Source organism: Stenotrophomonas maltophilia (genome assembly GCF_006970445.1).
GTDB lineage: Bacteria > Pseudomonadota > Gammaproteobacteria > Xanthomonadales > Xanthomonadaceae > Stenotrophomonas > Stenotrophomonas maltophilia_AU.
Map to the genome: position 1 here is coordinate 4,109,467 of NZ_CP033877.1, position 56,275 is coordinate 4,165,741.

54 protein-coding genes and 2 tRNA genes (1 of these 56 cut by a window edge) are annotated in these 56,275 nt (G+C 66.9%); 28 read left to right on the forward strand and 28 right to left on the reverse strand.

Translation table 11 applies throughout. The features are described 5' to 3' along the window. The first annotated feature begins 106 nt into the window (after positions 1–106). From EGM71_RS18835 to EGM71_RS18880, 10 genes are all read left to right on the forward strand, one after another. A complete protein-coding gene (locus EGM71_RS18835) occupies positions 107–1,351 on the forward strand; it encodes an efflux RND transporter periplasmic adaptor subunit (protein WP_188486360.1) in 1,245 nt (414 codons plus the stop codon). Between the two features lie 74 nt (positions 1,352–1,425). After that, on the forward strand, positions 1,426–4,659 hold the full coding sequence (locus EGM71_RS18840) for an efflux RND transporter permease subunit (protein ID WP_188486362.1): 3,234 nt from the start codon (positions 1,426–1,428) through the stop codon (positions 4,657–4,659). Between the two features lie 31 nt (positions 4,660–4,690). After that, a complete protein-coding gene (locus EGM71_RS18845) occupies positions 4,691–7,813 on the forward strand; it encodes an efflux RND transporter permease subunit (protein WP_135967933.1) in 3,123 nt (1,040 codons plus the stop codon). Between the two features lie 312 nt (positions 7,814–8,125). Continuing rightward, complete coding sequence (locus EGM71_RS18850; protein ID WP_188486364.1) at positions 8,126–10,195, forward strand: TonB-dependent siderophore receptor; 2,070 nt, start codon at positions 8,126–8,128, stop codon at positions 10,193–10,195. A 163-nt stretch (positions 10,196–10,358) separates the two neighbouring features. After that, entirely contained in the window at positions 10,359–12,536 is a 2,178-nt protein-coding gene (gene yccS / locus EGM71_RS18855; protein ID WP_188486366.1) for a YccS family putative transporter, read from the forward strand. 143 nt (positions 12,537–12,679) lie between these two features. Then, complete coding sequence (locus tag EGM71_RS18860; protein ID WP_188486368.1) at positions 12,680–13,474, forward strand: SDR family NAD(P)-dependent oxidoreductase; 795 nt, start codon at positions 12,680–12,682, stop codon at positions 13,472–13,474. A 154-nt stretch (positions 13,475–13,628) separates the two neighbouring features. After that, positions 13,629–15,518 carry an MFS transporter gene (locus EGM71_RS18865; RefSeq protein WP_188486370.1) on the forward strand — a complete coding sequence of 630 codons (1,890 nt, stop codon included), beginning with the start codon at positions 13,629–13,631 and terminating at the stop codon, positions 15,516–15,518. A gap of 181 nt (positions 15,519–15,699) precedes the next feature. After that, the gene (locus EGM71_RS18870) at positions 15,700–15,987 is read left to right on the forward strand and encodes a CD225/dispanin family protein (protein ID WP_005419784.1); all 288 of its coding nucleotides are present in this window, start codon (positions 15,700–15,702) and stop codon (positions 15,985–15,987) included. Between the two features lie 34 nt (positions 15,988–16,021). Continuing rightward, a complete protein-coding gene (locus EGM71_RS18875; RefSeq protein ID WP_188486372.1) occupies positions 16,022–16,300 on the forward strand; it encodes a CD225/dispanin family protein in 279 nt (92 codons plus the stop codon). Between the two features lie 44 nt (positions 16,301–16,344). Beyond that, positions 16,345–16,770, forward strand: a complete 426-nt coding sequence (locus tag EGM71_RS18880; protein ID WP_188486374.1) for a DUF2752 domain-containing protein — start codon at positions 16,345–16,347, stop codon at positions 16,768–16,770. A 663-nt stretch (positions 16,771–17,433) separates the two neighbouring features. Here the strand turns inward: EGM71_RS18880 and ampE are convergent. From ampE to EGM71_RS18905, 5 genes are all read right to left on the reverse strand, one after another. Beyond that, complete coding sequence (ampE, locus tag EGM71_RS18885) at positions 17,434–18,321, reverse strand: regulatory signaling modulator protein AmpE (protein ID WP_188486376.1); 888 nt, start codon at positions 18,319–18,321, stop codon at positions 17,434–17,436. Between the two features lie 146 nt (positions 18,322–18,467). After that, a complete protein-coding gene (gene nudC, locus EGM71_RS18890; RefSeq protein WP_188486378.1) occupies positions 18,468–19,373 on the reverse strand; it encodes an NAD(+) diphosphatase in 906 nt (301 codons plus the stop codon). A gap of 116 nt (positions 19,374–19,489) precedes the next feature. Continuing rightward, positions 19,490–19,882, reverse strand: coding sequence for an iron-sulfur cluster insertion protein ErpA (gene erpA / locus EGM71_RS18895; RefSeq protein WP_005419789.1), 393 nt, complete (start codon positions 19,880–19,882; stop codon positions 19,490–19,492). A 31-nt stretch (positions 19,883–19,913) separates the two neighbouring features. Beyond that, positions 19,914–20,378: a bactofilin family protein gene (locus EGM71_RS18900; protein ID WP_014038728.1), complete on the reverse strand. Its 465-nt coding sequence runs from the start codon at positions 20,376–20,378 to the stop codon at positions 19,914–19,916. 4 nt (positions 20,379–20,382) lie between these two features. Continuing rightward, positions 20,383–21,126 (reverse strand): DUF6776 family protein, encoded by a 744-nt coding sequence (locus EGM71_RS18905; RefSeq protein WP_188486380.1) that lies wholly within the window; start codon positions 21,124–21,126, stop codon positions 20,383–20,385. Positions 21,127–21,305: 179 nt separating this feature from the next. Here EGM71_RS18905 and EGM71_RS18910 point away from each other — a divergent pair, with 179 nt between their 5' ends. Genes EGM71_RS18910 through EGM71_RS18920 form a run of 3 tightly spaced genes read left to right on the forward strand, consistent with a single transcriptional unit; the run spans position 21,306 to position 26,093 of the window. Then, a complete protein-coding gene (locus tag EGM71_RS18910; RefSeq protein ID WP_005419792.1) occupies positions 21,306–21,923 on the forward strand; it encodes a DUF4126 domain-containing protein in 618 nt (205 codons plus the stop codon). A 44-nt stretch (positions 21,924–21,967) separates the two neighbouring features. Further along, the gene (locus EGM71_RS18915; protein WP_188486382.1) at positions 21,968–23,863 is read left to right on the forward strand and encodes an EAL domain-containing protein; all 1,896 of its coding nucleotides are present in this window, start codon (positions 21,968–21,970) and stop codon (positions 23,861–23,863) included. Position 23,864: 1 nt separating this feature from the next. Further along, positions 23,865–26,093 carry a hybrid sensor histidine kinase/response regulator gene (locus EGM71_RS18920; protein ID WP_188486384.1) on the forward strand — a complete coding sequence of 743 codons (2,229 nt, stop codon included), beginning with the start codon at positions 23,865–23,867 and terminating at the stop codon, positions 26,091–26,093. Position 26,094: 1 nt separating this feature from the next. On the opposite strand, the gene bfr is transcribed toward EGM71_RS18920, so the two are convergent. The 4 genes from bfr to EGM71_RS18940 form a co-directional block, all read right to left on the reverse strand. After that, positions 26,095–26,565, reverse strand: coding sequence for a bacterioferritin (gene bfr / locus EGM71_RS18925; protein WP_005419804.1), 471 nt, complete (start codon positions 26,563–26,565; stop codon positions 26,095–26,097). Between the two features lie 143 nt (positions 26,566–26,708). Continuing rightward, a complete protein-coding gene (locus tag EGM71_RS18930) occupies positions 26,709–26,918 on the reverse strand; it encodes a (2Fe-2S)-binding protein (RefSeq protein WP_019336609.1) in 210 nt (69 codons plus the stop codon). Between the two features lie 100 nt (positions 26,919–27,018). After that, entirely contained in the window at positions 27,019–27,321 is a 303-nt protein-coding gene (locus EGM71_RS18935) for a hypothetical protein (RefSeq protein WP_223224502.1), read from the reverse strand. Beyond that, positions 27,321–27,944, reverse strand: coding sequence for an RNA pyrophosphohydrolase (locus EGM71_RS18940; protein WP_010482644.1), 624 nt, complete (start codon positions 27,942–27,944; stop codon positions 27,321–27,323). Before EGM71_RS18940 ends, EGM71_RS18935 begins: the two co-directional genes overlap by 1 nt. 121 nt (positions 27,945–28,065) lie before the next feature. Here EGM71_RS18940 and EGM71_RS18945 point away from each other — a divergent pair. Beyond that, positions 28,066–28,142: transfer RNA gene (locus EGM71_RS18945), tRNA-Met, on the forward strand. Between the two features lie 55 nt (positions 28,143–28,197). Continuing rightward, positions 28,198–28,272: transfer RNA gene (locus EGM71_RS18950), tRNA-Gln, on the forward strand. A 313-nt stretch (positions 28,273–28,585) separates the two neighbouring features. Here the strand turns inward: EGM71_RS18950 and rpsI are convergent. Then, complete coding sequence (gene rpsI, locus EGM71_RS18955) at positions 28,586–28,978, reverse strand: 30S ribosomal protein S9 (protein ID WP_005411311.1); 393 nt, start codon at positions 28,976–28,978, stop codon at positions 28,586–28,588. A 2-nt stretch (positions 28,979–28,980) separates the two neighbouring features. Then, complete coding sequence (gene rplM, locus EGM71_RS18960; protein ID WP_005414692.1) at positions 28,981–29,409, reverse strand: 50S ribosomal protein L13; 429 nt, start codon at positions 29,407–29,409, stop codon at positions 28,981–28,983. Between the two features lie 196 nt (positions 29,410–29,605). Between rplM and coq7 the strand changes: the two genes are divergently transcribed. Next, complete coding sequence (gene coq7 / locus EGM71_RS18965) at positions 29,606–30,250, forward strand: 2-polyprenyl-3-methyl-6-methoxy-1,4-benzoquinone monooxygenase (RefSeq protein ID WP_188486386.1); 645 nt, start codon at positions 29,606–29,608, stop codon at positions 30,248–30,250. A gap of 110 nt (positions 30,251–30,360) precedes the next feature. On the opposite strand, the gene EGM71_RS18970 is transcribed toward coq7, so the two are convergent. Further along, positions 30,361–30,681 (reverse strand): DMT family transporter, encoded by a 321-nt coding sequence (locus EGM71_RS18970; RefSeq protein ID WP_005419816.1) that lies wholly within the window; start codon positions 30,679–30,681, stop codon positions 30,361–30,363. A gap of 168 nt (positions 30,682–30,849) precedes the next feature. Next, positions 30,850–31,644, reverse strand: a complete 795-nt coding sequence (gene speD / locus EGM71_RS18975) for an adenosylmethionine decarboxylase (RefSeq protein ID WP_006473908.1) — start codon at positions 31,642–31,644, stop codon at positions 30,850–30,852. A 149-nt stretch (positions 31,645–31,793) separates the two neighbouring features. Between speD and crp the strand changes: the two genes are divergently transcribed. Together crp and EGM71_RS18985 are read left to right on the forward strand one after the other, a co-directional pair. Next, positions 31,794–32,483: a cAMP-activated global transcriptional regulator CRP gene (gene crp / locus EGM71_RS18980; protein ID WP_010482649.1), complete on the forward strand. Its 690-nt coding sequence runs from the start codon at positions 31,794–31,796 to the stop codon at positions 32,481–32,483. A gap of 62 nt (positions 32,484–32,545) precedes the next feature. Further along, positions 32,546–33,307, forward strand: a complete 762-nt coding sequence (locus EGM71_RS18985; protein ID WP_188486388.1) for a sulfite exporter TauE/SafE family protein — start codon at positions 32,546–32,548, stop codon at positions 33,305–33,307. Between the two features lie 117 nt (positions 33,308–33,424). Here the strand turns inward: EGM71_RS18985 and EGM71_RS18990 are convergent, their stop codons facing one another. The 10 genes from EGM71_RS18990 to EGM71_RS19035 all read right to left on the reverse strand — a co-directional run bounded on the left by EGM71_RS18990 (position 33,425) and on the right by EGM71_RS19035 (position 42,048). After that, positions 33,425–34,141 carry a haloacid dehalogenase-like hydrolase gene (locus EGM71_RS18990; RefSeq protein ID WP_075676001.1) on the reverse strand — a complete coding sequence of 239 codons (717 nt, stop codon included), beginning with the start codon at positions 34,139–34,141 and terminating at the stop codon, positions 33,425–33,427. Next, positions 34,138–34,932 carry an indole-3-glycerol phosphate synthase TrpC gene (gene trpC / locus EGM71_RS18995; RefSeq protein ID WP_106550927.1) on the reverse strand — a complete coding sequence of 265 codons (795 nt, stop codon included), beginning with the start codon at positions 34,930–34,932 and terminating at the stop codon, positions 34,138–34,140. Before trpC ends, EGM71_RS18990 begins: the two co-directional genes overlap by 4 nt. A gap of 74 nt (positions 34,933–35,006) precedes the next feature. After that, the gene (trpD, locus tag EGM71_RS19000) at positions 35,007–36,038 is read right to left on the reverse strand and encodes an anthranilate phosphoribosyltransferase (RefSeq protein WP_188486390.1); all 1,032 of its coding nucleotides are present in this window, start codon (positions 36,036–36,038) and stop codon (positions 35,007–35,009) included. 16 nt (positions 36,039–36,054) lie between these two features. Beyond that, positions 36,055–36,642, reverse strand: a complete 588-nt coding sequence (locus EGM71_RS19005) for an anthranilate synthase component II (protein WP_125895885.1) — start codon at positions 36,640–36,642, stop codon at positions 36,055–36,057. Positions 36,643–36,644: 2 nt separating this feature from the next. Then, positions 36,645–37,424 (reverse strand): SIMPL domain-containing protein, encoded by a 780-nt coding sequence (locus tag EGM71_RS19010; RefSeq protein ID WP_188486392.1) that lies wholly within the window; start codon positions 37,422–37,424, stop codon positions 36,645–36,647. Positions 37,425–37,491: 67 nt separating this feature from the next. After that, positions 37,492–38,967 carry an anthranilate synthase component I gene (trpE, locus tag EGM71_RS19015; RefSeq protein ID WP_188486394.1) on the reverse strand — a complete coding sequence of 492 codons (1,476 nt, stop codon included), beginning with the start codon at positions 38,965–38,967 and terminating at the stop codon, positions 37,492–37,494. A 332-nt stretch (positions 38,968–39,299) separates the two neighbouring features. Beyond that, a complete protein-coding gene (gene yegS / locus EGM71_RS19020; protein WP_188486396.1) occupies positions 39,300–40,235 on the reverse strand; it encodes a lipid kinase YegS in 936 nt (311 codons plus the stop codon). A gap of 281 nt (positions 40,236–40,516) precedes the next feature. Further along, complete coding sequence (locus EGM71_RS19025; protein WP_188489911.1) at positions 40,517–40,999, reverse strand: GNAT family N-acetyltransferase; 483 nt, start codon at positions 40,997–40,999, stop codon at positions 40,517–40,519. 12 nt (positions 41,000–41,011) lie between these two features. After that, complete coding sequence (gene rpe / locus EGM71_RS19030) at positions 41,012–41,689, reverse strand: ribulose-phosphate 3-epimerase (protein ID WP_134971114.1); 678 nt, start codon at positions 41,687–41,689, stop codon at positions 41,012–41,014. 29 nt (positions 41,690–41,718) lie between these two features. Beyond that, positions 41,719–42,048, reverse strand: coding sequence for a J domain-containing protein (locus tag EGM71_RS19035; RefSeq protein ID WP_005411327.1), 330 nt, complete (start codon positions 42,046–42,048; stop codon positions 41,719–41,721). Between the two features lie 141 nt (positions 42,049–42,189). On the opposite strand from EGM71_RS19035, the gene EGM71_RS19040 reads away from it, so the two are divergent. From EGM71_RS19040 to EGM71_RS19075, 8 genes are all read left to right on the forward strand, one after another. After that, positions 42,190–43,116 carry a phosphoribosylaminoimidazolesuccinocarboxamide synthase gene (locus EGM71_RS19040; RefSeq protein ID WP_029379835.1) on the forward strand — a complete coding sequence of 309 codons (927 nt, stop codon included), beginning with the start codon at positions 42,190–42,192 and terminating at the stop codon, positions 43,114–43,116. 214 nt (positions 43,117–43,330) lie between these two features. Beyond that, on the forward strand, positions 43,331–43,816 hold the full coding sequence (locus tag EGM71_RS19045; protein ID WP_101766200.1) for a DUF962 domain-containing protein: 486 nt from the start codon (positions 43,331–43,333) through the stop codon (positions 43,814–43,816). Positions 43,817–44,149: 333 nt separating this feature from the next. Next, complete coding sequence (locus tag EGM71_RS19050) at positions 44,150–46,981, forward strand: monovalent cation/H+ antiporter subunit A (RefSeq protein ID WP_188486398.1); 2,832 nt, start codon at positions 44,150–44,152, stop codon at positions 46,979–46,981. Further along, positions 46,981–47,373, forward strand: a complete 393-nt coding sequence (locus EGM71_RS19055; RefSeq protein ID WP_005419863.1) for a Na+/H+ antiporter subunit C — start codon at positions 46,981–46,983, stop codon at positions 47,371–47,373. Before EGM71_RS19050 ends, EGM71_RS19055 begins: the two co-directional genes overlap by 1 nt. After that, positions 47,370–48,905 carry a monovalent cation/H+ antiporter subunit D gene (locus tag EGM71_RS19060; RefSeq protein WP_188486400.1) on the forward strand — a complete coding sequence of 512 codons (1,536 nt, stop codon included), beginning with the start codon at positions 47,370–47,372 and terminating at the stop codon, positions 48,903–48,905. The genes EGM71_RS19055 and EGM71_RS19060 overlap by 4 nt, the downstream gene beginning before the upstream one ends. Further along, a complete protein-coding gene (locus EGM71_RS19065) occupies positions 48,902–49,408 on the forward strand; it encodes a Na+/H+ antiporter subunit E (RefSeq protein ID WP_188486402.1) in 507 nt (168 codons plus the stop codon). The genes EGM71_RS19060 and EGM71_RS19065 overlap by 4 nt, the downstream gene beginning before the upstream one ends. Further along, positions 49,405–49,689, forward strand: a complete 285-nt coding sequence (locus EGM71_RS19070) for a K+/H+ antiporter subunit F (RefSeq protein ID WP_005411334.1) — start codon at positions 49,405–49,407, stop codon at positions 49,687–49,689. Before EGM71_RS19065 ends, EGM71_RS19070 begins: the two co-directional genes overlap by 4 nt. Continuing rightward, complete coding sequence (locus tag EGM71_RS19075) at positions 49,686–50,075, forward strand: Na+/H+ antiporter subunit G (RefSeq protein ID WP_188486404.1); 390 nt, start codon at positions 49,686–49,688, stop codon at positions 50,073–50,075. The genes EGM71_RS19070 and EGM71_RS19075 overlap by 4 nt, the downstream gene beginning before the upstream one ends. Positions 50,076–50,218: 143 nt before the next feature. Here the strand turns inward: EGM71_RS19075 and EGM71_RS19080 are convergent, their stop codons facing one another. Then, positions 50,219–51,184, reverse strand: a complete 966-nt coding sequence (locus EGM71_RS19080) for a sodium:calcium antiporter (RefSeq protein ID WP_188486406.1) — start codon at positions 51,182–51,184, stop codon at positions 50,219–50,221. Positions 51,185–51,257: 73 nt separating this feature from the next. Next, the gene (locus EGM71_RS19085; RefSeq protein ID WP_188486408.1) at positions 51,258–51,872 is read right to left on the reverse strand and encodes a hypothetical protein; all 615 of its coding nucleotides are present in this window, start codon (positions 51,870–51,872) and stop codon (positions 51,258–51,260) included. 125 nt (positions 51,873–51,997) lie between these two features. Here EGM71_RS19085 and EGM71_RS19090 point away from each other — a divergent pair, with 125 nt between their 5' ends. Beyond that, entirely contained in the window at positions 51,998–52,543 is a 546-nt protein-coding gene (locus EGM71_RS19090; RefSeq protein WP_188486410.1) for a hypothetical protein, read from the forward strand. A gap of 84 nt (positions 52,544–52,627) precedes the next feature. Here the strand turns inward: EGM71_RS19090 and hmgA are convergent, their stop codons facing one another. Together hmgA and hppD are read right to left on the reverse strand one after the other, a co-directional pair. Continuing rightward, the gene (gene hmgA, locus EGM71_RS19095) at positions 52,628–53,926 is read right to left on the reverse strand and encodes a homogentisate 1,2-dioxygenase (protein ID WP_188486412.1); all 1,299 of its coding nucleotides are present in this window, start codon (positions 53,924–53,926) and stop codon (positions 52,628–52,630) included. An 85-nt stretch (positions 53,927–54,011) separates the two neighbouring features. Then, a complete protein-coding gene (gene hppD / locus EGM71_RS19100; protein WP_185830026.1) occupies positions 54,012–55,124 on the reverse strand; it encodes a 4-hydroxyphenylpyruvate dioxygenase in 1,113 nt (370 codons plus the stop codon). A gap of 66 nt (positions 55,125–55,190) precedes the next feature. On the opposite strand from hppD, the gene EGM71_RS19105 reads away from it, so the two are divergent. Then, positions 55,191–55,748, forward strand: a complete 558-nt coding sequence (locus EGM71_RS19105; protein WP_088027642.1) for a MarR family winged helix-turn-helix transcriptional regulator — start codon at positions 55,191–55,193, stop codon at positions 55,746–55,748. 80 nt (positions 55,749–55,828) lie between these two features. Here EGM71_RS19105 and EGM71_RS19110 read toward each other — a convergent pair whose 3' ends face one another. Next, a protein-coding gene (locus tag EGM71_RS19110) for a hypothetical protein (protein ID WP_188486414.1) crosses the window boundary here: on the reverse strand, positions 55,829–56,275 show its 3' end. It continues 693 nt past the right edge of the window; only the last 447 of its 1,140 coding nucleotides appear in the window; its start codon lies beyond the right edge, outside the window; the stop codon is at positions 55,829–55,831.

The window sequence follows — 56,275 nt, forward strand, 5'->3', positions numbered from 1 at the left end:
CTTAGCGCCCGTCCCATCCGTCATGCAGGAAACGTGATGTGGCACAGGTATGCTTTGCGCATTGCCCCGGCGTCCCGCCTGGTCCAGCCCTCTCGGAGTCCTCGTAATGTCACGTGTTTGGAAGATCGTGCTGCTGGTCGTGGCAGTGCTGGTGCTGGCCGTGGTCGGCCTGCGCGTCATGGGCGGGGGCAAGGACAAGGCCGGTGGCGCAGAGGCGGGGGCGCGCCAGGGCGGCGAGGATCCGAATGCCGGTCCAGTACCGGTGACCGTGGTGGATGCCACACGCCAGGACGTGCCGGTGTATGCCAGCGCACTGGGCACGGTGACCGCGATGAACACCGTTACCGTCAGCCCGCAGGTCGGCGGCCAGCTGATGAGCCTGAACTTCCGCGAAGGCCAGGAAGTGAAGCAGGGCGAGGTGCTGGCGGTGATCGATCCGCGAACGGCCCAGGCCAGCTATGACCAGGCCGCCGCGGCCAAGCGCCAGAACGAAGCCCTGCTGGCCACCGCGCGCTCCAACTTCCAGCGTTCGAACGCGCCGGAGTATCGCCAGTACGTCGCCAAGACCGATCTGGATACACAGCGAAACCAAGTGGCACAGTACGAAAGCGCGGTCGCAGCGAACGAGGCCAGCATGCGCTCGGCGCAGGTGCAGCTGCAGTACACCAAGGTCACCGCACCGATCACCGGCATCGCCGGCATCCGCGCGGTCGACGCGGGCAACGTGGTCAACGCTGGCACCGCGCTGGTCACGCTGACCCAGATCCATCCGATCCACGTACTGTTCAACCTGCCCGAACGTCAGCTCGGCGACGTGCGCCAGGCGCAGGCCGCCGGTACGGTGCCGGTGGCCGCGCTGGACCGCGCCGATTCGCACGTGTTGTCCGGCGACGGCAAGCTCGACGTGGTCGACAACCTGATCAGTGCCGACAGCGGCACCTTCAAGGCGCGTGCCCTGTTCGACAACACCGACAACGGCCTGTGGCCGGGCCAGTTCGTCAACGTGCGCATGCAGCTGCGTACCATCGCCGGCGGCGTGGTCATCCCCACCCAGGCGGTGCTGCGTGGCCCGGACGGCGAGTACGTCTACATCGTGCAGGGCGACAACACGGTAAAGATGCAGACCGTGCGCAGCGGCGTGGAAGTGGGCGACAGCCAGGTGCAGATCGCCGAAGGCCTGAAGGGCGGCGAGCGGGTGGTCAGTGAAGGCCAGTTCCGCCTGAAGCCGGGCAGCAAGGTCACCGCACTGAAGCCGGGCGAGACGCCGGCCGCACCGACCGAGGCCGAACTGAAGGCGGCCGAACAGAAGAACGCAGGCGGCGGTGGCCGTCGCGGTGGTGGCCCGCGCTGAGCGCAGGCCACTGATCTCCCTCGCGCCGGCGACCCTGCCGGCGCCGACATTGAAGTGCCAGCAAGGATCAGTCCGTGGGCTTTTCGACGATCTTCATCCGCCGCCCGATCGCCACCTCGCTGTTGATGGCGGGCCTGTTGCTGCTGGGCATCCTCGGTTACCGCAAGCTGCCGGTGTCGGCGCTGCCGGAAATCGATGCGCCCAGCCTGGTGGTCACCACCCAGTACCCCGGTGCCAACGCCACCACCATGGCCTCGCTGGTCACCACCCCGCTGGAGCGCCAGTTCGGGCAGATTTCCGGGCTGGAGCTGATGACCTCCGATTCGTCGGCCGGGTTGTCCACGATCATCCTGCAGTTCTCGATGGACCGCGACATCGACATCGCCGCGCAGGACGTGCAGGCGGCGATCCGCCAGGCCACCCTGCCCTCGTCGCTGCCCTACCAGCCGGTCTACAACCGGGTGAACCCGGCCGACGCGGCCATCGTCACCCTGAAGCTGACCTCTGACACGCGCCCGCTGCGCGACGTCAACAATTACGCCGACTCCATCCTGGCCCAGCGCCTGTCGCAGGTGCAGGGCGTCGGCCTGGTTTCGATTGCCGGCAACGTGCGCCCGGCCGTGCGCATCCAGGTCAACCCGGCGCAGCTGTCGAACATGGGCCTGACCCTGGAGCAGCTGCGCAGCGCGTTGACCCAGGCCAATGTCAATGCGCCGAAGGGTTCGTTGAACGGCAAGACGCAGTCCTACAGCATCGGCACCAACGACCAGCTGGCCAGCGCCGCCGAGTACCGCGACACCATCATCAGCTACAAGAACGGCCGCCCGGTGCGGCTGTCGGACGTGGCCGAGGTGATCGATGGCGTGGAGAATGACCAGCTGGCCGCCTGGGCCGATGGCAAACCGGCGGTGCTGCTGGAAGTTCGGCGCCAGCCCGGTGCCAACATCGTGCAGACCGTCGAGCGCATCCGCGCGATCCTGCCGCAGCTGCAGGGCGTGCTGCCGGCCGACGTGCACCTGGAAATCTTCAACGACCGTACCGAGACCATCCGCGCCTCGGTGCATGAAGTGCAGTTCACGCTGATCCTCACCATCGGCCTGGTGGTGGCGGTGATCTTCGTGTTCCTGCGCCGGTTGTGGGCCACGATCATCCCGTCGGTGGCGGTGCCGTTGTCATTGGCCGGCACCTTCGCGGTGATGGCCTTCGCCGGCATGTCGCTGGACAACCTTTCGCTGATGGCGCTGGTGGTGGCCACCGGCTTCGTGGTCGACGATGCGATCGTGATGATCGAGAACATCGTGCGCTATATCGAGCAGGGCAAGAGTGGCAAGGAAGCCGCCGAGATCGGCGCGCGCCAGATCGGCTTCACCGTGCTGTCGCTGACCGTCTCGCTGGTGGCGGTGTTCCTGCCGCTGCTGCTGATGCCCGGCGTCACCGGCCGCCTGTTCCACGAGTTCGCATGGGTACTGAGCATCGCCGTGGTGCTGTCGATGCTGATCTCGCTGACGCTCACCCCGATGATGTGCGCCTACCTGCTCAAGCCCGATGCCCTGCCCGAGGGCGAGGACGCGCATGAGCGCGCGGCGGCGGCCGGCAAGCAGAACCTGTGGACGCGCACCGTCGGCCTGTACGAGCACAGCCTGGACTGGGTGCTGGGCCACCAGCGCCTGACCCTGGCCGTGGCCGGCGCCGCACTGGTGCTGACCGTGCTGCTGTATGTATTGATTCCCAAGGGCCTGCTGCCCGAGCAGGACACCGGCCTGATCACCGGCGTGGTGCAGGCCGACCAGAACATCGCCTTCCCGCAGATGGAGCAGCGCACCAAGCAGGTCGCCGAAGCACTGCGGCACGATCCGGATGTGACCGGCGTATCAGCGTTCATCGGTGCCGGCAGCATGAACCCCACGCTCAACCAGGGCCAGCTGTCGATCGTGCTGAAGGAACGCAGCCAGCGCGATGGCCTGGACGAGATCCTGCCGCGCCTGCAGAAGGCAGTGGCCGGCATTCCGGGCGTGGCGCTGTACCTGAAGCCGGTGCAGGACGTGACCCTGGATACCCGTGTGGCCGCTACCGAGTACCAGTACTCGCTGTCGGACGTGGATTCGGCGACGGTGGCGACCCAGGCCACGCGCCTGACCGAAGCGCTGCGCAAGCGCCCGGAACTGGCGGACGTCGACAACAACCTGTCCAACCAGGGCCGTGCCCTGGAGCTGAACATCGACCGCGACAAGGCCAGCGTGCTGGGCGTGCCGATGCAGACCATCGACGACACGCTCTACGATGCGTTCGGCCAACGCCAGATCTCGACCATCTTCACCGAGCTCAACCAGTACCGCGTGGTGCTGGAAGTGGCGCCGGAATTCCGTACCAGCACGGCGCTGATGGAACAGCTGGCGGTCGCCTCCAACGGTGCCGGCGCACTGACCGGCACCAACGCCACCAGCTTCGGCCAGGTCACCTCGTCGAACTCGTCGACCGCCACCGGCATCGGCGCGCAGAACACCGGCATCACGGTCGGCGCCGGCAACATCATCCCGCTGTCGGCGCTGGCCGAAGGCAAGGTCAGCAGTGCGCCGCTGGTGGTCAGCCACCAGCAGCAGCTGCCGGCGGTGACGGTGTCGTTCAACGTGGCGCCGGGCTATTCGCTGTCCGAGGCCGTGCGTGCGATCCAGGAGACCAAGGACAGCCTGGACATGCCCACCCACCTGCATGCCGAGTTCATCGGCAAGGCCGCCGAGTTCACCGGCAGCCAGACCGATGTGGTGTGGCTGCTGCTGGCGTCGCTGGTGGTGATCTACATCGTGCTGGGCGTGCTGTACGAGAGCTACATCCACCCGATCACGATCATCTCCACGCTGCCACCGGCCGGTGTCGGCGCGCTGCTGGCGCTGATGCTGTGCGGACTGAGCCTGTCGGTGGATGGCATCGTCGGCATCGTGCTGCTGATCGGCATCGTCAAGAAGAACGGCATCATGATGGTCGACTTCGCGATCGAGGCGCGCCGCGCCGGTGCCAACGCGCATGAAGCGATCCGCCGCGCCTGCCTGCTGCGCTTCCGCCCGATCATGATGACCACCGCCGCGGCAATGCTCGGCGCACTGCCGCTGGCGCTGGGCACCGGCATCGGCTCGGAGCTGCGCCGCCCGCTGGGCATCGCCATCGTCGGTGGCCTGCTGCTGTCGCAGCTGGTGACCCTGTACACCACGCCGGTGATCTACCTGTACATGGAACGCTTCTCCGAGTGGCTTGCCCGCCGCCGCGAGCAGCGCGCGCTGCGCAACGGGTCGCTGCAGGAGCCGCAGGCATGATCCACGCCCCGCTGCTGCGGGGGGCCGCACGATGAACCTGTCCGGCCCCTTCATCCGCCGCCCGATCGGCACCGCGCTGCTGGCCATCGGCCTGTTCATGGTCGGCCTGATCTGCTACCTGCGCCTGGGCGTATCGGCGCTGCCGAACATCGAGATCCCGGTGATCTTCGTGCATGCCAGCCAGTCCGGCGCCGATGCGGCGACCATGGCCTCCACGGTCACCGCGCCGCTGGAACGCCATCTCGGCCAGCTGCCGGGCATCGACCGCATGCGCTCGTCGAGCTCGGAAGGCAGCTCGCTGGTATTCATGATCTTCCAGAGCGGCCACAACATCGACTCGGCGGCACTGGACGTACAGACGGCGATCAACTCGGCTCAGGCCGACCTGCCTTCGGGCATGGGGTCACCGATGTACCAGAAGGCGAATCCGAACGACGACCCGGTGATCGCCATCGCGCTGACCTCGCAGACGCAGTCGGCCGATGAGCTGTACAACGTCGCCGACTCGCTGCTGGCACAGCGCATCCGCCAGATCAGCGGTGTCGCTTCGGTCGACATTGCCGGTGCCTCGACGCCAGCGGTACGCGTGGACGTCAACCTGCGCCTGATGAACGCGCTGGGCCTGACCGCCGATGACCTGCGCAACGCCGTACGCGCGGCCAACGTGACCTCGCCCACCGGCTTCCTCAGCGATGGCAACACCACTACCGCGATCATCGCCAACGACTCGGTGGCGCGTGCCGCCGACTTCGCCGACCTGGTGGTCAAGACCCAGGGCGATGGCCGGGTCATCCGCCTGAAGGACATCGCCAATGTCTACGACGGCCAACAGGACGCCTACCAGGCCGCGTGGTTCGACCACAAGCCGGCGGTGGTGATGTATGTGTTCACCCGTGCCGGCGCCAACATCGTGGAGACCGTGGATCGGGTCAAGGCACAGATCCCGACCCTGCGGGACTACCTGCAGCCCGGCACCACGATGACGCCGTACTTCGACCGTACGCCGACCATCCGCTCGTCGCTGCATGAAGTGCAGATCACGCTGCTGATCAGCCTGGCGATGGTGGTACTGACCATGGCGCTGTTCCTGCGCCGGCTGGCACCCACGCTGATCGCCGCGGTGACCGTGCCGCTGTCGCTGGCCGGTGCCGCGCTGGTGATGTACGTGATGGGCTTCACCCTGAACAACCTGAGCCTGCTGGCGCTGGTGATCGCGATCGGCTTCGTGGTCGACGATGCGATCGTGGTGATCGAGAACATCATGCGCCACCTCGACGAGGGCATGCCACGCATGCAGGCGGCGCTGACCGGGGCGCGCGAGATCGGCTTCACCATCGTATCGATCACCGCCTCGCTGGTGGCGGTGTTCATCCCGCTGCTGTTCGCCAGCGGCATGATGGGCGCGTTCTTCCGCGAGTTCACCGTCACCCTGGTGGCGGCCATCGTGGTCTCGATGATCGTCTCGCTGACGCTGACCCCGGCACTGTGCAGCCGCTTCCTCAGTGCGCACGACCACAGCGCGCCACCGTCGCGCTTCGGCCGCTGGCTGGATGCCGGCCACGAGCGCATGCTGCGCATCTACACCGTGTTCCTCGACTTCTCGCTGCGCCACGCGCTGCTGATGTCGCTGACCCCGCTGATCCTGATCGGCGTCACCGTGTTCCTGTTCGGGGCGGTGAAGAAGGGCGCGTTCCCGCCGCAGGACACCGGCCTGATCTGGGGCCGCGCCAACTCCAGCGCCACGGTGTCCTTCGAGGACATGGTCGCCCGCCAGCGCCGCATCACCGACATGCTGATGGGTGACCCGGCGGTGAAAACCGTGGGCGTGCGCCTGGGCAGCGGCCGCCAGGGCTCCAGCGCACAGTTCAACATCGAGTTGAAGTCGCGCAGCGACGGCCGCCGCGAAACCACCGCACATGCATTGGCGCGCCTCAGTGCCAAGGCCGATCGCTACCCGGACCTGCAGCTGCGCCTGCGCGCGATCCAGGATCTGCCCAGCAACGATGGCGGCGGGTCCAGCCAGGGCGCGCAGTACCGCATTTCGCTGCAGGGCAATGACCTGGCCGCATTGCAGGAATGGCTGCCCAAGCTGCAGGCGGAACTGAAGAAGAACCCGAAGCTGCGCGACGTCGGTACCGACGTGGACAATGCCGGCCTGCGCCAGAACATCCAGATCGACCGCGCCAAGGCCGCGCGCCTGGGCATCACGGTAGGTGCCATCGATGGCGCGCTGTACGGTGCGTTCGGCCAGCGCCAGATCTCCACCATCTATTCGGACATCAACCAGTACAGCGTGGTGGTCAACGCCCTGCCCTCGCAGACCGCCACCCCTTCGGCGCTGGATGAGGTGTACGTGCGTGCGCGCAACGGCGACATGGTGCCGATCACCGCGGTGGCTACCCAGATGCCCGGCCTGGCCCCTTCGCAGATCACCCACGAAAACCAGTACACGACGATGGACCTCAGCTACAACCTGGCTCCCAACGTGAGCATGGGTGAGGCCAAGGCGATCATCGATGCCACCGTGGCCGGCATGCGCATGCCCGGCGACATCCGCCTGGCCGACGATGCGGGCTTCGGCTTCAACTCCGACCCCAGCGACATGCTGATCCTGGTGCTGGCGGCGATCCTGACCGTGTACCTGGTGCTGGGCATGCTCTACGAGAGCCTGATCCACCCGGTCACCATCCTGTCCACGCTGCCGGCGGCAGGCGTCGGTGCGCTGCTGGCGCTGTTCGGCACCAACACCGAGCTGTCGGTGATTTCGATGATCGCGCTGGTGCTGCTGATCGGCATCGTCAAGAAGAACGCGATCATGATGATCGACTTCGCACTGGTGGCGCAGCGCGAGCATGGGCTGGCGCCGCGCGATGCCGCACGCGAGGCCAGCATCGTGCGCTTCCGCCCGATCATGATGACCACGATGGTCGCGATCCTGGCAGCTGTGCCGCTGGCGATCGGCCTGGGTGAAGGGTCCGAGCTGCGCCGCCCTCTGGGTATCGCGATGATCGGCGGCCTGCTGTTCTCGCAGAGCCTGACCCTGCTCAGCACGCCGGCGCTGTACGTGATCTTCTCCTGCCTGGCCGAGCGCTGGCGCGCACGTCGCGCACGCAAGCGCGAAGCGAAACTGCTCAAGCGCGCACAGCGGGCATAGGAACGCATATCCACGCATGGCGTGGATCTACTGGTAGAGCCGGCCGCTGGCCGGCTTTCTCCATACAGCCAATCTGCCGGCCAGCGGCCGGCACAACCGTGGGCGCAGACGGTGGGTGCGGACCGTTGGTCCGCACGCCAACGGGTTTGACGCGCCGCAACGAAAAGAGAACAATTCTCATCCAGCCATGGTCCTGCGCCCCTTCGCGGCGCCCCGCTGCCCTCTCCGGCCAGCCTGCGTGATCCCAGCCACCGACCCTTCCCACACGCGTGGGCGGATGGCCTGTGGCCGTCCGCCGAGGATGACCGAACCATGCCATTGCACCCACTGTGCCGCCCGGCCCTGCTTGCCGTTTCCCTGTCTCTGGCCTGTGCTGCGCAGGCCCAGTCCGCACCGGATCGTGTCGCCCGCGGCCGCAGCGCCACCGATCTGGATGCGGTAAAGGTCACCGCCGAACGCAGCCACGCCGCTGCCGGTGCCCTCGGTGACCGTGCACTCCGCGATACGCCGTTCGCCATCTCCGTCGTCGGCCGTGAACAGATCGAGCAGCGCCAGGTGGTCTCGCTGGGCGAAGCCTTCCTGCTCGATCCTTCGGTGACCACGCAGGTCAGTGCCTATGCCAGCGGCTGGAGCTCGCCGATCCGCAACCGCGGCATCGACCTGAACTTCGACAGCTACCGGGTCAACGGCCTGCAGGTTTCTTCGTGGGGCACCGAGTGGCCACTGGAAGTGATGGAGCAGATCGAGCTGCTGAAGGGTCCGGGCGGCTTCCTGTATGGCTTCGGCGTGCCCGGCGGTATCGTCAACTACGTGACGAAGAAGCCGACCGACCTGCCGACCTACAGCGCACAGCTGGGCTGGCGCGAACAGGGCATCGTCAGCGGCGGCGTCGACGTGGGCGGCCGCTTCGGCAACGAGCAGATGTTCGGCTACCGCTTCAATGCCTACCGGGAGAAGGGCGAGACCTTCAACGGCGGCCGCGTAGACCGCAAGGTGGGTGCGCTGTCGCTGGACGCGCGCCTGAGTGACACCCTGACCTGGACCGCGGACGGCGTGTTCCAGTCGCGCGACCTCAGCGGCGAGGCGCCGCAGTACTACTTCCGTGGCCTGACCTCGGTCCCACGCCCGGTCGCTGGCGACGTCGACAACGGCGTAGCCGGCACCTACTACAACACCCGCTCCAGCCTGCTGTCGACAGCACTGAACTGGCAGATCAACAGCGACTGGAAGGCCAGCCTCAGTTATGGCGTCACCACTTCGTGGAACGACGTCAACAAGATCTTCGCCTATATCGATTCGCCCAATGGCGACTACGATGTCAACGTCTACGAGCTGGGCGGCAAGAGCGAGTGGAAGCTGGCCCAGGCGCAGGTCCAGGGCGGCTTCCGCACCGGAAAACTGATGCATCAGCTGGTGGCCGGGCTCAGCCACCAGACCGGGCTGGGCTGGGATCGTCCGTACGAATGGAGCCTGGTGGGCCGTGCCAACCTCTATGAGCGCTCGCCACTGCGGCACGACGCGGTGGGTTCGCGGGCAATGAGCCGTGGCGACGAAACCGTGCAGAAGGCGGTATTCGCCAGCGATACGGTCAATTTCGGCGGTGGCTGGTCGCTGCTGGCCGGCTGGCGGTACAGCGATTACGAAACCAAGGGCCGCTACCACACCTACCCGGTAACCCCGACCTATGCGCTGATGTTCAAGCCACGCGAGGACGTCACGCTGTATGCCAGTTACATCGAATCGTTGGAAGCCGGCAGCCGTGTCGGCGATACCTATATCAATGCCGGTGATGTGCTGGATCCGACCCTCAGCAAGCAGTACGAGATCGGCGCCAAGGTTGAGGCCACACGCTGGAATGCGAACGTGGCTGCGTTCCGCCTCGAACGTGGCGCCAACATCGATGAGCTCACTCCGGCCGGCAAGCGCCTGGTGCAGGACGGCATCACCCTGTACGAAGGCATCGAGGCCAGCGCGGACCTGCACCTGACCGACGCGCTGACACTCGGAGGCGGCGTGACGTGGCTGGACCCGAGCTACGACCGGCTGTCCCCGGCCAGCGCATCACAGGAGGGCAACCGCACCGCCGGTGCAGCACGCTGGAACGGCGTGCTGCATGCCACCTACCAGCTGCCATGGCTGGATGGTCTGGAATCCTACGCAGTGGTGCGCTACTACGGTGATGTCTGGTACGACGCCGACAACACCCTGAAGTTGCCCGACTACACACTGGTCAACGCGGGCCTGGGGTATCGCATGCTGGCCTCCGGCCATCCGGTCATGCTGCGCGCCGGCGTCGAGAACCTGGCCAACCGGAAGTACTGGTCCAACGCCGGCGTCGGTCTGCCACGCACGTTTGCACTGAGCGTGCGGTTCGACATGTAAGGCCCGGCAAACCGATAGTACCGGCCGCCGTCCGGCTGTTCGTCCGCCCGGACGGCGGTGCGAGGAGCCGGCCAGCGGCCGGCACTACCGCGTATTCGTGCGCAGGCTGTCCCCTTCACCCCGCACCCGCAATAATGGTGGGAGACCCTTCCACCGAGCCTGCATGCCCGCCCACGAATCCCGCCTCAGCCGCCTCTGGGCCCACGAAAAGGCCAGCTACGGCCTGCGCGTGTTCATCGCGCTGGCCTCGGCCGTTGCCGTGTGCTGGCAGTTCGATGCGCTGACGGCCCTGCCCGGCGTGTTCCTCGGCATCATCGCCAGCGCCATCGCAGAAACCGACGACAACTGGTGGGGCCGGACCAAGGCGGTGGTGCTTTCGCTGCTGTGCTTCTGCGTCGCTGCGGCCTCGGTGATCTGGCTGTTCCCGTGGCCGTGGATCTTCATTGGCGCGCTGGCACTGTCCACCTTCGGCCTGACCCTGCTTGGCGCGCTCGGCGAGCGCTACGCGTCGATCGCCCAGGCCACGGTGACGCTGGCGATCTACACCATGATCGGCCTGGAACAACACGGTGCCAGCGATCTGCACAGCGCGCTGGACGCGGTCAGCCACCTGCTGGCCGGTGCGGTCTGGTACGGCCTGCTGTCGATCCTGTGGACCGCATTGTTCGCCAACCGGCCGGTGCGCGAGCGCGTGGCGCGTTTGTACGTTGAGCTGGGCCGCTACCTGCAGCTGAAGGCTGCGCTGTTCGAACCGGTGCGCGAAGCCGACCTGCAACGTCGCCAGCTTGACCTGGCCGAACAGAACCGCCGCGTGGTCGGTGCGCTGAACGAAGCCAAGACAGCGATCCTGGCCCGCTTCGGCCGCTCCGGCCGGCCGGGCGTGAACTCCGGCCTGTACCTGCGCCTGTATTACATGGCGCAGGATTTCCACGAGCGTGCCAGTTCCTCGCACTACCCGTACGGTGCGCTGGTGGACGCGTTCTTCCACAGCGACGTGCTGTACCGCTGCCAGCGCCTGCTCGACCTGCAGGGCCAGGCCTGTGCCCGCCTGGGCGAGGCGATCCGGCTGCGTCGTCCGTTCGTATACGGCGAGAGCAACCAGCAGGCCGGGCGTGACCTGGCCGATGCGCTGGCCTACCTGCGCGACCAGCAGCGGCCGCAGTGGCAGCGCCTGCTCGGCTCGCTGGACCTGCTGGTGCACAACCTGCGCAGCATCGAACGCCGCCTGCTGGACGCCGAGCGCTCCGAAGCCAGCCTGGACAACGTCGATACCCGCCTGCGCGACAGCAACCCGCACACCCTGCGCGAGATGGGCGTGCGCATCCGCCAGCAGCTCACGCCCGGCTCGGTGCTGTTCCGCCACGGCCTGCGCATGGCGCTGGCGCTGATCGCCGGCTTTGCAGCGATCCGCCTGTTCAATGCGCAGAACGGCTCCTGGGTACTGCTGACCATCGTGTTCGTGTGCCGGCCCAACTTCGGCGCTACCCGCCAGCGTCTGGCCCAGCGCATCGTCGGCACCCTGGCCGGCCTGGTGCTGACCTGGGCGCTGCTGCAGCTGTTCCCGCAACTGCACGTGCAGCTGCTGATTGCCCTGCTGTCGGCACTGCTGTTCTTCTTCACCCGCACCGACCGCTACCTGGTGGCGTCGGCCGCGATCACCGTGATGGCGCTGACCTGTTTCAACCTGATCGGCGATGGCTTCGTGCTGATCGTGCCGCGCATGGTCGATACGGTGTTGGGTTGCGCGATCGCAGCGGCGGCGGCGTTCCTGATCCTGCCCGATTGGCAGGGCCGCCAGCTGCATCTTGTACTGGCACGCGTGCTGGACACCGCCGCTCGCTACCTGGATTCGGTACTGGGCCAGTATCGCAGCGGCATGCGCGACGACCTGGCCTACCGCATCGCGCGGCGTGACATGCACAACGCCGATGCCGCACTCTCCACCGCGCTGTCGAACATGCTGCGCGAGCCGGGCCACGTGCGCCGCAACCTGGATGCCGGTTTCCATTTCCTGGCACTGTCCAACATGCTGCTCGGCCATCTTTCGGCGCTGGGTGCGCACCGCGACCAGGTGGACAGCTATGCCGGCGATCCGCTGGCATTGGCGGCCGGCGAGCGCGTGCGCAAGGCACTGCAGCAGCTGGCCTCGGCCCTGACCGCGCGGCAACCGGTCGCCGAAGATGCCAATGACGCCGACCGCGCGGTGGCTGCCGAGCTGGAGCAGATCGACGAGACAATGCCGCCGAAGCTGCAGCTGATCCGCACGCAGATGGCGCTGGTACTGCGGATGCTGCCGAAGGTGCGGGCAGCGGCCAATGAGGCGGTGACCAGTCTGGCCTGATCCCTCATCGCTGAATCAGGCATTTCATCCACGCACGGCGTGGATCTGCTGCGCCGTGTGCAACGGCGCGTTGCGCCTGGTGCTGCAGTTCGATCACGCGGCCACGCGGATACTGGGCAATCCCCCCGCTCCGGATCATCACCATGAAAATCGAACTCAGCGGCCGCACCGCGCTGGTGACCGCCTCCACCGCCGGCATCGGCCTGGCCATCGCCCAAGGCCTGGCCACCGCAGGCGCACGCATCGTCCTCAATGGCCGCAGCACCGACAGCGTCGAGCGCGCCCGCCGGCACCTGCTCGCCACCGTGCCGGGAGCCGACGTACTCGGCGTCGCCGCCGACCTCTCCGATGCAGCCGGTGTCGATACGCTGCTGGCTGGCCTGCCGAAGGTCGACATCCTGGTCAACAACGCCGGCATCTTCGGCCCAGAGGATTTCTTCGAAACCGATGACGCGACCTGGGAGCGCTACTGGCAGACCAATGTGATGTCCGGCGTACGCCTGTCGCGTGCGCTGCTGCCGGCGATGGTCGACGCTGGCTGGGGCCGCGTGCTGTTCATCTCTTCCGAGTCGGCGCGCAACATCCCTGCCGACATGATCCACTACGGGGTCAGCAAGACCGCGCAGCTGTCGCTGTCGCGCGGCCTGGCCAAGCGCGTGGCCGGCAGCGGCGTCACCGTCAACGCGGTGCTGCCCGGCCCGACCCTCTCCGATGGTTTCGCAGCGATGTTCGAGGATGAACGCCAGCGCAGCGGCAAGCCGCTGGAACAGATCGGCCGCGAGTTCGTAATGGCGCACCGGCCGTCCTCGGTGATCCAGCGCACCGCCACGGTCGAGGAAGTGGCCAACATGGTGGTGTACCTGGCCTCACCGCAGGCCTCCGCCACCTCCGGTGCGGCACTGCGCGTGGATGGCGGCGTGGTCGACGATATCGTCTGAAGCCGTCGACAGGTGTGCGGACCAACGGTCCGCACCCACCCGCCCGCAACCACGATTGTGGGGCTTCAGTAGATCCACGCCATGCGTGGATGCTTCTCACCACAGTCCCGACACATGGGCAGGAATGCTAGGCTGCGCCGGTCAAGGAGGTTCCATGTCCGGTCACAACCAGTTTGCCCTGCTGCGCCAGCGCCGCTTCCTGCCGTTCTTCGTGGTCCAGGCGCTCGGTGCGTTCAACGACAACGTGTACCGGCAGGCGATCATCAGCATGTTGCTGTTCATGGCCGTGCCGGAGGAAGAACTGGGGCTGTATGCCACGCTGGCGCCGGCCATCTTCATCCTGCCGTACTTCCTGTTCTCGGCACTGGCCGGGCAGATCGCAGACAAACTGGAAAAATCGCGGCTGATCGTGATCACCACCACCATGGAGATCGTGATCATGTCGCTGGCGGCCACCGGCTTCCTCACCCAGAGCCTGCCGGTGCTGCTGGTCGCGCTGTTCTGTACCGGCATGCAGTCGACCCTGTTCGGCCCGGTGAAGTACTCGGTGCTGCCGTCGGTGCTCAGGCCCGAGGAACTGACCGGCGGCAACGGCCTGGTCGAGATGGGCACTTCGATGTCGATCCTCTCCGGCATGATCGTTGGCGGCCTGGTGTTCACCGTGGCCGGCAGCCACGGTACGGTGGTGGCTGCGTGCGCGATCATCGCCCTGGCGATCTGCGGCAACATCGCCGCCCGCCTGATTCCCAAGGTCGATGCCGGCGATCCCACCCTGAAGATCAACTGGAATCCGTTGCCGGAATCGCTGGCGGTGCTGCGCATGGCGCGCCAGCAGAAGGCCGTGCGCAACTCGATCCTGGGCGTGTCCTGGTTCTGGTTCGTCGGCACCGTGCTGACCTCGCAGCTGCCGGCCTACGCGGTCACCAACCTGGGCGGCCAGCCGACCCTGTACATCTTTGCGCTGGCCCTGTTCTCGGTCGGCACCGGCGTCGGCTCGCTGCTGTGCGAGAAGCTGTCGGCCCGCACGGTGGAAATCGGCCTGGTGCCGCTGGGCGCGTTCGGCATGACCGCGTTCCTGCTCGACCTGTACTTCGCCCGCAGCGGCGAAGCGACGGCGCACGGGCTGACCATCGGGCCGTTCCTGCAGCAGCCCGGCAGCATCCGCATCGTCATCGACCTGATCGGCATCGGCCTGTTCACCGGCATCTTCGTGGTGCCACTGTTCGCGCTGATCCAGAGCCGCACGCCGAAGGCGCAGATGTCGCGCGTGTTCGCCGCACTGAACATCCAGAACTCGGGCTTCATCGTTGCTGCGGCGCTGCTGTCGCTGGCCGCGCACAAGCTGCTGCACTGGACCATTCCGCAGCAGTTCCTGGCGCTGGCCATCGCCAACGCACTGGTGGCGATCTACATCTTCACCATCGTCCCCGAATTCCTGATGCGCTTCCTCAGCTGGCTGATGGTGCGCACCCTGTACCGGCTGCGCCCGCACGGCATCGAGGCCAACGTGCCGGACGAAGGCGCCGCACTGCTGGTCTGCAACCACGTCAGCTACATGGACGCACTGATCCTGTCGGCGACCATCCCGCGCCCGGTGCGCTTCGTCATGTACTACAAGATCTTCAACATCCCGGTGATGCGCTGGATCTTCCGGACGGCCAAGGCGATCCCGATTGCCGGAGCGCGTGAAGACCCGGCGCTGATGCAGCGCGCCTTCGATGAGATCGACGCCGCGCTGGCCGAAGGCGAGCTGGTCTGCATCTTCCCGGAAGGTGCGCTGACCAAGGATGGCGCGATGGCACCGTTCAAGTCCGGGGTCGAGAAGATCCTCGAACGGCGGCCGGTGCCGGTGGTGCCGATGGCACTGCGCGGCATGTGGTCCAGCATGTGGAGCCGGCGCGACAGCCGCCTTGGCCGCATGCGCGTGCCGCGCCGGTTCCGCGCCACCGTCGAGGTCGTGGCGGCGCCGGCCGTCGATGGCCACAGCACCAGCGCCCCGGTGCTGGAGGCCCAGGTGCGGGCCCTGCGCGGTGATCACGCCTGACGGAATCGGCCCGCCTGGCGGGTCGAGTGACCTCTCCACATACGCCAGCGTCCAGTGGCGGAGACGGCATGCCGTGGCTGTAAACGCATACATGCAACGCGGGTTGAGGTAGATTACGCACCCACAGGGGGGAGGTCCGGCCGTTTCATCATGGCCGGCCACCAAGGAATGGAGTCTCGCTTTGAATCAACCACCACCGCTCAGCCGTCCGGTCTACATCCCCAACCATCTGGTCTGGGCGATCCTGACGACGCTGTTCTGCTGCCTGCCGTTGGGCGTGGTGTCGATCGTCTATGCCTCCCAGGTCGATGGCCGCCGCGCGGCCGGCGACCTGCCAGGGGCCTACAGCGCGTCGCGCAAGGCGGGCTGGTGGGCGGTGGCTTCGGCCGTGGCCCTGCCGGTCCTGTTGCTGTTGTGGTTCGGGCTGTTCGGCGGCTTGGCCGTACTGGGCGCTCTTTCCGACCAATGATTCACCACCACCACCCATCAAGGAGCTTGAACCCATGAACACCGCCACTCCGCAGGTCCCGAACAATCTGGTCTGGGCCATCCTGAGCACCCTGTTCTGCTGCCTGCCGGCCGGCATCGTGTCGATCGTCTACGCCGCCCAGGTCAACGGCAAGCTGGCCGCTGGCGACATCGCCGGTGCCCAGGAATCCTCGGCCAAGGCCAAGAAGTGGGCCATCTGGTCGGCCATCGCCGCCGTCGTGGTCGGCGTGCTGTACGGCATCCTGATCGTCGCTGTCGGCGGCATGGGTGCAATGAACAACGGCGGCTACTGATCCGCGTGGACGGATCCGGCGCGCGCGCCGGATCCGTTGCTGCAATGTCCGTATTTCCCGCCCGCTCCCGTCTCGCCCGCTGGACACCGCTGCTGGCCGCCGCCGGTCTGGCTGCGGGTGCCGCAGTGGTGCTGCGCAACGTCAATCCGTATGTCGCCGGCAATCCCTTGCCGAGCTGTCCGCTGTACGCGCTGACCGGCCTGTACTGCCCGGGCTGTGGCAGCACCCGCTGCCTGTATTCGCTGGTCCATTTCGACCTGCCCGGCGCGATGGCGATGAACCCGTTGCTGGTCATCAGCCTGCCCTTCCTGTTGCTGATGCTGCTGAACGTCGCCGGCATCCGGCCGCGCGTGCTCGACCCGCTGATGCGGGTACTGGCCAATCCCACGTTCTGGCTCTGGGTGCTGCCCGGGTATGCGCTGCTGCGCAACCTGCCGTGGGCACCGTTCACCGCGCTGGCACCGATCTAGGTTTCCAGCCAACGGCGCAGCCCCTCGTGGTGGGCGGCGTTTGTCGATCATGGGGTTGGCCGGGCGGGTAGGCTGCGCAGGGGCCGCTGCAAGTACGTCCATGTAAGCTCGGTCGCCGCATCCATGCGGCTCACGCCCCTGCGCAGCCCACCCACCCGGCCACGGACAGTTTCCGTGTGCGTCCACCACGGAAAAGAAAGAGAAGATCAAAAGCGGAAGCGGATCGCTTCGCTCTGCATCCACGCATTACGTGGATCTACCGTGTCGACCAAGGTCGACACCTACCGGCAATCGCAGTTCACCCACCGTCACCGGGAATCTGTCGGGGGTGGGGCGGTGTGGGGCTGCAGGACCGTTGGCGCCATGGGCCCGAGGCATGCCTCGGGCGGGTTGGGCAGGACGCCCAACCCCGGTCTTGCCGTGTGCGCAGGACAGCGCACACGAGCAAGGCGCCATCGAGCCCCCAGGGGTGAGGGCGCTTTGGTTGCGAAGCACTGCTTCGCAAGCGCCCGAACGCACAGCCGCCAGCGGCTGGGCCGGTCTGGGGGTTTACGGCGTGTCCTGCAGCCCCACGCCGCCCCGCCCAACCATCAGCAATCCAGAGCTGCTGTTGCCGTTGCTGTTGCCTCTGCAGGTGCAGGGCTGCAAGCCCTGCAAAAGCCACTACGTCACCCAGCCTGCAATCACCAGCAATGCCAGGATCGCCAGCCACAGCAGCAGCATCCGCCACACCAGGCTCATCGCATCACGCAGGTCCGGCAGCCGCTGCCACACCGGCAACAACCCCGCCTCGGTGTAATCGTGCGCATCCTCGCGCAGCTCGGCGTTGACGCTGGCCCGCGCCACCGCGCCCAGGAATCCGATGTTGCCCGCCAGACGTTCGCCATGCGCTTGGCGCCAGGCCTTCCACGCCGTATCGAAGTTGCCCACCAGCGCCATCGAAAACGCCATCAGCTGCGCCACCGGCCACTCGATCCAGCCCAACAGGCGCTGCGCCAGCGCCAGCGGCTCCACCGGCACGCGTGCACGCATCGGGCTTTCCGCCATCAATGCCAGCAGCCGGTAACCCAGCGCGCCCGCCGGGCCCAGCAACAGGAACCAGAACAGCACCGCGAACCAGCGACGCAGCGCGTTGAGCACGGTCGCCTCGACCAGCGACGGCACGTCCTCGCGCAGGCTGCCACCGGCGGCCTGCAGGTTGCGCACCGCAGCCTGCCGCGTCGCGGCGTCGTCCGCATCGATGATCGCTTCGATATCGCGGTCCAGGTCGCGCGGCCCCCAGCACCAGGCCAGCACCGCCACGCCCAGCAGCAGCGACGGCAGGCCAAACAACACCCCGCGCAGCAGCCAGGCCAGCAGGCCCATCAGCAGCAGCGGCGGCAACAGCGCCAGTGCGACACCTGCAGGTCCCTGCCAGGCCTTGCCGCCACGCGCGTCCAGCCAGCCCAGCCATCGCCGGAAGCCGTCGAAACGGCGCAGCGAGGCGGCAGCGGCCGGGGCAACGTGGCCCAGGGCCAGCGCCACCAGCACGGCGGCCAGAGTGGTGAACATGGCAGGTCTCCCTACGAAACAGAACGCTCGGCGCCGCTACCTTACCTGTCGCAGCGGTGCCCTCGCGGGTGAACCGGACTGTAACCCGGGCCGTGTTCAGGTGGCGGCAATACAGCTGCCACGACCGGCCCGGCAGAAACGCCGACTCAGCCCCGCTGCTGGCGGTACCAGTGTTCGATCAGGCCCCGCGAGATCGAGATCGGCGGCGACAGGCGGATGCCCTGGCCATCGTCCTCCACATCACGTGCCAGCGCAGCGCCGACCTCTTCGGCACTGAACCAGCGCGCATCCTCCAGCTCGCCATCCACGGTCGGCAGGTCGTCCTGCGCCTGTGCACGGAAGCCGACCATCAGCGCGCCGGGGAACGGCCACGGTTGCGAACCCAGGTACTGGCAAGCGGTCACCCGCACCTTGCTCTCTTCATGGACTTCGCGCACCACGGTCTGCTCGAACGTCTCGCCGGGTTCGACGAAGCCGGCCAGCACCGAGTAACGACGCGGGGCCCAGTTCGACTGCCGGCCAAGCAGCAGCCGGCCCTGGTTTTCCACGGCGACGATCACCGCCGGGTCGACACGCGGATAGTGTTCGGTGGAACACTGCGCGCAGCGGCCGACGAAGCCACCGCGCGCAAATGCCACGGTGCCGCCGCACACGCCGCAGAAGCGGGTGCGCGAGTGCCAGTAGGACATGCCGCGGGCATAGCTGAAGGCGGTCGCATCGGCCATCGGCCACAGCAACGCGGCCTGGCGAAGATCGAGACGGCGTGGTGCGCTGACGGTAACGTTGGCAGCTTCGATCGAGAACCACGCCTGATCACCGCGCAGGCCGAGGAAGATCGCGGCACCCGGGCCACCGCCGATGTCGGCGCCGGTCAGCGCCAGCGGCTGGTCATCATCACCGGTGAAGGCACTGCCATCGTGATCGAGGACGAGGATGCGCGCGCCCGGCCACAGGCGCGCCAGTGCATCGGCATCTTCGCGCAGGGCATCGGCGCGCTCCAACGGTTCGCCAACGAAGGCGAAACCGGAAAGCGGCGAAGGAGTATTGGGCATCCGCCAAGCCTGCCGCCAATCGATGCGGGTGGCAAGGTCGGCACTGTGCGCAATTTGCCCGTGTGGTCCACGGGCGAGGTCGCGGGCACCACGCATCCACGCATGGCGTGGATCTACTACATGCTGAAGCTGCTGCCGCAGCCGCAGGTGGTCTTCGCGTTCGGGTTGCGGATCACGAACTGGGCACCGGTCAGGCTCTCGGTGTAATCCACTTCGGCGCCCATCAGGTACTGCAGGCTCAGCGGGTCGACCAGCAGGGTCACCCCGCTGGTCTGTACCGCCAGGTCATCCTCGGCACGGTTCTCGTCGAACTCGAACCCGTACTGGAAGCCCGAACAGCCACCTCCCTCGATGTACACACGCAGGGCCAGGTCGGGGTTGCCCTCTTCCTGGATCAGGGATTTGACCTTGGCGGCCGCCGACTCGGTGAAGTTCAGCGGGCGCTCCAGCGATTGGTAATCGGGCGCGGCAACCGGGGTGGCGCCGGGCAGGGAGACTAGCGTGCTCATGGTGTCAGCATGGGGGTGCCGACGATGGCTTTCAAGCCATCGCCTCGGCCAACTTGCGGCGTGCGGCGGTGTCGCCCTTGCCATCATTGGCGTCGTCGCCTTCCGGCGCCGGCAGGGCCGCCATCGGGGCGCTGGCATGGATCAGGCGGCCGTTCAGCTGGGCGCCCGCATTCATCTCCACCACCTGGTAATGGACGTTGCCATTGACCCGTGCGCTGGGGGTCAGCTCGACCTTCTCGGTGGCGTGTACATCGCCGTCCAGACGGCCGCTGATGACCACCACCTGGGCCCGGATCTCACCCTCGATCACGCCATGCTCGGCGACCGTCAGGGTCGCGCCACTGGCGCCTTCGGCGGCAATCACCTTGCCGTGGATGCGGCCTTCCACATAAAGGCCACCACTGAATTCCACATCACCGCGGATCACCACCTGGTTGCCGATCAGGGCATCCACCACCAGCTGGCCTTCACGGTTGGATTTGCTGCTTCCGAACATCTGCCTACTCCCCTTTGCTGGCCGGCGCGCCGGCCTGTTTCCAGTCGAATACCTGGGTGGTACCCCCCGTACCACTCCCCAATGTCACCCGCACGCGTTGCGGGGTGAAGTCAGCCGGCAGCATCACGCTGCCGGTGATCTGCTGGAAGTACCGGAACGAGTAATCCTGTCCCGGCACCTTGCTGCGCTGGTGCAGATCATCCCAGCTGATCGTGGCCAGCTTGCCGTTCTTCACGCCTTCCACGGTGAAGCGCATCTGCCCCTGGCTGATGGCACCGCGGTTGAGGTTCTGGGTCAGCACGGCGGTGTACTGCCAGGTGCCGGCCGCTTCAGGGCTGAACTCGATCGAATGGGTGTTCAGGCCCTTGCGCTGGCTGGTCGAGCCGACCAGCCGCTCGTAGAAGGCGACGTCGGCACGCAGGCCGGCGATTTCCTCATCGCGCTCGGCCAGCGAGGATTGCACCTCGGTATTGGCAGCGCGGCTGATGCGGTCGGAGGCTTCCAGCGTGGCCTGCTTCTGGCGCAGTTCGGTCAGCTGCGCCTGCAGCGTCCCGGCACGCTTCTCGGCGGCCTGCAGGCGCTGGCCCTGGGCATCGCGCGGCGTGGCCATCCAGCAGCCGCCAAGCACCGCCAGCACCAGGCTGAGCAGCCAGACGCCGCCGATCACCAGCAGGCGGCGACGGTCGGCAGGCGGTTGCGGCGCGCCGGGCAGGCGGACCTGCACGCGCATGGGAGGACGGTTGGTCATGGGTGGTTTCCGGGGTATCGCGAGGGCGACACCGGTACGGCCCCTGTGGCAAACGACGGGCTAGTGTATGACAGGACGGGTGGGTTTCCTGCGCAGTGGCTGGCCACGGTCTGTGGCGTTCAGGCACGCCATCGTCGATAGTGTGGCCCCCTGCACAGTTCCGTCGCCGGAGCACCGCCATGACCGAAGCCCACCTGTTCGTGATCGGCATCCTGCTGGCCTGGCTGGCCGGCATCCGCGTCTACCTCACCGTGTTCGGCGTCGGCCTGGCCGGCCTGCTCGGCTGGGTCGACCTGCCGCCCGCCCTGCAGGCCACCGAATCCTGGTGGGTGCTGGGCACGTCGGCGGCGCTGGCCGTCGCCGAGTTTTTCGCCGACAAGATCCCCGGCGTGGACTCGGTCTGGGACCTGGTACAGACGCTCGCGCGTGTACCCGCCGGCGCATTCCTCGCGGCAGCCACGCTGTCGCCGGATGGCCAGCTGGGCACCGGTGCGCTTGCTGCCGGTGCCGGCGTCGCCCTGGCCAGCCATGGCCTGAAGGCCGGTACCCGCGCCCTGCTCAACACCTCGCCGGAGCCGGCCAGCAACTGGGTCGCCTCTGCGGCCGAAGACACCGTGGTGATCGGTGGACTGGCACTGGCGCTGGCTCACCCGTGGATCGCCCTGATCGTGGTGCTGGCCTGCAGCCTGGCGGGCGCACTGCTGGTGTGGCTGGTCTGGCGCGCACTATGGAAGGGCGTGCGCTGGCTGGCGCGCGGTGCATCGGCAGCACCGCCGGGGCACACCGGTACCGGCTGAGCGCCGGGCTTGTCGCATAATGGACGCGAACACCAGGAGCACCGATGGCCGCAAACGAATCCCCCGCGGGCGCCCGCCCGGGACGCGCTGAAACCCCTCCGGCCGATCATTGGCAACGCTGGACCACCGAGGCGGCAGCCCCCGTCGCGGCTGCACCGATGGTTGCGACGCCATCGCCGGTCGCGGCCGCTGCGCCTGCGCCTGCGCTGGCCAGCAACGCGCCGCCGCCGCTGCCCGGCCCGATCGCACTGGCCGAAGCCGGCAACAACGACCTGGCCCCACCGCCATCGGACTCACCCTACCGCGTGCTGATCGTTGAAGATGATCGTGCGCAGGCCCTGTTCGCGCAGAGCGTGCTGCACGGCGCCGGCATGCAGGCGATCGTGCACAGCGATGCCGACGCTGCGCTGCAGGCGATCAAGGAACACCGCCCCGACCTGATCCTGATGGACCTGCACCTGCCCGGGCTGGACGGCATGCGCCTGACCGCGCTGATCCGCCAGCAGCCCGGCCTGCAGCTGCTGCCGATCGTGTTCCTCAGCGGCGATCCGGATCCGGAGCGCCAGTTCGAAGTGCTCGACAGCGGCGCCGACGACTACCTGAGCAAGCCGATCCGGCCACGCCACCTGATCGCGGCGGTGGCCAACCGCATCCGCCGCGCACGTGCCCAGGCCGCGACCCTGCCCGGCGCCTCCGGCGCACCGGCCACCAGCAATCCGGAAACCGGCCTGCCGACGCGCCACCACGTGCTGCAGCAGCTCAACACCGCTCTCGCCCACCGCGATCAGGGCGGCGTGCTCTTCATCGAAGTGGCCAGCGCGCTGGGACTGCGCGAACGCTATGGCTATGCCGCGTTTGAACGGCTGATGGTGCAGGCCGGGCAGCGCCTGGCCGAAGCCGGCCATCCGCACCTGCTGGCACGCCTAAACGACAACAGCTTCCTGCTGCTGGCCCGCAACACCGACGAGGACGCCCTCGAGGGCATCGCCGCCACCCTGCGCGAGCAGCTGTCGGCACGCGCCTTCGTGATCCGCGACGACGAATCCGTGCACCTGCGCGGCGTGGTCGGCTATGCACCGCTGTCACCGGGCTTCGAGGATGCCAACAGTGCGCTGGAAGCCGTCGAGCGCACCACCCTGCAGGCACGCCTGCTCAGTGCCGGCGTGGCCGGCCATGTGCACCGCCAGGCGGTCACCGAACAGGAACACCTGGCGCTGCTGGAAGGCCAGCTGGAACTGGCCTACCAGCCGATCGTCGCCGTTGCCGGTGGCAACACCGCGCAGTACCAGCTGCTGCTGCGCCTGCGCCAGGCCGACGGCACGGTACTGGCGGCCGGCCAGGTGATTCCGGCCGCCGAAGCGGCTGGCCGCATCGCCGACCTCGACCAGCAGGTGATGGACCATGCGCTGGGCCTGCTGGATCTGTACCGGCACGCGACGCAGCCGCTGAACCTGTTCGTCTCGCAGTCGCTGCGCACTCTGCAGCGCGATGCCTTCGCCGACTGGCTGCTGGAATCGCTGCAGCAGCGCGACCTGCCCGGCAGTGCGCTGGTGATCGACGTCCGCCTGCCCGACGCACTGATCCACACCGTCCCGCTGCAGCAGTTCTGCCAGCGCATGGCCGGTGCCGGGGTGCGCTTCTGCCTGAGCCAGTTCGAACCCAGCGGCGAGGCCGATGCACTGCTGACCCAGCTGCCGCTGTCATTCGTGCGCATGGCTGCGCGCTTCTCCAGCAGCCATTCCAATCCGGCGGCGCGCGAGGAACTGCGCAAGGCGATCGAACAGGCCCATGCCGCCGGGCTGCAGATCATCGGCCAGCAGATCGAGGATCCGCAGGCTGCAGCGGCGATGTGGGTCGGCGGCGTCGACTACATCCAGGGCAACATGGTGCAGTCGGCCGGCAGCGACCTGAACTTCGACTTCCACAACGCGGTGCTCTGACGTGCCGCTGTGGGGCGTGCTGCTGGTTGCCCTTGCCGCGGCCGCCATCGCGCTGATGGTGTTGGGCCTGCGGCTGCGCGCGCGCAACCATGCGCTGGCGCAGCTGCAGCGCACGCACAGCACACTGTCCGCCGAACGCGACCAGTTGCGCCGTACCACCGAGCGCCAGGGCCAGCTGGAACAACAGCTGCTGCAGGCCAAGCAGGCCGCCGAGGCGGCCGTGCTGGCCAAGGGCGAGTTCCTGGCCACGATGAGCCACGAGATCCGCACCCCGCTCAACGGCATCCTGCCGATGCTGGAACTGATCGCGCGCGGGCCACTGGGCGAGGACCAGCGGCAGATGCTGGCCACCGCCTCGGCCAGCTCGCAGCAGCTGCTGCGCATCGTCGACGACATCCTCGACTACTCCCGGCTGGAAGCACAGGCGCTGGAACTGGAAATCACCAGCTTCAACCTGCGCGATCTGCTCGATGGCGTGGTGCAGCTGATGCAGCGGGCCGCCGACTCCAAGGGCCTGGCCCTGGGCCTGCAACTGGATCCATCGGTGCGCCTGCCGGTGCGCGGCGACCCGGTGCGCCTGCGCCAGGTGCTGAGCAACCTGCTGGCCAACGCCATCAAGTTCACCGCCCGCGGCCAGGTGCAGCTGCGCGTGCTGCGGCTGGGCGAAGGTGCCGCGCAGCACCAGCTGCGTTTCGAGATCATCGATACCGGCATCGGCATCGATGACACGCTGCAGGCGCGCCTGTTCCAGTCCTTCAGCCAGGCCGACGCATCCACCACCCGCATCTACGGCGGCACCGGCCTGGGTCTGGCCATCTGCAAGCGCATCATCGACCTGATGCACGGGCAGATCGGCGTGCAGTCCACGCCGGGCCAGGGTGCTACGTTCTGGTTCGAGATCCCGCTGCTGAAAGTCCCTGGCGACCTGCCGGCGATGGCGCGCACACCGGCACCGCTGCTGCTGTTCAGTGCCGACGCAACGTTGCAGGCACGCATCGAGCGCATCGCCGCCCACCATGGGCTGCAGGTGCAGGTGCTGGCGCAGCTGGATGCCGTGGTCGAGCGCCTGCGCGCTCCCGCGCGGCCCGGGCAACCGGCGCCGGCATGGTTGCTGGTCGATGCCCGCGCACGCCGCAACGGTGAGGCCACGTTGCAGCTGGCACTGGGTGAACGCGGTGACGACGATGCACTGCAGGTGCTGTGGCTGCAGGATGAAGCGCTTCCGCAACGCCCGCGTCAGCGCCAGCTGCCCTCGCACTTCGACGATGCGGCCCTGCATGCACTGCTGGCTGTACCGGCCGCCCCTGCCCGCCCCGCTGCGCTGCTGGTCAGCGCGGACGACGAGCAACCGGCTGCCACGCTGCCGCCGCTGCATCTGCGCGTGCTGCTGGTGGAAGACAATACGGTCAACCGGATGGTGGCCGAGCAGCTGCTGCGGGTGTTCCAGTGCGAAGTGCGCAACGCCGCCGATGGCGAGCAGGCACTGGCCGCCCTCCGCCAAGGCGGCGTGGACATCGTGCTGATGGATTGCCAGATGCCGGTGCTGGACGGCTACACCGCCACGCGCCACTGGCGTGCCGAAGAAGCGGAAACCGGGCGTGCGCGACTGCCGATCATCGCGATGACGGCCAATGCCATGGCTGGCGACCGCGAACGCTGCCTGCAGGCCGGTATGGACGATTACCTGTCCAAGCCGATCGCGCGCGCCACGCTGCATGCGCTGCTGCAGCGTTGGGGTGGCGGTAACGCTGCATCACCGGCACGGCCTTCTGTGGAGCCAAGCCATGCCGTGCCGACATCCAATGGCAGTCGCGCTCCATCCGCCGGGCATGGCCCGGTGCTGCAAGGCACGGAGAGTCCAGCGACACCGAAACCGGTGCTCGACCGCACTGTGCTGGATGAACTGCACGCGGTGATCGGCGACGCTGCCACCCAGATCGTTACGGTCTTTCTTGAAGATGCGCCGGTCATGGTGCAGCAGTTGCAACTGGCCGCGCAGAACGGCGATGAACCGCGCATGCAGGCTGTTGCGCACAGCCTGAAATCATCGAGCGCGAACGTGGGGGCGTTGTCGCTGTCGGCGATCGCGCAGCGGATCGAACACGAAGCGCGTAGTGGCAGCCTGCAGCGCCCCGCGGTGGCGGTGGCGCTGCTGGTTGCGGAATTCGCCCGGGCGCGCGTTGCACTGACGGGCTACCTGGCACAGCATCGCGCCGGCCAGGGCGGCTGACTCACTCTTCCAGCTTGCTCAGCAGGTACTTCGGCTCGCCGATGCGCTCGATCAGGTCGAGCTGGGTTTCCAGCCAGTCGATGTGCTCTTCTTCCGAGTCGAGGATCTTCACGAACAGCTGGCGGCTGACATAGTCGCCAACCGAATCGGAATAGGCCACGGCCTCGCGCAGGGTGACCACGCCATCGCGTTCCAGCGACAGGTCGCACTGCAGGATCTCGGTCGGGTTCTCGCCGATGCGCAGCTTGCCCAGCGCCTGGAAGTTCGGCAGGCCTTCGAGGAACAGGATGCGGTCGGCAAGCATGTCGGCATGCTTCATCTCGTCGATCGATTCCTTGTACTCGTGTTCGGCCAGTTCCTTGATGCCCCAGTTCTTCAGCATCTTGGCGTGCAGGAAGTACTGGTTGATCGCGGTCAGCTCGTTGTAGAGGACCTTGTTGAGGAATTCGATGACCTTGGTGTCGCCCTTCATGGGGGTGCTCCTGCACGCTGAAAACGCAGGCACTTTAACGCCTTGCGTGCGGTCGTGAAGGAACGCGAATCGTGCGCATTGGCCTGCGCGGCCGCACGTGAAGGATGCGAAAGCGCGGCGTCAACGCGCCGCGAACAGGATGCTCAGGCGACCTGGGCCAGGCCCAATACCGGCAGCGGCAGGTCGTGGGTCGCACGTGCCTTGGCCAGCAGGTCGCCGGCCATGTCCAGGCAGGAACCGCAGGTGGCGCCACAACCGGTACGCATGGTCAGTTCGGCCACCGTGCTGACGCCATTGCTGGCGGCTTCGCGGATCTGGTGGTCGGTGACTCCGTTGCAGATGCAGACGTACACAGGCGTGAACCGGGCTGACAGGCCAAGAGTGGCCTGTTGGCTATTCCAATGGAAACGAGAATGGTTGTCAATCAGAGACCTGAACCATTCTCGATACGGTTCAGAGTGCAATGGAATACAACAGGGCCAGCACCGGCGTACTGAAGAAGATGATCAACCAGTGCGGGCCACCGCCTGCCGCCCTGAGGCGCAGCAGGTAGTCCGCCAGATACAGGGCACCGGCACAGTTGGCCAGAGTGAGGACCAGGCCCAGCCCAAGCGGGATCGTTGCGCTGCCGCCAAGCACCACCACGCCCATTGCCATCCAGGGCAGGCCGGCCAGCCGGACAGCCAGGGCCTGCTGGAAATACCCGGCGGGGACGCGTTGTGACGGATCGGCCCGCGGTCTGCGCGGCGTCCCCATCAAACCGCCCCCGGCTCACCCTTGGCCTTGCGCGGCCAGTACCCCCCGCGCTTGGGCGTGCGCTTGCGGGGCCTGTCGTGGCCGGCCGCGTGGCCCGGCATCCAGGCCTCCGCGGCGCTCTTGGGCATGGCGGTGACGCCCTGCCCGGCCACCCCACGCGCCAACGGCGCCAGATGTCGCAGAGCGCGCGCATAGACGCCACGCTTGAACATCACCACGTGCTCCACCGGGTACCAGAAGTCCACCCAGCGCCAGTGGTCGAACTCGGGCGAGTCGGTATGGTCCAGCTGCACATGCGATTCGTCGCCGGTCAGGCGCAGCAGGAACCAGACCTGCTTCTGGCCGATGCAGACCTGCCGCTCATTGCGGCGGATGGCCCGCGCCGGCAGCTTGTAGCGCAGCCAGCCGGGCGTGGCCCCGAGCACTTCCACGTGCTCAGGCAGCAGGCCGGTCTCTTCCTGCAGTTCACGATACATGGCCTCGACAGGCGTCTCGTCGGTATTCATGCCACCCTGCGGGAACTGCCAGCCGTCCCGGCGCACACGTCGTGCCCAGAACACCTGGCCGTCCTGCCGCATCAGCACGATGCCGACGTTCGGTCGATAGCCGTCCGGATCGATCACGATGCGGACTCCTAAGAAAATCTACTGGTCGGGACTATCCCATGCCCTCTGTCGGCCCACAAGCACGACACAAAAGTGTTGACAGGGTCGATACACATCCGCAGAATAGCGGGCTCACCAAGGCTATGTAGCTCAGCCGGTTAGAGCACAGCACTCATAATGCTGGGGTCGGTGGTTCGAGTCCACCCATAGCCACCACACTGAAAATCAAGTTGTTTTTCAGCGTGAAAAGTGAGAAAATCGTTGCACGTTTTGCCCCGTCGCCAAGCGGTAAGGCACCTGACTCTGACTCAGGCATTCGGTGGTTCGAATCCATCCGGGGCAGCCAAACAAAAAAGAAAAAAGCCTGATCGAAAGATCAGGCTTTTTTCTTTTTTGCTTGGTCACGCATCCCACCTGATCCCCGCGCCTGTCGGCGCACCCCCTTGAACATCAAGAGGGCTCTCCTCCAGAGAGGGGCCCGGGGTCGGATCCTTTTCTGCACGATCCCATCCTGATGACATGCGACGCCCCGGGTAGTGCCGGCCGCTGGCCGGCAATCCGGAAATGCCCCACCCCAGAACGACAAAAGCCCGGCCGAAGCCGGGCTTTTGCTTTTCCAACCAGCGGGCCCCCGAAGGAGCCCAACCAGGCGCGGTAAATCAGCGCTTGGAGAACTGGGTGGCGCGGCGGGCCTTGTGCAGACCGACCTTCTTACGCTCGACTTCACGGGCGTCACGGGTCATGAAGCCGGCCTTGCGCAGCTCGGACTTCAGGGTTTCGTCATACTCGACCAGAGCACGGGCGATGCCCAGACGGATCGCACCGGCCTGGCCGGTGGTGCCGCCGCCAGCGGCGGTGACCAGGATGTCGAAGCTTTCGGTGTTCTTGGTCAGCTCGAGCGGCTGGCGCACGATCATGCGCGCGGTCTCACGACCGAAGAACTCGTCCAGCGGACGACCGTTGACGGTGATGTTGCCCGAACCCTTGCGCAGGAACACGCGAGCGGTGGAGGACTTGCGGCGGCCAGTGCCGTAGTTTTGAGTGATAGCCATGATTAGATATCCAGAACCTGCGGCTGCTGTGCGGCGTGCGGATGCTCAGTGCCGGCGTAGACCTTGAGCTTGCGGTACATCTGGCGACCCAGCGGGCCCTTCGGCAGCATGCCCTTGACGGCGATCTCGATCACGCGCTCCGGGTGGCGCTCCAGCGCCTGGGCCAGGGACTCGGTCTTCAGGTTGCCGATGTAACCGGTGAAACGGTGATACATCTTGTCCTGCAGCTTCTTGCCGGTGACGGCAATCTTTTCTGCATTGATGACGACCAGGTAGTCGCCGGTATCAACGTGGGGGGTGTAGACCGGCTTGTGCTTGCCACGCAGACGGCGGGCCAGCTCGGTGGCGAGACGGCCCAGGGTCTTGCCCTCGGCGTCGACGAGGTACCAGTCGCGCTGGACGGTCTCGTTCTTGGCAGTGAAAGTGCTCATGAAGAACTCTAGGTTAGGTCGGGCTCATTGCGGCGAACGACTCGCCGGAACTCTGCCACGCGTTGTGAAAGGTGAAGCGTAAGAGGCGGGATTGTACGCAGGTCAAGCCCCCGGTGCAAGCTGGCCCTGCCCCGGGTTGGCAGGGGGCCGGAGCCGGGCGAGAATCGAGGGGTCTTCCGCCCCACCGCGTACCGCCATGACCGTGCTCCGCCAGACCACACCGCTGGACCACCTGCTGACCGAGGCGCAGCGCGCCCTGGACACGGTGTTCGGCAACCCTCCGGCGGCCCGCCCCTACCCGGCAGCAGACACCGATGAGCCGGGCATGGACAGCGCCGAGCGCCGCCACGCGGCCGGCCTGATGCGGATCAACCACGTCGGCGAGGTCTGCGCACAGGGCCTCTATTTCGGCCAGGCGGCCGTGGCCCGCGATCCGGCCACGCGTGAACACCTGCTGGAAGCGGCCCAGGAAGAAACCGACCACCTGGCCTGGTGCGCGACCCGGCTGGGCGAGCTGGACAGCCGTCCCAGCCTGTTCAACCCGCTGTGGTATGCCGGCAGCTACACCATCGGCACCCTCGCCGGCCTGCGTGGCGACGGCTGGAACCTGGGCTTCGTGGTCGAGACCGAACGCCAGGTGGAAGCCCACCTGGACGAGCACCTGGTCGATCTGCCGGCCGGCGACCTGCGCAGCCGCGCCGTCATCCAGGTGATGAAGGAAGACGAGGCCCGCCATGCGGAGCACGCCGAACAGGCCGGTGCACGCCGCCTGCCATTCCCGATCCCAGGCGCAATGGCGCTGGCCTCCAAAGTGATGAAGACCATCGCCTACCGGCTGTAGCCGCGACACGGGGTCGGCTGTGACCGCCCGGTAGTGCCGGCCGCTGGCCGGCAACCACGCAGGCTCCGCGGAAGATCAGGAGGTTGCCGGCCAGCGGCCGGCACTACCGATCAGTTCGGCGAGACCAGCTTCAGGCCGATCACACCGGCCACGATCAAGCCCACGCAGGCCAGGCGGGCCGGCGACGCACTGTCGTTGAACAGGTAGATGCCGAGCACGGCCACGCCCATGGCACCGATGCCGGTCCAGATCGCATAGGCGGTGCCGACCGGGATGCTCTTCATCGCCTGGCTCATCAGGTACAGGCTGATCAGGGCAGATACCACCGTGGCAACGGTGGGCAGGGGTTTACTGAAGCCTTCGGAGTACTTCATTCCGAGGGCGAAACCGATCTCGAACAGGCCGGCCAGCAGCAGGTAGATCCAGGGCATGGGTGGGGGCTCCTTACCTTTTTTGAGAAAAACGAAACGGCCCGGTGTTTTCACACCGGGCCGTGGGTCGGTACATCACCGTGGAACCATATCGTTTGCGCGACACCAGTTCCACGGGGCGGGGCGTCCCGCCTGGGCGGCGATGCCTGCAGGCATCGCGCATGGGGCTTACTCGGACAGGTTCCGGCCGTGGAACAGCTCTTCGATCTCGCGCTTGAGCAGCGCTTCGATCTTCATGCGTTCCTTGAACGACAGGTTCTTGGCCTTTTCCTCGAACAGGTACTGGTCCAGGTCGAAGTCCTTCAGGTGCATCTTCGTGTGGAAGATGTTTTCCTGGTAGACGTTGACGTCGAACATCTCGTAACGCGACTTGATGTTCTTGGCCAGGAAGTTCTGGATCGAGTTGATCTTGTGATCGATGTAATGCTTCTTGCCCTTCACATCGCGGGTGAAGCCACGGACACGGTAGTCCATGATCACGATGTCCGATTCCAGGCTCTCGATCAGGTAGTTCAGGGCCTTCAGCGGCGAAATGACGCCACAGGTGGCCACGTCGATGTCCGCGCGGAACGTCGCGATACCTTCCTGCGGATGGGTTTCCGGGTAGGTATGGACAGTGATGTGGCTCTTGTCCATGTGCGCGACCACGGCGTCGGAGATCAGCTCCTTGCCGGCCTGCTTCTTGTCGATCACCGGTTCTTCGGAGATCAGGATGGTCACCGAGGCACCCTGCGGGTCGTAGTCCTGGCGGGCCACGTTCAGGATGTTGGCGCCGATGATCTCGGCGACATCGGTCAAGATTTGAGTCAGCCTGTCGGCGTTGTACTCTTCATCGATGTATTCAATGTAACGCTGACGCTCCTCTTCGGTGCGCGCGTAACACACGTCATAGATGTTGAAGCTCAGCGCCTTGGTGAGGTTGTTGAAACCCTGCAGCCTCAGGCGAGGCAACGGCTTGACCACGGCGGTCGATTCCTGTGTAAGAAGGGAAAGGAGGAATTATGGGGCAAACTGCCCTCGGGGGGAACGTGAAGACGCAAGAGTTCTGGCACACTGTTTGCCCTTAACAATTGCGCTGGTTAAGCTCCGCTATCGACCCCGTGAATCCGTTCATGCGCAGAGGGAGCGCCCCTATCGTGTCAACCGTGCGCCTAGCTAGCAGTCCACTGGCCCTGGATATCGCCACCATCGATCGTTTCCTGGCGCACAGCCACAGGCGGCGATATCCCACCCGTACCGACGTCTTCCGACCCGGTGACCCGGCGGGAACCCTGTATTACGTCATCAGCGGCTCGGTTTCGATCATGGCCGAGGAAGATGACGATCGCGAGCTTGTGCTGGGCTACTTCGGTGCCGGCGAGTTCGTCGGCGAGATGGGCCTGTTCGTCGAATCGGACCGCCGCGAGGTGATCCTGCGGACCCGTACCGCCTGCGAGCTGGCTGAAATCAGCTACGAGCGCCTGCATCAGCTGTTCCTCGGCCCGCTGTCGGCCGATGCCCCGCGCCTGCTGTATGCGCTGGGCCAGCAGATTTCCAAGCGCCTGCTCGATACCAGCCGCAAGGCCAGCCGCCTGGCATTCCTGGACGTTACCGATCGGATCGTGCGCACCCTGCACGACCTGGCGCAGGAGCCGGAAGCCATGAGCCATCCGCAGGGCAGCCAGCTGCGCGTCTCGCGCCAGGAACTGGCACGCCTGGTCGGCTGCTCGCGCGAAATGGCCGGCCGCGTGCTGAAGAAGCTGCAGACCGACGGCCTGCTGCATGCCCGCGGCAAGACCGTGGTGCTGTACGGCACCCGTTGACCGTTGAGCACCCGGTGGGTGCGGACCTTGGTCCGCACCTCTTCGCGCGCTAGGCTCGGTTCATGGAACTGAGCAGCGCATTCTGGTGGTTCATCCTCATCGGCCTCGGCGCACAGCTGGTGGACGGCGCCTTGGGCATGGCGTTCGGCCTGGTGTCGTCGTCGGTGATGCTGGCCATGGGCATTCCACCCGCACAGGCCAGCGCCGCCATCCATACCGCGGAAGTGTTCACCACGGGCGCCTCCGGCGTGTCGCATCTGGTCGCCGGCAATGTCGATAAGCGCTTGTTCCTGCGCCTCGCGCTGCCCGGCGCGGTGGGTGGCGCCGTGGGTGCCTACGGCCTGACCCAGCTGCCCGGCGAGGTGATCCGCCCGCTCATCTATCTCTACCTGCTGGTGCTGGCGATCATCATCCTGGCCCGCGCCGCCGGCCGCCTGATGCCCAAGGGGGAGGTCAAGCGGGTGCCCGTGCTGGGCTTCGTGGCTGGCTTCCTGGATGCCAGCGGCGGCGGCGGCTGGGGGCCGGTGGCCACCTCCACCCTGCTGGCCCGCGGCGGCCAGGCGCGCACCACCATCGGCACGGTGAACGCGGCCGAGTTCGTGGTCACCCTGACGGTTTCAGCAACGTTCCTGCTGTCGATGGGACTGCATCACCTGCAGATCGTGGCCGGCCTGCTGATCGGCGGCATGATGGCCGCTCCGGTGGCCGCTCTGCTGGTGAAGCGCCTGAAGGAGCGCTGGGTACTGGTGGCCGTCGGCGTGCTGGTACTGGGCATCAGCCTGTTCCAGATCGGCCACGCGGTGTACGGGCACCTGGGGCGCTGAGCGTTTGCCGGCCAGCGGCCGGCACTGCCGGAACGGAGGCGGGTAGTGCCGGCCGCTGGCCGGCAGATCCGTCATCCTGCGATGGGGTCAGAGCCCCTACGGGGATCTGACCCCGGGTTACGCCTTGTCGCCGCCGCGGTCCACGCAACCCCAGTTGAGGATGCGGGTGCCAGCCGGCAGCACGCGGCGGAAGAAGTCCACCCGGCCCGGCTTCGGGTTCACCACCACCGGCGCCTTGGCCGCCAGCAGCAGCGGCAGATCGGCGGTGCTGTCGGAATACGCGATATCGATATCGCCATAGCCGCGCTCGCGCAGCATGCGCATCTTCTCTTCGTTGTGGCAGTGGCGGGTCGGGCCAACGCCGCCCAGCCGCGGACCGACTTCGGTACCGATCACTGGCACATCCTGGTGGGCCACGAAGGCCAGGATCGCCCGCGCCAACTCCGGCGGCGCGCCGGTGGCCACCACCACGCGGTCGCCCTTGGCGCGGTGCGCGGCGAACACCTCCAGCGCCTGCGGCAGCAGCTTGGCGCGCATCTGCGCCTGGTTGCGCAGCACGTAGGCGTCGATGACCTTGTTGAAGTCACGCGCACGGTGCAGGCCGAAGCTGCCGATCCACACATAGACCGAGATGCCCGCGCGACGGGTCGGCAGCATCGCCACCATCGGCCCGGCGATCGGCGTGACCAGCAGCGCCGCCAGCATGCGCAACGGGTTGCGCTTGATCAGCGAGGCGAACAGGTGGGTGCCTGAATCGCCGTCGTAGAGGGTGTGGTCGAAGTCGAAGACCACCAGCGGCGCATCCTCGCGCGGCGTCGGATAGTGCGTTGTCATGCCGCGAAGAATAGCTGACGCAGGCCCTCGCCCGGCTCTTCCACGCGCATGAAGGCCTCGCCGACCAGGAAGGCATGGATGCCGGCATCGCGCATCAGCGCCACGTCCTGCGGCCCGAGGATGCCGCTTTCGGTCACCAGCAGGCGGTCACGCGGCACCGCCTTCTGCATGTCCAGCGTAGTCTGCAGCGACACCTCGAACGTGCGCAGGTTGCGGTTGTTGATGCCGATCATCGGCGCCGGCACCTGCAGCGCGCGCTCCAGCTCATCGATGTCGTGCACTTCCACCAGCACGTCCATGCCCAGCGACAGCGCCAGTTCGGACAGCGTGGCCAGCTGGGTGTCGTCCAGCGCAGCCACGATCAACAGGATGCAGTCGGCGCCCAGCACGCGTGCCTCGTACACCTGGTAGGCATCGATCACGAAGTCCTTGCGCAGCACCGGCAGCGTGCACGCCTCGCGCGCCTGCTGAAGGTAGGCGTCGGCCCCCTGGAAGAAGTCCACGTCGGTCAGCACCGACAGGCAGCTGGCACCCCCGAATTCGTAGCTGACCGCGATGTCGGCCGGGCGGAAATCCGGGCGGATGACGCCCTTGGAGGGGCTGGCCTTCTTCACTTCGGCAATCACCGCGGGGTCGCCGTTGGCCACCGCCGCCTGCAACGCGCGCACGAAGCCACGTACCGGCGGGGCGCTGGCCACGGCGGCCTGCAGCTCCTCGAGCGGGCGCTGGGCGCGGCGCTGGGCCACTTCTTCGGCCTTGCGGGCCAGGATCGTCTGCAGGATGTCGCTCATCGTCTTCGGTTCGGTGCGGGGGCGGTGAGGACGGCCATTATCGGCCATCGACGGGGTCAGGCTGAACCGCGCGCTCAGGCAACCAGCGCGCGGGTGGTCTCAACATACTGCTGCAGGCGCTGGCGGGCGCTGCCATTGGCGATGGCGGCACGGGCGCGGGCCAGGCCGTCGCCGATGTCGCTGGCCACGCCGGCCACGTACAGGGCGGCGCCGGCGTTCAGCGCCACGATGTCCAGTGCCGGGCCCGGGGTGTTGTCCAGCACCGCACGCAGCATCTGGATGGACTGCTCCGGGCTGTCCACGCGCAGGTTGCGGCTGGCCGACATGGCGATGCCGAAGTCTTCCGGGTGGATCTCGTACTCGCGCACCTTGCCGTCGCGCAGCTCGCCCACCAGGGTGCCGGCGCCCAGCGAGATCTCATCCATGTTGTCGCGGCCCCAGACCACCATGGCGCGCTCGGTGCCCAGCTCGCGCAGCACGCGCGCCTGGATACCCACCAGATCGGGATGGAACACGCCCATCAGCACCGACGGGGCGCTGGCCGGGTTGGTCAGCGGGCCGAGGATGTTGAAGATGGTGCGCACGCCCATCTCGCGGCGGACCGGCGCGACCACCTTCATCGACGGATGATGGATCGGCGCGAACATGAAGCCGATGCCGGTCTGTTCGATCGCAGCGGCCACCTGCGCCGGCTGCAGCTCGATGGCCGCACCCAGTGCTTCCACCGCATCGGCGCTGCCAGATTTGGACGACACGCTGCGGTTGCCGTGCTTGGCCACGCGCGCACCGGCCGCGGCCGCGACGAACATCGCGCAGGTGGAGATGTTGAAGGTATGCGAGCCATCGCCACCGGTGCCGACGATGTCGACCAGGTGGGTGCTGTCGGCCACCGGCACCGCCAGCGCGAACTCGCGCATGACCGTGGCCGCGGCAGCGATCTCGTCGATGGTTTCCTTCTTCACGCGCAGGCCGGTGAGGATGGCGGCGGTCATCATCGGCGACACGTCGCCGCGCATGATCTGCCGCATCAGGTCGACCATTTCGTCGAAGAAGATTTCGCGGTGCTCGATGGTGCGTTGCAGGGCTTCCTGGGGGGAGAAGCTCATGGGAATGCTCCTTGGATCAGGCCGCCGGACGCTGCAGGAAATTGCGCAGTAGGGCGTGGCCGTGTTCGGTGAGGATGGACTCGGGGTGGAACTGCACGCCCTCCACCGGGAACTGGCGGTGGCGCAGGCCCATGATCTCTTCGATCGAGCCGTCGTCGTTCTCGGTCCAGGCGGTCACTTCCAGCACCTCGGGCAGGCTGTTCTTGTCCACCACCAGCGAGTGGTAGCGGGTGGCCTGGTAACGGTCCGGCAGGCCGGCGAACACGCCCTTGCCTTCATGGCGGATCGGCGAGGTCTTGCCGTGCATGATGTTGCCAGCACGGATCACGGTGCCGCCGTAGACCTGGCCGATGCCCTGGTGGCCCAGGCACACGCCGAGGATCGGCGTGGTCGGGCCCAGGCGCTGGATGAGTTCCAGCGACACGCCCGCTTCATTGGGCGTGCACGGGCCGGGCGAAATGACGATGCGCTCGGGCTTCTGCGCGGCGATCTCGTCCACGCTCATCGCATCATTGCGCACCACCTTCACCTCGGCGCCCAGCGTCTGCAGGTACTGCACGAGGTTGTAGGTGAAGCTGTCGTAGTTGTCGATCATCCACAACATGGTCAGGTTCCGTCGCTTATCAGGAAAATGGCGTATACGTTTTCGGTGTAGGTGATGGGGCCGGCTTCAATGGACTCCGGTGCACCGGGCGCAGGTGCCGAGGCCGGTGCATAGCTGCCGGTCACCGAGATCCTGTCCAGATACTCACCATCCTCGCCCGGCTGCGGCCATTGCCCGGCCTGGATGCCGTAGGCGAAGTCCGGCGCCACATCGGAGATGCTGTACAGGCCACGCACTTTTGTTCCATAGGCCTTGGCCAGGCCCTGCGCGGACTCGCGGGTCTTGGCCGCTGCCTCGCCCTTGAGTTCGCGTCGCAGCACCACTTCGCCCGAATAGGTCGGGGCCACGCTGCTGACCTGCACGTTCTCGTTGGCCTTCAGCGCACCCAGCACGTCCTGCATCGCCTTCACGCTGGCGAAGCTGGCACGCAGCTGGCGCGACACGCGGGTGCCGATGAAGACCTGCCGGTTCTGCTCATAGCGCGTCGCCGGGCCGATCCGCAGGTTGTCCGCACGCACGCTGCCCTCCACCGCCTTGTTCTGCTTGAACAGCGCCAGCGCGCGGGCAACGTTGTCCTGCACGCGGCGCCGCGCCGCATCGGCGTCCATGTCGGTCTCTTCGATGTTCAACTGCAGGCCGAACCGGTCAGGCATCACCTCGCGGCGCGCCTCGCCCTTCACCAGCAGGTGCGGCTGCGAGGGAATGGTGTTGGCCTGCGCCCACGCAGACGGGGCCATCGTGGCCAGCAGTGACGACCACAGCAATGCGCTCAGCAGCTTCATGCGGTACTCCTTGTCTTGAATGGGAACAGCGGAAGGTGCCGCGGCGCAGGCCACGGCACGGGGAGCATCACAGGCCCTTGGCGGCCTGGGCGACGGCGCGGAACAGCGCGCGGCCCTTGTTCATCGTCTCGTCCCATTCCTTGTCCGGGTCCGAGTCGTAGACGATGCCGGCACCGGCCTGCACGTACAGGCGGCCATCCTTGATCACTGCGGTGCGGATCGCGATCGCGGTATCGGCATCGCCGTGCCAGCCGATGTAGCCGATGCTGCCGGCGTAGACATTGCGCTTGATCGGTTCCAGCTCGCGGATCACTTCCAGCGCGCGGATCTTCGGCGCGCCGCTGACCGTGCCGGCCGGGAACGTGGCGCGCAGCACGTCGGCATAGCTCAGGCCCGCCTGCAGCTGCCCGGTCACTTCGCTGACGATGTGCATGACGTGGCTGTAGCGCTCGATCACGAACTGCTCGCCCACTTCCACGGTGCCCGCCTTGGACACGCGACCGGCATCGTTGCGGCCGAGGTCGATCAGCATCAGGTGCTCGGCGCGTTCCTTCGGATCGGCCAGCAATTCGGCTTCCAGCGCCAGGTCCTGCTCAACGGTGGCACCGCGCGGGCGGGTACCGGCGATCGGGCGCACGGTGACTTCGCCATCCTGCAGGCGCACCAGGATTTCCGGTGAGGAACCGACTACCTGCAGGTCGCCGACATCCAGGAAATACATGTACGGCGACGGATTCAGTGCACGCAGCGCGCGGTACACATCCACCGGGCGCGCCTTGAACGGCACGCTCAGGCGCTGGCTGAGCACCACCTGGAAGATGTCACCGGCGCGGATGTACTCCTTGCTGCGCTGGACCGCATCGACGAAGCCTTCGCGGGTGAAACCGGAAACGAAATCGGACTCGTCCAGCACGTCGCTGTTGAGCGGCGCCGGGTAGCCGGCGCCCGGTGCACGCAGCTTCGCGGTCAACGCATCCAGGCGCGCCTGCGCCTGCTCGAAGGCGCCGTCGACGCGCGGGTCGGCATGCACGATCAGGTACAGCCGGCCCTTGAGGTTGTCGAACACCGCCAGTTCGTTGGAATCGAGCAGCAGGATGTCCGGGGTACCCAGTTCATCGCGGCCGGCCGGCGGGGCCAGGCGCGGCTCGATGTAGCCGATGCACTCGAAGCCGAACCAGCCGACCAGGCCACCGGTGAAGCCCGGCAGGCCTTCCAGCTTCGGCACCGAGTGGGCGCTGCGCAGCGCCTCGACTTCGGCGAACGGGTCGGCCACCTCGCGGGTGTCCACCACCTGGCCGTCTTCGCGCACGGTCAGCGTGTGGCCATGGAAGGCATACACGCGGCGCGCCGGCAGGCCGATGATCGAGTAACGACCAAAGCGCTCGCCGCCTTCGACGGATTCAAACAGGTAGGTATTGGGGCCGTCGGCGAGCTTCAGATAGACCGAAAGCGGCGTGTCCAGGTCGGACAGCACTTCACGGACGACGGGAATATGGGTATGGCCTTCAGCGGCCTGCAGCTGAAACTGAGCGTGCGAGTTCAAGACGACTTTCCTTCCGGGACACAGCGTTATGGGGGCGGACGACGGCAACGGGCCACCATCGCCACCAACGGCGTGCGGAAGAAAGGGTATGCGGGGTCGTCAGGCTGGACACCCCTTGACTGTATCGCAGCTTGGACGGGAGGGGAACCCTGTGAAACTGAACCACGACAAGCACGGGGCCGATGGCGGGGACCTGTGGCGGCGACCGGCGCGGGAACCGGTAGAGTCGACTGTTAGTCGACTGCTCTTCGTCCCGACGGCGTAAAACCCCCCGCGCTACGCGCGCAAGTCGACTGACAGTCGACTCTACCCTTCGCCCCTATCGGTCGGCTCTACCCCTGCCCAGCCAGCAACGGGCAGTCGGCCGGCAGATGCATCCTCACCCTGCCCGGCACGCACTCGACGCGGAAGTGACGGGCCTGCACGGGCTCGCCGTCCAGGTTGAGCGTCAACGGGCGCTCGGATTCCACCTGCAGCCACGGCAGGCGCGCGCGCGTCGCCAGCTGTTCCAGCGCGGCCTGGGTACCGGACTTCAGCATCTGGCCAAGCGTGGCGGTGACTTCACCTTCCAGCTCCGGAAGCACCGTCACGTCCAGCTGCCCGTCATCGATCAGTGCCTGTGGGCACAACTGCTGGCCACCACCGGCCTGGCGGCCATTGCCGATACCGAGTGCGATGAAGTCGCCTTGCCACGCGAAATCCGGGCCCGACAGCCGCGCATTGATCGGCTCGATCCGCCCCAGCTTTGCAATGCCGGTAATCACGTAGGCCAGCCCGCCCAGCATCTTCTTCAAGCCGGCATCGGTCTCCACCGTCACCTGCGTGCCGAAGCCCCCGCTGGCAAGATTGGCACACCACCAGGGCGTGCCATCGGCGTCTACACGCAACAGGTCGACGGCACGCGGCGCCGCCTGCGAGATCAATGCGAAGGCCTCCTTCGGCGCGGCCGGGATACCGGCCGAGGTGGCGAAATCGTTGGCGGTCCCCATCGGAATCAGTGCCAGTGATGGCAGCGCATCCGCCGGTTCCTCGCGATGCGCCAGCGTTTCTGCAACCGCGCTGAGCGTGCCATCGCCACCGGCGGCCACGATCACGTCCACGCCATGATCGATGGCCTCGGCTACGTAGCGCTCGGCGTCGCCGTCCTCCCAGGTCACCCGCACGTCCAGCTGCACGCCCTGCCCGCGCCAATGGCCGACGGCGTCGCGCAGCTCATCGTTGCCTGCGGATTTGCCATTGAGGATCAGGCGCCAGCGCGGGGTGGTCATGCAGAGCTTCCAGGACGGGGCGGCACAGGCTAGCAATGCGCCGTTTGTCCGCAGTGAATGTCACGCAGGTGTCATTCAGCTGCTGGAGAATGGAAGGCCATAGCAGGGACGATGGATGGAGGCAGGATCAGCCTCCCACGCATGCAGCAAGGCCACGCCAGTGATTGGCGTGGCTTTTTTTTGGGGTGCGCAGGGAGTCCGAACCAAGGTTCGCACCCACCGGGTTGCGGTTCGCACCCACCCGGTTGGTAGATCCACGCCATGCGTGGATGCACTTCGCTTCAGCCGTTGGCGAAATCGTGCAGCGCCTGGCCCTGCAACCGGTACACGGTCCACTCGTCCTGCGGCGTGGCGCCAACGGCGGTGTAGAACTCGATGGCCGGGGTGTTCCAATCCAGCACCGACCATTCGAAGCGGCCGCAACCCTCGGCCACGGCCTGGCGCGCGATGTACTTCAGCAGCGCCTTGCCAGCGCCTGCGCCGCGCTTTTCCTGGCTGACATACAGGTCTTCCAGGTAGATGCCCTTGCGGCCCAGCCAAGTCGAATAGTTGTAGAAATACACGGCGTAGCCGATGGCCTCGCCGTCGGCTTCGCAGATCAGCGCGCGCGCCGTGGCATCTGCACCGAACAGGCTCTCGGCGATGCCGATCTCATCGGTCTGCACCGAATGCTCGGCCTTCTCGTAGATCGCCAGCTCACGGATGAAATGCAGGATCAGGCCGGCGTCGGCCACGGTGGCCGGGCGGATGTTCAACAGGGCCACCGTGCTCATGGCTCAGCCCCGCGCCGCAGCGACGTTGGCGCGCATCTGCGCGATCACGTCCTGGTAGCTGGTCTTGGCGTTGAAGATGGCCGAACCGGCGACGAAGGTATCGGCACCGGCGGCAGCGATCTCACCGATGTTGTCGGCCTTCACGCCACCGTCGATCTCCAGGCGGATGTCCTTGCCGCTGGCATCGATCATCTTGCGCACCACCTTCAGCTTGTCCAGCGCCGAGGGGATGAAGGCCTGGCCGCCGAAGCCCGGGTTGACCGACATCAGCAGCACCAGGTCCAGGTCATCCAGCACCCAGTCGAGGATGTCCACCGGGGTGGCCGGATTGAGCACGATGCCCGGCTTGCAGCCCAGCGAACGGATCAGCTGGATGGTGCGGTGCACGTGACGGCTCGCCTCCGGATGGAAGCTGATGTAGGTGGCACCGGCCTCGGCGAAGTCCGGGATGATGCGGTCCACCGGCTCGACCATCAGGTGCACGTCGATCGGCGCGGTGACGCCGTGCTTGCGCAGCGCCTGGCAGACCATCGGGCCGATGGTCAGGTTCGGCACGTAGTGGTTGTCCATCACGTCGAAGTGGACCCAGTCCGCACCGGCAGCGAGGACGTTGTCGACTTCCTCGCCGAGGCGGGCGAAGTTGGCGGACAGGATGGAGGGGGCGATGAGGCAGTGGGACATGGCCGGGCCTTGCAACGAGGGGAAAGGGGTCAGCGCTTGCGCAGGGTCTTGATGCGGTCGTAGGCGGCATTGATGCGCCGCGACTTCTGCTCGGCCTGCTGCTGCAGCTCGGGGGCGGCGCCGCCAAGCTTGTCGGGGTGGTACTGCGAGATCAGCTTGCGATAGGCGCGCTCGACCTCGGCATCGGTGGCCTCGGAGGTCAGCCCCAGCTCCCGGTACGGGTTCTCCTTGTTCAGGCGGAACCAGTCCGAATCGAAGGCATGGCCGATCAGCAGGCCGACCACCGCGCCGAACAGCGGATTGGGCCGGAACAGCAGGGCGCCGGCGATGAATCCGAGCAGTTTTCCGTACCAGCGCATGGCGCTCCGGGGTCGACCGACGAAATGGACGCTCATTTTACGTCACAGCGGGCCCGGACGGCTTTACACTAGGCCGCCCGCTGGTCAGCGGGCCCGCCGGGTCCGTTGGGCAGCCGTATCGACAACGCCCCAGGAGTGCCCGTGCCAACCACGCTGTTGCAATCCGATCTCCCCGGCCTGCCCTTGCGCCACCGCGGCAAGGTGCGTGATGTGTTCGATATCCCGCGCGAGCGGCTGCCTGCAGGGACCCCGCCGGGCGATTACCTGCTGATGGTGGCCACCGATCGCCTGTCGGCGTTCGACGTGGTCCTGCCCGACCCGATCCCGGGCAAGGGCGAAATGCTCTGCCAGGTGTCCAATTTCTGGTTCGCCAAGACCGCGCACCTGATGCCCAACCACCTGACCGGCATCGACGTGGCCAGCGTGCTGCCCGAGGGCGTGGACCCGGCCCTGTACGCCAAGCGTGCGGTGGTCACCCGCAAGCTGAAGCCGGTGCCGGTGGAAGCGATCGCCCGCGGCTACCTGATCGGCAGCGGCTGGAAGGATTACCAGCGCACCGGCAAGGTCAGCGGTATCGACCTGCCCGACGGCCTGCGCCAGGCCGAACAGCTGCCCGAGCCGATCTTCACCCCCTCGACCAAGGCCGCCGTGGGCGACCATGACGAGAACATCGATTTCGACGCAATGGTGAAGCAGGTCGGTGCGGACCTGGCCGAGCGCGTGCGCGACGCCACCCTGCGCATCTACAAGTTCGCCGCTGATTACGCCCGCGAGCGCGGCATCATCCTGGCCGACACCAAGTTCGAGTTCGGTACCGACGCCGATGGCCGCCTGTACATCATGGACGAGATGCTGACGCCGGATTCCTCGCGTTACTGGCCGGCCGACGAGTACGAAGTGGGCACCAGCCCGCCGAGCTACGACAAGCAGTTCGTGCGTGACTACCTGGAGACGCTGGACTGGGGCAAGACCGCGCCGGGCCCGACCATTCCGGCCGAAATCATCGAGCGCACCCGCGCCAAGTACGCCGAGGCGCTGCAGCGCCTGGCCGGGATCAGCGTCGACTGATCCACCTGCGCCCCCGGCCTGGCCGGGGGCGTTCTGAATGCGATAGTGCCGGCCGCTGGCCGGCAACCTCAGCGAACACCTGCAGCCAGGCATGGCCTGGCTCTACGACGGTTGCCTGGGGTAGTGCCGGCCGCTGGCCGGCAACCTCGGTGAACACCTGCAGCCAGGCATGGCCTGACTCTACTGACGGGTCCGGCGGGAGTATGCTGGCCGCATGCAGACATCCACCGAGCTTGCGCGGCCGATCGACCGCTATTTCGCCAGCTACTCCGACGACCACCGCAATGTGATCAACCAGCGCATCCACGTGGTGGCTGTACCGGCGATCCTGTGGTCGGTGGTGGCCCTGCTGTGGTGCCTGCCACCGCTGATCACCTGGTTCCAGTACGGCATCTGGTCGGCGTTCGCGATGTTCAGCGCCTGGTGCTTCTACAACAAGCTGTCGCGCCCGCTGGGCATCGGCATGCTCATCCAGTTCTTCGTGTTCGGCTGCCTGTGCCGCCTGCTGGAGGCCGAGATCGGCCTGCATGCCCTGCGCTGGCTGGCGGTGGGGGTGTTCGTGGTGGCCTGGATCGCGCAGTTCATCGGCCACAAGTTCGAGGGCCGCAAGCCCAGCTTCCTGACCGACCTGACCTACCTGCTGATCGGCCCGGCCTGGGTGATGGCCAAGTTCTACCGCAAGCTCGACTGGCGCTATTGATCTGCCGGCGGCCGACAGCGGCCGTCGTTTCCTGAACGGGCGGATTCCATCACCCACACTCCACGGCGGCCCTGCCAGCCTGCGCCGGTGACTCGCTCCCCGCTTCCCGCCCGTCGATGGCAGCCCCTGTGCGACAGGGCCTGCGGTCTCCCTGCGTGGGCGTAGGGTGTCCCCCGAGGGCAACCGGGGAGGGACTGCAGGAACGCGATGCTGCGCCGCAGAAAAAATGAATCAGCGGACGTTACATGCAATTGATCGCTGTTCGGTGGGTTTCGGCGACATTTCGCAGCCTGTTATCCTCCCTGACCTGCTCGTGAATCATGGATTCCCTGCATGCTCCCCAGCCTGCCCCTGCTGCTGGCCCTGCCGTTCCTGATGGCAGCGGCTGTTGCGGCCTTCCCCCGTAGTTCGCGCTCGACTGCTGCCTGGCTGGCGGCGCTGGCGCCGTTGGGCGGGCTGGCCATCCTCGGCTGGCTGACCCCGGCGGTGCTCGATGGCCAGGTGGTCCGCACCCTGCTGCCCTGGCTGCCACAGATCGGCCTGGACTTCACCCTGCGCCTGGACGGGCTGGCCTGGATGTTCGCCGGGCTGGTGCTCGGCATCGGCGCGCTGGTGGTCTTGTATGCGCGCTACTACCTGAGCCAGCAGGACAACGCACACCGCTTCTACTGCTACCTGCTGCTGTTCATGGGCGCCATGCTGGGCATGGTGCTGTCGGGCAACCTGCTGTTGCTGATGATCTTCTGGGAAATGACCAGCATCAGCTCGTTCCTGCTGATCGGCTTCTGGTCGCACCGCCAGGACGCCCGTGAAGGCGCACGCATGGCGCTGGTGATCACCGGCGGCGGCGGCCTGGCCCTGCTCGGTGGCGTGCTGCTGATCGGCCGCATCGTCGGCAGCTTCGACCTGGACGTGGTGCTGGCCGCCGGCGAGCAGATCCGCGCCAGCGCGCTGTACCCCTACGCCCTGTTCCTGGTGCTGGCCGGCATCTTCACCAAGAGCGCGCAGTTCCCGTTCCACTTCTGGCTGCCGCACGCAATGGCGGCGCCGACCCCGGTCTCGGCCTACCTGCACTCGGCCACCATGGTGAAGGCCGGCGTGTTCCTGCTGGCGCGGCTGCACCCGGCGCTGGCCGGCAGCGACCTGTTCTTCTATACGGTCAGCGGCATCGGCGCACTGACCCTGCTGATCGGTGCCTGGAATGCGATCTTCCAGCACGACCTGAAAGGCCTGCTGGCGTACTCGACCATTTCCCACCTGGGCCTGATCACCCTGCTGTTCGGGCTGTCCACGCCGATGGCGGTGGTGGCCGGCGTGTTCCACATCCTCAACCACGCCACCTTCAAGGCCTCGCTGTTCATGGCCGCCGGCATCATCGACCACGAAACCGGCACCCGCGACATGCGCAAGCTGGGCGGCCTGCGCAAGCTGATGCCGTTCACCAGCGCGCTGGCGATCATCGCCTCGCTGGCGATGGCCGGCATCCCGCTGCTCAACGGCTTCCTGTCCAAGGAAATGCTGTTCGCCGAAGCGCTGACGGCCGGTGGCGGCCCGGGTGCGATGCGCACGGCGGTGTCGATCGCCGCGCTGCTGGCCGGCGTGCTGGGCGTGGCCTACAGCCTGCGCTTCGTGCACGACACCTTCTTCGGCGCTGGCCCGCACGACCTGGACCGCGTACCGCATGAACCGCCGCGCTGGATGAAGGTGCCGGTGGAACTGCTGGTGGTGATCTGCGTGGCCGTGGGCGTGGCCCCGGCATTGACCGTGGCGCCGGTGCTGCATGCCGCCGCGGAGTCGATCCTCGGCAATGCCATGCCCGAGTACAGCCTGGCGGTGTGGCATGGCTTCAACCTGCCGCTGGCGATGAGCGCGATCGGCGTGGTCGGCGGCGTGGCGCTGTACTTCGGCCTGCGCAAGCTGATCAACCTGCACGGCGTGGAAACCCGCACCACCGGCCGCAACGTGTTCCATGCGCAGCTGGATGCGATCTCCGCGCTGGCCATGCGCCTGACCAACGGCATCGCCAACGGCAGCCTGCAGCGCATGCTGCTGGGCCTGGTGCTGGTGGCGATCGTGGTCGCCGCCGCGCCATTCGTGGCCAACCCGGCCTCGCCGAACTGGACCGCACCGCAGCCGATTCCGCTGCTGGGCTGGGCACTGTGGCTGGTGATGATGGCCTGCGCGGTCGCCACCCTGCGCGTCTACAAGCAGCGCCTGCTGGCGGTACTGCTGGTCGGCGGCGTCGGCCTGATGGTGGCGCTGACCTTCGTGTTCCTGTCCGCGCCCGACCTGGCCCTGACCCAGCTGCTGGTGGAGATGGTGACGCTGGTGCTGATGCTGCTGGGCATGAACTACCTGCCGGCGCAGTCCGGCTCGGAGCGGCCGCGCTGGCGCAAGCGCCGCGACGCAGTGATCGCGATCATCGCCGGTGCCGGGCTTGGCGCGCTGGCCTATTCCGCGATGACCCTGCCGCCGAACACGATGGCCGGCGAGCTGCTCGCCCGTGCGCTGCCCGAGGCTTATGGCCAGAACGTGGTCAACGTGATCCTGGTCGACTTCCGCGGCTTCGATACCTTCGGCGAGATCACCGTGTTCGGCATCGCCGCGCTGGTGGTACATGCGCTGCTGCGGCGTACGCGGATGGCACCGGAGCAGATCATGCCCGGCCCGCCGATCAAGCTGCCGGTGCCGGCCGACCTGGCGCAGATCATGTTCCCGCTGACCCTGACCGTGTCGATCTTCCTGTTCCTGCGCGGCCACAACGCACCGGGCGGCGGCTTCATCGCCGGCCTGGTGCTGGCGGTACCGCTGCTGATCCAGTACGTGATCCAGGGCACCGCATCGGTGGAATCGCGCTTCGGCTTCGACTACATCCGCTGCATCGGCATGGGCCTGCTGATCGCCCTGCTCAGCGGCAGCGCGTCGATGCTGTTCGGCGTGCCGTTCCTGACCAGTGGCCACCTCGACCTGCACCTGCCGTTGATCGGCGACGTGCCGCTGGCCAGCGCGATTGGTTTTGACATCGGCGTCTATCTGGTGGTGTTCGGCGGCGCCATGCTGATGCTGTCGATGATGGGCACGATCAAGCCGTCGCGTACCCGCACTGCCCGCAAGGGTGAGATCGACCTGCAACGCCGCTCGGCACGCACCGGGGAGATGCACTGATGGAACTGGCCCTGGCTACCGCGATCGGCGTGCTGACCGCCATCGGCATCTACCTGCTGCTGCGTGCGCGCAGCTTCGATGTGATCCTCGGCATGACCTTCCTGTCCTACGCCACCAACCTGCTGATCTTCGCCGGTGGCCGCGTGGTGCTGGGCAAGGCGCCGGTGCTGCAGGAAGGCGTGGACAGCCATCTCGGCAACTACACCGACCCGCTGCCGCAAGCGCTGGTGCTGACCGCGATCGTGATCGCCTTCGCGATGACGGCGGTGAGCATCGTGCTGGCCATGCGCAGCCGCAGCGACAACCACAGCGACCACGTGGACGCCCATGAGCCGGATGACGACCTGCAGGATGAGCGCGTGCCGCCGCGCCAGGGCGAGGACCGCGCATGAATCACCTGGTGATCCTGCCGATCCTGATTCCGCTGCTGGGTGCTGCGCTGTCGCTGTTCGTCGAACACCGCCGCTATGGCCCCAGGGTGCAGCGCGCGGTGGCCTGGACTTCGCTGTCGGCGCTGGCACTGGCGGTCGGCCTGCTGTTCGCCACCACTGCCAGCGGTGAGATCAACGTCTACCTGCTCGGCGACTGGCCGTCGCGTCTGGGCATCGCGCTGGTGGCCGACCGGCTGTCGGCATGGATGCTGCTGACCACCCTGCTGCTGGCCATTCCCTGCCTGCTGCATGCCTGCTCGGGCTGGGACCGTCGCGCGCCACACTTCCATGCATTGTTCCAGTTCCAGTTGGTCGGCCTCAACGGTGCGTTCCTGACCGGCGACATCTTCAACCTGTTCGTGTTCTTCGAGGTGATGCTGATCGCCTCCTACGGCCTGCTGCTCAGTGGTGGCCGTGGCCTGCGCATGCGCATCGGCCTGCATTACGTGGTGTTCAACGTCACCGCCTCGACCCTGTTCCTGATCGCGTTGGGCCTGCTGTACGCCTCGCTGGGCTCGCTGAACATGGCTGAGCTGTCGCAGCGCATCGCTGAAGTGCCGCCGGCACAGCTGACCCTGGTGAAGGCGACGATGGGCCTGCTGCTGCTGGTGTTCTGTGCCAAGGCCGCGCTGATGCCGCTGTACCTGTGGCTGCCGGAAGCCTATTCGCGCGCGCCGGCCGCCGTGGCCGCGCTGTTCGCGATCATGACCAAGGTCGGCCTGTACTCGGTGCTGCGCATCCAGATGCTGTGGTTCGGCGACGATGCCGGCGCTATGGCCGGCTATGGCCGCGACTGGTTGCTGTGGGCCGGCGTGGCAACGCTGGTGCTGGGTGGCCTGGGTGCGCTGGCTGCAACCCGCCTGCGCGTGCTGATCTCCTACCTGGTGATCGTGTCGGCAGCCACGCTGTTCATCGCCTTCTCGGTCGGCACGCCGCAGGTGCTCTCGGCCGGTCTTTACTACCTGCCACACAGCAGCTTCGTCGCCGCCGCGCTGTTCCTGATCGCCGACCTGATCCGCCGCCGACGCGGTGGTGCCAGCGACCGCAAGGAAGTGGTCGCGCCGATGCCGGGCAAGGAAACGCCAGCCGTGCTGTTCCTGATCGGTGCAGTGTCGGTGGCCGGCCTGCCGCCACTGTCCGGCTTCCTGGCCAAGGCTGCGCTGCTCGCCGGCATGCCGGCGCAGTACACCGCCCCGGTCTGGACTGCGGTGCTGGTCAGCAGCCTGCTGGTGATCATGGGCCTGACCCGGGGTGGCATCCGCCTGTTCTGGCGCGTGCCGCCGGTCGAGGCCGATGCACCGAAGCCGCGCAAGGCACGCCTGCGCCGGGTCGAGCTGTACGCGGCCTGCATCCTGCTGGCCTACGGCATCGGCATGACCCTGGCCGCTGCACCGCTGATGCGCTACACCGACGCCACCGCCGCACAGCTGCTGCACCCCAGCGAGTACGTGCAGCAGTTGCGCGCGACCACGCCGGAGATCCGCCAGCCATGACCGCCCAGCGCTCCCTGTTCCGCCGCATCATTCCCTCGCCGATGCTCAGCATCATGGTGGTGGCGTTCTGGCTGCTGATGTCCGACAGCTTCACCCTCGGCCAGATCGTGCTGGGGCTGGTACTGGGCGTGGTGGTGCCGCTGTTCGCCGCACGCCTGGACCGCGAGTTCGCCCGCATCGGCACCCTGCGCCCGTTGCCGAAACTGCTGTGCGTGACCCTGTGGGACATCCTGATGTCCAACATCCGCGTCGCCATCCAGGTGCTGGGCCCGGAAAAGAACATCCACCCCGGTTTCATCTGGTTGCCGCTGGACATCGCCAACATCCACGGCATCGCCGCGCTGACCAGCATGATCACCCTGACCCCGGGCACGGTCTCGGCCGCGCTCAGCGACGACCGCAAGTTCCTGCTGGTGCACGTGCTGCACCTGGAGGACCCACAGGACCTGATCAATACGATCAAGCGCCGTTACGAGGCGCCGTTGATGGAGATCTTCCCATGACCGGTTTTGAAGTCATCCAGACCACCCTGGTGGTATGCATGCACGTGGTCGGCCTGGCCATGCTGCTGGCCACCTGGCGCCTGCTGCGCGGGCCGACCGTGCCCGACCGCATCCTCGCGCTGGATACCCTGTCGGTGACCGCGATCGCCGAGCTGATGCTGTTCGGCATGTACCTCAACTCGCCGATCTACTTCGAGGCGGCGCTGATCATCGCCATGCTCGGCTTCGGCAGCACCGTAGTGCTGAGCAAGTTCGTGCTGCGCCGGGACATCGTCGAATGATCACCGCGATCCAGATCGTCCTGTCGATCCTGCTGCTGTTCGGCTGCTTCTTCATCCTGGTCGGCGCGCTGGGCCTGGTGAAGCTGTCCACGTTCTTCAAGCGCCTGCATGCACCGACCAAGGCGAGCACGCTGGGCGTGGGCTGCGTACTGGTGTGCTCGGTGTGCTACCACATCTTCCTCGGCCAGGACCCGCAGCCGCGCGAGCTGCTGATCACCGTGTTCCTGTTCATCACCGCGCCGATCAGCGCGCACATGATGGCCAAGGCCGCGCTGTCGCTGCTGATGGAAACCCGCCCCAGCCTTCCGGGCAACGAGCCGGCCGCCGAAGAGCAGCTGCCGCCGCCGGAACCGGTGCGGGAAGAAGAGCACGCGCAGAATCGGTAGTGCCGGTTGAGGCCGACCTTGGTCGGCGCTTTTTCCCCGAGTGCCAACCAAGGTTGGCAGCTACCGCATCATCGGCGGCGTGACCGGCAAGGTGCCGACCGTTGGTCGGCACGACATCAACCGCATCCACGCATGGCGTGGATCTACAACGCCGGTGCGCCTACCAGCAGCAGCTCCAGCACGAACCAGCCGACGAACGCGACCAGCAGGATTCCGCCTTCGCTGCGGCTGATCTTCAGGTCGCCACGCAGCATCGGGTACAGCACCAGCGCGAACGCCAGCAGTGCCGGCAGTTCCAGGCGCACGAACGAGGCCGGCAACGCCAACGGCTGCAACACCGCCATCGCACCGATCACCAGCAGCAGGTTGACCACGCTGGAACCCAGCACGTGGCCGAGCACCATGTCGCCGTGGCCGCGACGGGCGGCAGCAATCGCGGTTGCCACCTCCGGCAGCGCGGTGCCGATCGCCACCGGCAGCAGGCCGACCAGCAGCGGCGTCCAGCCCAGCGCTGCCCCGAAGTCAGCAGCGGCGCCCACTACCAGGCGTGCGCCCCAGTACAGCGTCAGCGCGGCGATCAGCACCCGCAGCACGTTCAACGGCAGGCTGGTGCGGCTCAGTGCGGATTCGGCGATGGCCACCTGCACCTCGGCACTCTCGACGCGACCGCGGCGCAGCAGCAACACCTGCACGACGATGAAGCCCGCCACCAGCACCCCGCCTTCCCAGCGCACCAGGCGACCATCCAGCCCGAACAGGATCAGCAGCACGCCGGCCGCCAGCAGCGACCACCACAGCACCGTCTGCAGACGCGCGCGCAGCAGCAGCGGTGCCGCGATGGCCGCCACCGCCAGGGTCAGGCCCAGGTTGACGATGCTGCTGCCCACCGCATTGCCCAGTGCCAGCTCCGGTTGACCGACCGCCAGCGCGCGCGCGTTGACCGCCAGTTCCGGCAACGAGGTGGTCACCCCGAGCAGCAGCAGCCCGGCAGTGAACGGGCTGGCCCCGAAGCGCTGGGCCAGGCCGGACACGGCCTTGACGATGGAGTCCCCGCCCAGCGCCAGCAACAGCAGGCCGAGCAGGAACCAGGCAATGGCAATGGCGATCATCGAGCACTCCCCCAGCAGTGGTGGCGCGATTCTACGCTTGGCCCGAGCGCATGGCTGGGCGGTGGATCAAGGATCAGCCACAGCCTTCCACATAGTCGACCTGCGGGGTCTGCCCGACGCGCCAGGCACCCACCCGGCCATCGGCACCGAGCGCGAAGTCGATCACCGCCCCGCCCTCCTGCGCCGGCCGCACGCGCAGGTGCTGTGCCTTCTCGTCGTACTTGTCGGGGCCGACGTCAGCGCGCTCGGGGTACAGCACCTGCAGCTCACCCAGGGTCATGCCGACCTTGCCGCCGCCTGGTGCGGTGATGGCTGCGCTGCGCACGTCGTAGCGCACCAGCTTGCGGCCTTCGATCATCAGTCGCGGATCCTCGGCATCCTGCGGGCGCAGGAAGTAACAGCCATCGTTGCCATCGTCAGCCGGCAGCGGCTTGCCGGCGGCATCAGCACCCAGCCCCTGCAGCGGTGTGCCAAAACCACTGCGGACTTCGGCGATGCCGGCGCCCAGCTTCGCACCGGCGAAGCCGTCCAGGCGCGCCGGGCCCTGCTCGGCGGCCGGGACCATTGGCGCAGGCGCGGCGGTGGCGCCCGTACTGGGAGCCGTGGCGGTCGGCGACGGCGCCTCGGCGTTGCGGTTGCAGGCAGTGAGCGACAGCAGCAAAAGACCGGCAATCGGAAGGTGCTTCATCGGTGCGGTTCCCTGGCACGAAGGTAGCTGCACGCTAGCGCAGCGCGCGTGCAGGCGCTGCATTGTCATCGCGGTTTCATCGCCTTCGTTCAGGCTCGGCGTGCACCGACTTGGCTGTCCCTTCCATGCAACCGCGCAAGACCGAACTCGCCCGAACCGCGCTGCAGGCCCACCGCGCGCCGCTGGACATGCGCCAGCGCCGGTTGCTGATCCTGTGCGACGGCCAGCGCAGCATCGCCGATCTGACCGGCCTGCTCGGCCAGGACGCGCCGGCGATGGTCATCCAGCTGGTGCAGGCCGGCTACCTCAGCACCGGTACCGGCGCCACAGCCCCACCGCCGTCGCCGGCAGCCGTGGTGGCCCCGCAGCCCGCAGCACCGGCCGCGGCACCTGTTGCAGCCACGACCACAGCTGTCGAGCGCCGCCGTTCGCTGGTGGCCGCACGCATCTATGTGCTGGGCATCCTGGAAATGCAGCGCCATCCGCAGGCGGCGGCGCTGTTCCGCGACCTGCAGCAGGCCCGCGCCGAGAACGAAGTACTGCAGGTGCTGCAATCGGCGATGCGGATCCTGCCCGGGCTGACCTCGGAAGGCTATTGCCAGCGTGTGCGCCAACGCCTGCTGGAAGCGCTGCCGCTGGAGCACTGCGACGCGTTCGTCGAGGCCGCCTGAAGAAAAAGGGGACGGAGGGGATTAAGTCGTTTCGAACACAGGTGTGCTGTTTGCGACTTAATCCCCTCCGTCCCCTTTTCCGGATCAGCGGAAGTTGTTGCGCAGGCCGTTCCAGCACTGCTGGTAATCGCCCTGGCGATGGCCGGCATCCAAGGCCTGCGCGGTCGGGCGGATCACCGCGCGGGTCTCGAACATGAAGGCCATCGTGTCCTTGATCACATCGGCCTTGGACAGATCGGCACTGGAAGCCTTGTCGAAGGTCGGCGCGTCCGGGCCGTGGCCGCTCATGCAGTTGTGCAGCGACGCGCCACCCGGCACGAAGCCCTCTGCCTTGGCATCGTAGGCGCCATGCACCAGGCCCATGAACTCGCTGGCGATGTTGCGGTGGAACCACGGCGGGCGGAAGGTGTTCTGCGCCACCAGCCAACGCGGCGGGAAGATCGCGAAGTCCATGTTGCTGGTCCCCGGCGTGTCGCTGGGCGAATGCAGCACCAGGAAGATCGACGGATCCGGGTGGTCGTAGCTGATCGAACCGATGGTGTTGAAGCGGCGCAGGTCGTAGCGGTACGGCGCGTAGTTGCCATGCCAGGCCACCACGTCCAGCGGCGAATGGTCGATCGGCGCACGCCACAGGCGGCCCTCGAACTTGGCGATCAGCTCGAAATCACCGTCCACATCTTCGAACGCTGCGTGCGGGGTTTCGAAGTCGCGCGGGTTGGCCAGGCCGTTGGAACCGATCGGGCCAAGGTCGGGCAGTTTCAGCAGCGCACCGTAGTTTTCGCAGATGTAGCCGCGGCTCGGGCCGTCGGGCAGTTCGACGCGGAAGCGCACGCCGCGCGGGATCACCGCGATCTGCTGCGGCTCGATCTCGATCACGCCCAGCTCGGTCAGCAGGCGCAGCGCGCCCAGCTGCGGCACGATCAGCAGTTCACCGTCGGCGTCGTAGAAGTAGCGGCCGACCATGTCGCGGTTGGCAGCGTAAAGGTGGATGCCCACGCCGGCATGCGCGTCGGGCGAACCGTTGCCACCCATCGTGTACAGGCCTTCGACAAAGTCGGTCGGCAGCTGCGGCAGCGGCAGCGGGCTCCAGCGCAGCTGGTTCGGCGAGGCCGGCTGTGCGCCGAAATCACACTGCAACTGCGACTGCGCGAACGGAGTGAATTCGCCATGGGTCACCGCCGGACGGATCCGGTACAGCCAGCTGCGGCGATTGCTGCCACGCGGCGCGGTGAACGCGGTGCCGGTCAACTGTTCGGCGTACAGGCCGTGGGCCACCTTCTGCGGTGAGTTCTGCCCGACCGGCAGCGCGCCGGCGACGGCCTCGGTGGCGAATTCGTTGCCGAAACCGGACTGATAGCCACGGGCGGTGATGGCGGGGGACATGGGAACTCCAGAGATTGCCGGCCAGCGGCCGGCACTACCATTCGGACAGGCAATGCCGGCGGGAAGCCGGCATTGCCTGCAGACCTTACAGCACGCCGCGGCGGATCTGGTCGCGCTCGATGCTCTCGAACAGCGCGGTGAAGTTGCCTTCGCCGAAGCCTTCGTTGCCCTTGCGCTGGATGATCTCGAAGAAGATCGGGCCGATACAGTTCTGGGTGAAGATCTGCAGCAGCTTGCGCTGGTGGGTTTCCGGATCGGCATCGATCAGGATCTTGTTCTTCGCCAGGCGCGCCACGTCTTCACCGTGGTTCGGCACGCGCTGGTCGATCACGTCGAAGTAGGTCTCCGGCGTATCGAGGAAATCCACGCCCTGCGCGCGCATTGCTTCGACGGTCTCATAGATGTTCTCGGTGAAGCAGGCGATGTGCTGGATGCCCTCGCCCTTGTACGCGTCCAGGTACTCGTTGATCTGGCTCTTCGGGTCGGACGATTCGTTCAGCGGGATGCGCACGATGCCATCCGGCGCGGTCATCGCCTTGGACACCAGGCCGGTCTTCAGGCCCTTGATGTCGAAGTAGCGGATCTCGCGGAAGTTGAACAGACGCTCGTAGTAGTCCGACCACTGCTGCATGTTGCCGAAGTACAGGTTGTGGGTCAGGTGGTCGATGAAGGTCAGGCCGAAGCCCACCGGGTGCAGGTCGGCACCGGCGATCGGCTCGTAGTCGCCGTCGAAGATGCTGCCGGCGCTGCCGTAACGATCGACCAGGTACAGCATGCAGTCGCCGATGCCCTTGATGATCGGCGCGCTGACCGCCTTGCTGTCCGGCTTGAAGGCGATGGCTTCGGCGCCGTTGCCCAGCGCGGTCTGGTAGACCTCCTGGCCCGGCTTCTTGAAGCGGATGGCGAAACCACAAGCGCACGGACCGTGCTTTTCAGCGAAGTCCGAAGCGAACGAATCGGGGTCTTCATTGACCAGGAAGTTGACGTCGCCCTGGCGATAGACGGTAATCGGACGCTGCTTGTGCTTGAGCACCGCGCTGAAGCCCATTTTCCGGAAGTACTCGTGCAGCTCCTGGCCACGGCCGGCCGGGGCGGCGAATTCGACGAACTCGAAGCCGTCGATGCCCATCGGGTTCTCGAAGGTGGTGACCTGCATGCCGGGGTTGGGGTGCGAGGCGGTCGGGACTGCGGTATTCATGGCGTGGCTCCGAATCGGTACCGCATCGGTACAAACCAGGTGCGGGCAGGTAGGGACCCGGCGAGAATGCAGGGTCTGGACCTACCCCTTATAGTTACACTTGAAACCACCAGCAAGGTGCACCGCAACATGAGCCCCGCCGATCCCGTTTCGACCCGCCTGCGTTCCTCGCACGTCCTGCTCGACCTGGAACAGTTCCTGCCATATCGGCTGAGCGTGCTGTCCAACCGGGTCAGCGGCAACATCGCCAAGCTATACGGCGATCGTTACGGTCTGGCGATCCCCGAGTGGCGGGTGATCACCATCCTGGCGCTGTACCCGGGCTCCTCGGCCAGCGAGGTCTCCGACCGCACAGCGATGGACAAGGTGGCGGTCAGCCGGGCCGTGGCCCGCCTGCTGGAGCGCGGTTTCATCAAGCGCGAGACCCATGGTGACGACCGCCGCCGCTCGGTGCTGGCGCTGTCGGCAGCCGGCTTCGAGGTGTACGAGACCATCGCCCCGATGGTGATCGAGATCACCCGCAAGCTGATGTCGGTGCTGAGCGACGAGGAAGAGCAGGTACTGGAAAAGCTGATCCTGCGCCTGGCCGGCGAAGGCCTGGAACGGATGGGCGAAGGGGTCTGAGGGAAAAGGGGACGGAGGGGATTAAGTCGTAATCAGCACATGTGTGCGTGATACGACTTAATCCCCTCCGTCCCCTTTTTTCAGCTCAGATGCTTGCGCCGTGCATGGATCCACGGCACGGCCAGCGCTGCGATGGCACCGCCGGCGAAGCCCAGCGAGGCGGCAACCGTGGCGGCTTCGACTGCCCCCGGCAGCGCCAGCGCCGCGGCCACCAGCAGCAGCGACGGCAGGCCGACGAAGGTGCCCAGGAAGAAGTGCCAGCGGGGTGACCAGGTGTTGAGCTGCAGCAGACTGACCGGTTGCCAGGCGTCGGACGCTGCATCCTCGGCGATCTTCGCCACCACCTTGCCCAGATCCACTTCCGGCAGCGCGCGCCCCAGGCGGGCGGTCGCCAGCAGTTCGGCCACGGCCTCCACCGGCGGGAAGCTGGACGGCCACGCAACCGGCGCCGGCACGCCGTAGGCGGTCAGCAGCGGCACACTCAGCCACGGCGCCACCAGCGGGCGCATGCGGCGGCGGCCGTGCAC

Excerpts from the sequence above, each read along its gene's own strand:
- EGM71_RS18905 (WP_188486380.1), bottom strand. The coding sequence starts at position 21,126 with ATGACCAACCGTCCTCCCATGCGCGTGCAGGTCCGCCTGCCCGGCGCG.
- yegS (WP_188486396.1), bottom strand. The coding sequence starts at position 40,235 with ATGACCACCCCGCGCTGGCGCCTGATCCTCAATGGCAAATCCGCAGGC.
- coq7 (WP_188486386.1), top strand. The coding sequence starts at position 29,606 with ATGACCGTGCTCCGCCAGACCACACCGCTGGACCACCTGCTGACCGAG.
- EGM71_RS19065 (WP_188486402.1), top strand. The coding sequence starts at position 48,902 with ATGACCGCCCAGCGCTCCCTGTTCCGCCGCATCATTCCCTCGCCGATG.
- rpsI (WP_005411311.1), bottom strand. The coding sequence starts at position 28,978 with ATGGCTATCACTCAAAACTACGGCACTGGCCGCCGCAAGTCCTCCACC.
- EGM71_RS19060 (WP_188486400.1), top strand. The coding sequence starts at position 47,370 with ATGAATCACCTGGTGATCCTGCCGATCCTGATTCCGCTGCTGGGTGCT.
- EGM71_RS19055 (WP_005419863.1), top strand. The coding sequence starts at position 46,981 with ATGGAACTGGCCCTGGCTACCGCGATCGGCGTGCTGACCGCCATCGGC.
- crp (WP_010482649.1), top strand. The coding sequence starts at position 31,794 with ATGCGCAGAGGGAGCGCCCCTATCGTGTCAACCGTGCGCCTAGCTAGC.
- erpA (WP_005419789.1), bottom strand. The coding sequence starts at position 19,882 with ATGAGCACGCTAGTCTCCCTGCCCGGCGCCACCCCGGTTGCCGCGCCC.
- EGM71_RS19070 (WP_005411334.1), top strand. The coding sequence starts at position 49,405 with ATGACCGGTTTTGAAGTCATCCAGACCACCCTGGTGGTATGCATGCAC.
- EGM71_RS18860 (WP_188486368.1), top strand. The coding sequence starts at position 12,680 with ATGAAAATCGAACTCAGCGGCCGCACCGCGCTGGTGACCGCCTCCACC.
- EGM71_RS18935 (WP_223224502.1), bottom strand. The coding sequence starts at position 27,321 with ATGGGGACGCCGCGCAGACCGCGGGCCGATCCGTCACAACGCGTCCCC.
- EGM71_RS19085 (WP_188486408.1), bottom strand. The coding sequence starts at position 51,872 with ATGAAGCACCTTCCGATTGCCGGTCTTTTGCTGCTGTCGCTCACTGCC.
- EGM71_RS19035 (WP_005411327.1), bottom strand. The coding sequence starts at position 42,048 with ATGCGCTGGTACGGAAAACTGCTCGGATTCATCGCCGGCGCCCTGCTG.
- ampE (WP_188486376.1), bottom strand. The coding sequence starts at position 18,321 with ATGTTCACCACTCTGGCCGCCGTGCTGGTGGCGCTGGCCCTGGGCCAC.
- EGM71_RS18900 (WP_014038728.1), bottom strand. The coding sequence starts at position 20,378 with ATGTTCGGAAGCAGCAAATCCAACCGTGAAGGCCAGCTGGTGGTGGAT.
- rplM (WP_005414692.1), bottom strand. The coding sequence starts at position 29,409 with ATGAGCACTTTCACTGCCAAGAACGAGACCGTCCAGCGCGACTGGTAC.
- EGM71_RS18985 (WP_188486388.1), top strand. The coding sequence starts at position 32,546 with ATGGAACTGAGCAGCGCATTCTGGTGGTTCATCCTCATCGGCCTCGGC.
- EGM71_RS19080 (WP_188486406.1), bottom strand. The coding sequence starts at position 51,184 with ATGATCGCCATTGCCATTGCCTGGTTCCTGCTCGGCCTGCTGTTGCTG.
- hppD (WP_185830026.1), bottom strand. The coding sequence starts at position 55,124 with ATGAATACCGCAGTCCCGACCGCCTCGCACCCCAACCCCGGCATGCAG.
- trpC (WP_106550927.1), bottom strand. The coding sequence starts at position 34,932 with ATGAGCGACATCCTGCAGACGATCCTGGCCCGCAAGGCCGAAGAAGTG.
- EGM71_RS19105 (WP_088027642.1), top strand. The coding sequence starts at position 55,191 with ATGCAGGGTCTGGACCTACCCCTTATAGTTACACTTGAAACCACCAGC.
- EGM71_RS18880 (WP_188486374.1), top strand. The coding sequence starts at position 16,345 with ATGTCCGTATTTCCCGCCCGCTCCCGTCTCGCCCGCTGGACACCGCTG.
- EGM71_RS19075 (WP_188486404.1), top strand. The coding sequence starts at position 49,686 with ATGATCACCGCGATCCAGATCGTCCTGTCGATCCTGCTGCTGTTCGGC.
- EGM71_RS18970 (WP_005419816.1), bottom strand. The coding sequence starts at position 30,681 with ATGCCCTGGATCTACCTGCTGCTGGCCGGCCTGTTCGAGATCGGTTTC.
- yccS (WP_188486366.1), top strand. The coding sequence starts at position 10,359 with ATGCCCGCCCACGAATCCCGCCTCAGCCGCCTCTGGGCCCACGAAAAG.
- EGM71_RS19090 (WP_188486410.1), top strand. The coding sequence starts at position 51,998 with ATGCAACCGCGCAAGACCGAACTCGCCCGAACCGCGCTGCAGGCCCAC.
- EGM71_RS19050 (WP_188486398.1), top strand. The coding sequence starts at position 44,150 with ATGCTCCCCAGCCTGCCCCTGCTGCTGGCCCTGCCGTTCCTGATGGCA.
- trpD (WP_188486390.1), bottom strand. The coding sequence starts at position 36,038 with ATGAGCTTCTCCCCCCAGGAAGCCCTGCAACGCACCATCGAGCACCGC.
- EGM71_RS19010 (WP_188486392.1), bottom strand. The coding sequence starts at position 37,424 with ATGAAGCTGCTGAGCGCATTGCTGTGGTCGTCACTGCTGGCCACGATG.
- EGM71_RS18850 (WP_188486364.1), top strand. The coding sequence starts at position 8,126 with ATGCCATTGCACCCACTGTGCCGCCCGGCCCTGCTTGCCGTTTCCCTG.
- EGM71_RS19045 (WP_101766200.1), top strand. The coding sequence starts at position 43,331 with ATGCAGACATCCACCGAGCTTGCGCGGCCGATCGACCGCTATTTCGCC.
- rpe (WP_134971114.1), bottom strand. The coding sequence starts at position 41,689 with ATGTCCCACTGCCTCATCGCCCCCTCCATCCTGTCCGCCAACTTCGCC.
- EGM71_RS18845 (WP_135967933.1), top strand. The coding sequence starts at position 4,691 with ATGAACCTGTCCGGCCCCTTCATCCGCCGCCCGATCGGCACCGCGCTG.
- EGM71_RS19005 (WP_125895885.1), bottom strand. The coding sequence starts at position 36,642 with ATGTTGTGGATGATCGACAACTACGACAGCTTCACCTACAACCTCGTG.
- EGM71_RS18915 (WP_188486382.1), top strand. The coding sequence starts at position 21,968 with ATGGCCGCAAACGAATCCCCCGCGGGCGCCCGCCCGGGACGCGCTGAA.
- EGM71_RS18990 (WP_075676001.1), bottom strand. The coding sequence starts at position 34,141 with ATGACAACGCACTATCCGACGCCGCGCGAGGATGCGCCGCTGGTGGTC.
- EGM71_RS18875 (WP_188486372.1), top strand. The coding sequence starts at position 16,022 with ATGAACACCGCCACTCCGCAGGTCCCGAACAATCTGGTCTGGGCCATC.
- EGM71_RS18865 (WP_188486370.1), top strand. The coding sequence starts at position 13,629 with ATGTCCGGTCACAACCAGTTTGCCCTGCTGCGCCAGCGCCGCTTCCTG.
- bfr (WP_005419804.1), bottom strand. The coding sequence starts at position 26,565 with ATGAAGGGCGACACCAAGGTCATCGAATTCCTCAACAAGGTCCTCTAC.
- EGM71_RS18910 (WP_005419792.1), top strand. The coding sequence starts at position 21,306 with ATGACCGAAGCCCACCTGTTCGTGATCGGCATCCTGCTGGCCTGGCTG.
- nudC (WP_188486378.1), bottom strand. The coding sequence starts at position 19,373 with ATGCCCAATACTCCTTCGCCGCTTTCCGGTTTCGCCTTCGTTGGCGAA.
- EGM71_RS18835 (WP_188486360.1), top strand. The coding sequence starts at position 107 with ATGTCACGTGTTTGGAAGATCGTGCTGCTGGTCGTGGCAGTGCTGGTG.
- hmgA (WP_188486412.1), bottom strand. The coding sequence starts at position 53,926 with ATGTCCCCCGCCATCACCGCCCGTGGCTATCAGTCCGGTTTCGGCAAC.